The 57,065-nt window shown below is 71.1% G+C and carries 50 protein-coding genes and 1 pseudogene (1 of these 51 running past the window's edge); 23 read left to right on the forward strand and 28 right to left on the reverse strand.

Features of this window, described 5'->3' with window-relative positions; genetic code table 11:
- Positions 1-156 precede the first annotated feature (156 nt).
- Positions 157-441, reverse strand: a complete 285-nt coding sequence (locus tag M9914_05640; protein ID MCO5173659.1) for a YciI family protein — start codon at positions 439-441, stop codon at positions 157-159.
- Positions 442-751: 310 nt separating this feature from the next.
- On the opposite strand from M9914_05640, the gene M9914_05645 reads away from it, so the two are divergent.
- The 9 genes from M9914_05645 to M9914_05685 all read left to right on the forward strand — a co-directional run bounded on the left by M9914_05645 (position 752) and on the right by M9914_05685 (position 13,065).
- Positions 752-2,317 (forward strand): ABC transporter substrate-binding protein, encoded by a 1,566-nt coding sequence (locus tag M9914_05645; protein MCO5173660.1) that lies wholly within the window; start codon positions 752-754, stop codon positions 2,315-2,317.
- A 157-nt stretch (positions 2,318-2,474) separates the two neighbouring features.
- A complete protein-coding gene (locus M9914_05650; GenBank protein ID MCO5173661.1) occupies positions 2,475-3,419 on the forward strand; it encodes an ABC transporter permease in 945 nt (314 codons plus the stop codon).
- Positions 3,416-4,294, forward strand: coding sequence for an ABC transporter permease (locus tag M9914_05655; GenBank protein ID MCO5173662.1), 879 nt, complete (start codon positions 3,416-3,418; stop codon positions 4,292-4,294). Before M9914_05650 ends, M9914_05655 begins: the two co-directional genes overlap by 4 nt.
- A gap of 1 nt (position 4,295) precedes the next feature.
- Positions 4,296-5,723: a beta-lactamase family protein gene (locus M9914_05660; GenBank protein ID MCO5173663.1), complete on the forward strand. Its 1,428-nt coding sequence runs from the start codon at positions 4,296-4,298 to the stop codon at positions 5,721-5,723.
- A 202-nt stretch (positions 5,724-5,925) separates the two neighbouring features.
- The gene (gene dnaK / locus M9914_05665) at positions 5,926-7,815 is read left to right on the forward strand and encodes a molecular chaperone DnaK (protein MCO5173664.1); all 1,890 of its coding nucleotides are present in this window, start codon (positions 5,926-5,928) and stop codon (positions 7,813-7,815) included.
- Positions 7,816-7,965: 150 nt separating this feature from the next.
- A complete protein-coding gene (locus M9914_05670; GenBank protein MCO5173665.1) occupies positions 7,966-8,571 on the forward strand; it encodes a nucleotide exchange factor GrpE in 606 nt (201 codons plus the stop codon).
- 82 nt (positions 8,572-8,653) lie between these two features.
- Complete coding sequence (locus tag M9914_05675; protein MCO5173666.1) at positions 8,654-9,574, forward strand: DnaJ domain-containing protein; 921 nt, start codon at positions 8,654-8,656, stop codon at positions 9,572-9,574.
- Between the two features lie 123 nt (positions 9,575-9,697).
- On the forward strand, positions 9,698-10,687 hold the full coding sequence (locus tag M9914_05680) for a peptidylprolyl isomerase (GenBank protein MCO5173667.1): 990 nt from the start codon (positions 9,698-9,700) through the stop codon (positions 10,685-10,687).
- A 284-nt stretch (positions 10,688-10,971) separates the two neighbouring features.
- A complete protein-coding gene (locus M9914_05685; GenBank protein MCO5173668.1) occupies positions 10,972-13,065 on the forward strand; it encodes a thioredoxin domain-containing protein in 2,094 nt (697 codons plus the stop codon).
- A gap of 46 nt (positions 13,066-13,111) precedes the next feature.
- Here M9914_05685 and M9914_05690 read toward each other — a convergent pair whose 3' ends face one another.
- Positions 13,112-13,876 (reverse strand): class I SAM-dependent methyltransferase, encoded by a 765-nt coding sequence (locus M9914_05690; protein MCO5173669.1) that lies wholly within the window; start codon positions 13,874-13,876, stop codon positions 13,112-13,114.
- Between the two features lie 238 nt (positions 13,877-14,114).
- Here M9914_05690 and M9914_05695 point away from each other — a divergent pair, with 238 nt between their 5' ends.
- The 3 genes from M9914_05695 (at position 14,115) to M9914_05705 (ending at position 19,915) form a co-directional block, all read left to right on the forward strand.
- On the forward strand, positions 14,115-14,543 hold the full coding sequence (locus tag M9914_05695) for a hypothetical protein (GenBank protein MCO5173670.1): 429 nt from the start codon (positions 14,115-14,117) through the stop codon (positions 14,541-14,543).
- A gap of 105 nt (positions 14,544-14,648) precedes the next feature.
- Complete coding sequence (locus tag M9914_05700; GenBank protein ID MCO5173671.1) at positions 14,649-16,982, forward strand: hypothetical protein; 2,334 nt, start codon at positions 14,649-14,651, stop codon at positions 16,980-16,982.
- Entirely contained in the window at positions 16,979-19,915 is a 2,937-nt protein-coding gene (locus M9914_05705) for a UvrD-helicase domain-containing protein (protein ID MCO5173672.1), read from the forward strand. Before M9914_05700 ends, M9914_05705 begins: the two co-directional genes overlap by 4 nt.
- Before the next feature lie 19 nt (positions 19,916-19,934).
- Here M9914_05705 and M9914_05710 read toward each other — a convergent pair whose 3' ends face one another.
- On the reverse strand, positions 19,935-20,606 hold the full coding sequence (locus tag M9914_05710) for a hypothetical protein (GenBank protein MCO5173673.1): 672 nt from the start codon (positions 20,604-20,606) through the stop codon (positions 19,935-19,937).
- A gap of 98 nt (positions 20,607-20,704) precedes the next feature.
- Here M9914_05710 and M9914_05715 point away from each other — a divergent pair, with 98 nt between their 5' ends.
- The gene (locus tag M9914_05715; protein MCO5173674.1) at positions 20,705-20,965 is read left to right on the forward strand and encodes a hypothetical protein; all 261 of its coding nucleotides are present in this window, start codon (positions 20,705-20,707) and stop codon (positions 20,963-20,965) included.
- 58 nt (positions 20,966-21,023) lie between these two features.
- Here M9914_05715 and M9914_05720 read toward each other — a convergent pair whose 3' ends face one another.
- Positions 21,024-21,995: a class A beta-lactamase-related serine hydrolase gene (locus M9914_05720; protein ID MCO5173675.1), complete on the reverse strand. Its 972-nt coding sequence runs from the start codon at positions 21,993-21,995 to the stop codon at positions 21,024-21,026.
- Between the two features lie 212 nt (positions 21,996-22,207).
- Between M9914_05720 and M9914_05725 the strand changes: the two are divergent.
- Positions 22,208-22,402 (forward strand): annotated as a pseudogene (locus M9914_05725) (cold-shock protein).
- Between the two features lie 380 nt (positions 22,403-22,782).
- Here the strand turns inward: M9914_05725 and M9914_05730 are convergent.
- Positions 22,783-23,364, reverse strand: a complete 582-nt coding sequence (locus M9914_05730) for a DoxX family protein (GenBank protein MCO5173676.1) — start codon at positions 23,362-23,364, stop codon at positions 22,783-22,785.
- A 156-nt stretch (positions 23,365-23,520) separates the two neighbouring features.
- Between M9914_05730 and nagA the strand changes: the two genes are divergently transcribed.
- A complete protein-coding gene (nagA, locus tag M9914_05735; GenBank protein ID MCO5173677.1) occupies positions 23,521-24,663 on the forward strand; it encodes an N-acetylglucosamine-6-phosphate deacetylase in 1,143 nt (380 codons plus the stop codon).
- A 5-nt stretch (positions 24,664-24,668) separates the two neighbouring features.
- Here nagA and M9914_05740 read toward each other — a convergent pair whose 3' ends face one another.
- The 7 genes from M9914_05740 to M9914_05770 form a co-directional block, all read right to left on the reverse strand.
- Complete coding sequence (locus M9914_05740) at positions 24,669-27,116, reverse strand: glutamine--tRNA ligase/YqeY domain fusion protein (protein MCO5173678.1); 2,448 nt, start codon at positions 27,114-27,116, stop codon at positions 24,669-24,671.
- A 146-nt stretch (positions 27,117-27,262) separates the two neighbouring features.
- Positions 27,263-28,153 carry a phosphatidate cytidylyltransferase gene (locus M9914_05745; protein ID MCO5173679.1) on the reverse strand — a complete coding sequence of 297 codons (891 nt, stop codon included), beginning with the start codon at positions 28,151-28,153 and terminating at the stop codon, positions 27,263-27,265.
- On the reverse strand, positions 28,150-28,704 hold the full coding sequence (frr, locus tag M9914_05750) for a ribosome recycling factor (GenBank protein MCO5173680.1): 555 nt from the start codon (positions 28,702-28,704) through the stop codon (positions 28,150-28,152). Before frr ends, M9914_05745 begins: the two co-directional genes overlap by 4 nt.
- Before the next feature lie 81 nt (positions 28,705-28,785).
- On the reverse strand, positions 28,786-29,520 hold the full coding sequence (pyrH, locus tag M9914_05755) for a UMP kinase (protein ID MCO5173681.1): 735 nt from the start codon (positions 29,518-29,520) through the stop codon (positions 28,786-28,788).
- Between the two features lie 7 nt (positions 29,521-29,527).
- Positions 29,528-30,103 (reverse strand): translation elongation factor Ts, encoded by a 576-nt coding sequence (gene tsf / locus M9914_05760; GenBank protein MCO5173682.1) that lies wholly within the window; start codon positions 30,101-30,103, stop codon positions 29,528-29,530.
- Between the two features lie 203 nt (positions 30,104-30,306).
- Positions 30,307-31,137 (reverse strand): 30S ribosomal protein S2, encoded by an 831-nt coding sequence (gene rpsB / locus M9914_05765; protein ID MCO5173683.1) that lies wholly within the window; start codon positions 31,135-31,137, stop codon positions 30,307-30,309.
- 202 nt (positions 31,138-31,339) lie between these two features.
- Entirely contained in the window at positions 31,340-32,476 is a 1,137-nt protein-coding gene (locus M9914_05770) for a tetratricopeptide repeat protein (GenBank protein MCO5173684.1), read from the reverse strand.
- A gap of 362 nt (positions 32,477-32,838) precedes the next feature.
- On the opposite strand from M9914_05770, the gene M9914_05775 reads away from it, so the two are divergent.
- Genes M9914_05775 through M9914_05785 form a run of 3 tightly spaced genes read left to right on the forward strand, consistent with a single transcriptional unit; the run spans position 32,839 to position 35,544 of the window.
- Positions 32,839-33,807, forward strand: a complete 969-nt coding sequence (locus M9914_05775) for a COX15/CtaA family protein (GenBank protein ID MCO5173685.1) — start codon at positions 32,839-32,841, stop codon at positions 33,805-33,807.
- Positions 33,808-33,827: 20 nt separating this feature from the next.
- Positions 33,828-34,730 carry a heme o synthase gene (locus tag M9914_05780; GenBank protein MCO5173686.1) on the forward strand — a complete coding sequence of 301 codons (903 nt, stop codon included), beginning with the start codon at positions 33,828-33,830 and terminating at the stop codon, positions 34,728-34,730.
- A gap of 37 nt (positions 34,731-34,767) precedes the next feature.
- Positions 34,768-35,544: an SURF1 family protein gene (locus M9914_05785; GenBank protein MCO5173687.1), complete on the forward strand. Its 777-nt coding sequence runs from the start codon at positions 34,768-34,770 to the stop codon at positions 35,542-35,544.
- A gap of 89 nt (positions 35,545-35,633) precedes the next feature.
- On the opposite strand, the gene tal is transcribed toward M9914_05785, so the two are convergent.
- From tal to M9914_05840, 11 genes are all read right to left on the reverse strand, one after another.
- Positions 35,634-36,752, reverse strand: a complete 1,119-nt coding sequence (gene tal, locus M9914_05790; protein MCO5173688.1) for a transaldolase — start codon at positions 36,750-36,752, stop codon at positions 35,634-35,636.
- A gap of 74 nt (positions 36,753-36,826) precedes the next feature.
- The gene (locus M9914_05795) at positions 36,827-37,411 is read right to left on the reverse strand and encodes a Rieske 2Fe-2S domain-containing protein (GenBank protein MCO5173689.1); all 585 of its coding nucleotides are present in this window, start codon (positions 37,409-37,411) and stop codon (positions 36,827-36,829) included.
- A gap of 5 nt (positions 37,412-37,416) precedes the next feature.
- On the reverse strand, positions 37,417-38,937 hold the full coding sequence (locus M9914_05800; GenBank protein MCO5173690.1) for a tetratricopeptide repeat protein: 1,521 nt from the start codon (positions 38,935-38,937) through the stop codon (positions 37,417-37,419).
- 3 nt (positions 38,938-38,940) lie between these two features.
- The gene (locus M9914_05805; GenBank protein MCO5173691.1) at positions 38,941-39,453 is read right to left on the reverse strand and encodes a cytochrome c-type biogenesis protein CcmH; all 513 of its coding nucleotides are present in this window, start codon (positions 39,451-39,453) and stop codon (positions 38,941-38,943) included.
- A gap of 5 nt (positions 39,454-39,458) precedes the next feature.
- Positions 39,459-40,010 carry a TlpA family protein disulfide reductase gene (locus M9914_05810; GenBank protein ID MCO5173692.1) on the reverse strand — a complete coding sequence of 184 codons (552 nt, stop codon included), beginning with the start codon at positions 40,008-40,010 and terminating at the stop codon, positions 39,459-39,461.
- Positions 40,007-42,010 (reverse strand): heme lyase CcmF/NrfE family subunit, encoded by a 2,004-nt coding sequence (locus M9914_05815; GenBank protein ID MCO5173693.1) that lies wholly within the window; start codon positions 42,008-42,010, stop codon positions 40,007-40,009. Before M9914_05815 ends, M9914_05810 begins: the two co-directional genes overlap by 4 nt.
- A gap of 13 nt (positions 42,011-42,023) precedes the next feature.
- The gene (gene ccmE, locus M9914_05820) at positions 42,024-42,452 is read right to left on the reverse strand and encodes a cytochrome c maturation protein CcmE (protein MCO5173694.1); all 429 of its coding nucleotides are present in this window, start codon (positions 42,450-42,452) and stop codon (positions 42,024-42,026) included.
- A 117-nt stretch (positions 42,453-42,569) separates the two neighbouring features.
- A complete protein-coding gene (locus M9914_05825) occupies positions 42,570-43,304 on the reverse strand; it encodes a cytochrome c biogenesis protein (protein MCO5173695.1) in 735 nt (244 codons plus the stop codon).
- 128 nt (positions 43,305-43,432) lie between these two features.
- On the reverse strand, positions 43,433-44,116 hold the full coding sequence (locus tag M9914_05830) for a heme exporter protein CcmB (protein ID MCO5173696.1): 684 nt from the start codon (positions 44,114-44,116) through the stop codon (positions 43,433-43,435).
- Positions 44,113-44,898, reverse strand: a complete 786-nt coding sequence (locus M9914_05835) for an ATP-binding cassette domain-containing protein (GenBank protein ID MCO5173697.1) — start codon at positions 44,896-44,898, stop codon at positions 44,113-44,115. The genes M9914_05830 and M9914_05835 overlap by 4 nt, the downstream gene beginning before the upstream one ends.
- Positions 44,895-45,599: a cytochrome c biogenesis protein CcdA gene (locus M9914_05840; protein MCO5173698.1), complete on the reverse strand. Its 705-nt coding sequence runs from the start codon at positions 45,597-45,599 to the stop codon at positions 44,895-44,897. Before M9914_05840 ends, M9914_05835 begins: the two co-directional genes overlap by 4 nt.
- Before the next feature lie 292 nt (positions 45,600-45,891).
- Here M9914_05840 and M9914_05845 point away from each other — a divergent pair, with 292 nt between their 5' ends.
- Genes M9914_05845 through M9914_05855 form a run of 3 tightly spaced genes read left to right on the forward strand, consistent with a single transcriptional unit; the run spans position 45,892 to position 48,803 of the window.
- Entirely contained in the window at positions 45,892-46,932 is a 1,041-nt protein-coding gene (locus tag M9914_05845; protein MCO5173699.1) for an NrtA/SsuA/CpmA family ABC transporter substrate-binding protein, read from the forward strand.
- Between the two features lie 39 nt (positions 46,933-46,971).
- On the forward strand, positions 46,972-47,754 hold the full coding sequence (locus M9914_05850; GenBank protein MCO5173700.1) for an ABC transporter ATP-binding protein: 783 nt from the start codon (positions 46,972-46,974) through the stop codon (positions 47,752-47,754).
- Positions 47,751-48,803, forward strand: coding sequence for an ABC transporter permease (locus M9914_05855; GenBank protein MCO5173701.1), 1,053 nt, complete (start codon positions 47,751-47,753; stop codon positions 48,801-48,803). The genes M9914_05850 and M9914_05855 overlap by 4 nt, the downstream gene beginning before the upstream one ends.
- A gap of 98 nt (positions 48,804-48,901) precedes the next feature.
- On the opposite strand, the gene M9914_05860 is transcribed toward M9914_05855, so the two are convergent.
- The 3 genes from M9914_05860 to M9914_05870 are packed head-to-tail and all read right to left on the reverse strand — an operon-like array spanning position 48,902 to position 52,756.
- Positions 48,902-50,014, reverse strand: a complete 1,113-nt coding sequence (locus M9914_05860; GenBank protein ID MCO5173702.1) for a flippase-like domain-containing protein — start codon at positions 50,012-50,014, stop codon at positions 48,902-48,904.
- Between the two features lie 13 nt (positions 50,015-50,027).
- Positions 50,028-51,722, reverse strand: coding sequence for a diguanylate cyclase (locus M9914_05865; GenBank protein ID MCO5173703.1), 1,695 nt, complete (start codon positions 51,720-51,722; stop codon positions 50,028-50,030).
- A 44-nt stretch (positions 51,723-51,766) separates the two neighbouring features.
- Positions 51,767-52,756 carry a VOC family protein gene (locus tag M9914_05870; protein ID MCO5173704.1) on the reverse strand — a complete coding sequence of 330 codons (990 nt, stop codon included), beginning with the start codon at positions 52,754-52,756 and terminating at the stop codon, positions 51,767-51,769.
- A gap of 220 nt (positions 52,757-52,976) precedes the next feature.
- On the opposite strand from M9914_05870, the gene rplS reads away from it, so the two are divergent.
- A complete protein-coding gene (gene rplS, locus M9914_05875) occupies positions 52,977-53,390 on the forward strand; it encodes a 50S ribosomal protein L19 (GenBank protein ID MCO5173705.1) in 414 nt (137 codons plus the stop codon).
- 133 nt (positions 53,391-53,523) lie between these two features.
- On the opposite strand, the gene M9914_05880 is transcribed toward rplS, so the two are convergent.
- Together M9914_05880 and M9914_05885 are read right to left on the reverse strand one after the other, a co-directional pair.
- Positions 53,524-55,047: a hypothetical protein gene (locus tag M9914_05880; GenBank protein MCO5173706.1), complete on the reverse strand. Its 1,524-nt coding sequence runs from the start codon at positions 55,045-55,047 to the stop codon at positions 53,524-53,526.
- Between the two features lie 181 nt (positions 55,048-55,228).
- Complete coding sequence (locus tag M9914_05885; protein MCO5173707.1) at positions 55,229-56,692, reverse strand: aldehyde dehydrogenase family protein; 1,464 nt, start codon at positions 56,690-56,692, stop codon at positions 55,229-55,231.
- 168 nt (positions 56,693-56,860) lie between these two features.
- Here M9914_05885 and M9914_05890 point away from each other — a divergent pair, with 168 nt between their 5' ends.
- A protein-coding gene (locus tag M9914_05890; GenBank protein ID MCO5173708.1) for a hypothetical protein crosses the window boundary here: on the forward strand, positions 56,861-57,065 show its beginning. 2,009 nt of this gene lie beyond the right edge of the window; the window shows 205 of its 2,214 coding nt (coding positions 1-205); it begins with the start codon at positions 56,861-56,863; its stop codon lies off the right edge, out of view.

Genomic DNA, 57,065 nt, shown 5'->3' on the forward strand with positions numbered 1-57,065 from the left:
CGGGGGGGGGGGGGCGGGGGGGGGGGGGGGGGGGGGCCGGGGGGGGGGGCGGCGCCGGGCGGGGGGGGGGGGGGGGGGGGCGGGGGGGGCCCCCCCCCCCCTCTTCCGCGTTACCGGGGGTGCCGACAGGCGGCCCCGGAAGGTCCGCGCCGGCCCTCAGAAGGCGCGCTTGAAGGGCCAGACGTCGTACCTGACCCAGACGCCCTGCTTCGTGTACGGGTCGTTCTCGACGATGGCGCGCGCCTCGGCTTCGTCGGCCGCCTCTACGACAAGCGCGGAGCCGATCATCGCGCCGGCGGCGTCCAGGATGGCGCCGCCGATGGGCATGCCGCCGGCGTCGAAGCGCTCCTTGGCGCTCACTAGGTGAGATGGGCGTGCGGCCGCGCGGCGCTCCTTGGCGCCGGCGTCTGTGCCGTCGTGAGCCACGATCAGGAAGAGCATGCGACCTCCGCTGCCCCGAGCTGCGTGCGCCGCCGCTCGAGCGCGGCGCCGGGTCCTCGAGGCTGGTTCGCGAGGAGGATACCGCGAGCGCGAAGCTCGCGTCCTGGTGAAGGTTCCCCGAAGAGTGTGACCTTTACCGCGCCTGTGCACTTTGATACACTTCGCCCACTTCGTCCGTCTCTCGCCGGCGTCCCGCCGGCTGCAGGGATTGCAGTGCCGTTGCCCCCGTAAGCGGTGCCCGGTAGCCGGATCGGCCGTGACGGAACGAAGCGGTGCCCGTGCCAAAACGGGCGCCTGGGAGGAGAAGCCTGTGCTACATCGCCGCCTTCTGCTTATCGCCGCCGCCGTGCTCACCCTCATCGGGAGCGCATCGGCCGCCGGTACGCTGAACTATCCGATCAAGGCCGACCCGGAGCACCTCGATGCCTGGCGTTCGACCACGACCGCCACGCGCCAGATCCTGGTCAACGTGCTCGAAGGCCTCACGACGTTCGACGGCAACAGCGGCGACATCATCCCGGCGCTCGCCGAGTCGTGGGACATCTCCGACGACGGTCTGACCTACACGTTCCACCTCCGTCACGGAGTCCTCTTCCACGCCGCCCCCGGCGTGACCTACGCCGACCGCGAGATGAAGGCCGACGACGTCCTGTGGTCGCTCCAGCGCTTCCTCACGGAAGACACGTCGATCTCGGAGCACCCCGAGTACGTGTCGGCCGTGAGCGGCTCCGACGCGGTCCTGGCCGGCGAGACCGACGAGTGGGCCGGCTTCGAGATCGTGGACGACTACACGGTCGCCCTCACGCTCAGCACCCCCAACCACCGCTTCCTCGCCGACCTCGTCAACGCTTACGTGGTCCCCAAGGAAGCGCTCGACGCGCTCGGCTCCGACCTCTCCAACAAGCCCGTCGGCACGGGCGCCTTCATGTTCGACCGCTGGACGCGCGACGACCAGCTCGTCCTCAAGGCCAACCCCGACTACTGGGACGGCCGCCCCAGCCTCGACGGCGTGACGTTCTGGAACGTGCCGGACGACACGACCGGCCTGCTCATGTACCGCCAGGGCGACCTCGACGTCCTCGTGAGCTTCCCCGACGGCCAGCTCCAGTCGATCAAGAACGAGTTCGCCGCCGACTACCATGAGGGCGCCGGCCTGAACGTGGCCTACTGGGGCTTCAAGATGACGGAGCCGCCGTTCGGCGACAACGTCAAGCTGCGGCAAGCCTTCAACTACGCCATCGACCGCGACCTCCTCTGGAACGTCCTGATGGAAGGCGCCCGCGTGCCGGGCAACCTCGGCGTCCTCCCGCCCGACATGCCGGCCGCGAACGTCCAGGGCTACGCGTACGACCTCGAGAAGGCCAAGGAGCTCCTCGCCGAGGCCGGCTACCCGAACGGCGAAGGCCTCGAGCCGATCACCCTCTTCTACTACGGCTCGTCCTCCGACGCCCCCAACATCGCGGTCCAGGACATGCTCGCCCAGATCGGCGTGCAGATCAACCTGCAGAAGGAAGACAACAGCACGTACTGGTCGCACGTCGGCGAGCCCGACGTCAAGCTCTTCCTCTCCGGCTGGAGCTCCGACTTCCTCGATCCGAGCGAGGTCTTCGACTTCCTCTTCGCGCACGGTCGCGACGACACGAAGTACGACGTCCCCGAGGTGAACGCCCTCCTCGACGCCGCCAGGGCCGAGAGCGACCCCGTGGCGCGCGAGGCCATCTACCTGCAGGCGCACGAGCTGATCATGGCCGACGCCCCGTGGATCGTCTCCGGCTACTCCAAGGTCTCGTACCTGGTGAAGCCGAACATCGAGAACTTCCAGGTCTCCGCGGCCGGCACCTACCGTTCGCCGCTCTGGACCATCGAGAAGAAGTAAAGGAGCGCGGGTCGCCTCCACCCGTCGAGGTAGAGGCGACCCGGTTGCACCAGGCGGGGCGGCCGGCTAGCGGGAGTTGGGTCGGCCGCCCCGCCTCGGTCCAAGGACACGGGGCGCGCCGCGCGCCGGTCCGTGAGGCCCGAGAGGACGCGCTCGCATGTTCCAGTACGTTCTTCGCCGTGGCCTGTGGGCGATCCCCACGCTCCTCGGCGTCTTCACGATCATCTTCCTGCTGACGTACCTCATGCCCGGCGACCCTGTCAGGGCCGTGATGGGCGAGCAGTACAAGCGTGCCGACCCGGCGACCATCGAGCGGGTGCGCGACTCGCTCGGGCTCAACGACCCCTGGATCGTTCAGTACGGCCGCTTCCTCGTCAAGACGGCGAGCGGCGACCTCGGCAAGAGCTTCGTGCTCGACGAGCAGGTGACGGGCATCATCGGTTACCGCTTCCCCCGAACCCTGCAGCTCATGTCGGCCGCCCTCGTCGTCGCGATCCTCATCGGCATCCCTTCCGGTATCCTGGCCGCGCGCTACCAGTACACGTGGATCGATCACACCCTCATGCTGATCGCGCTGCTCGGCGTGGCCATGCCCGTGTTCTGGCAGGCGGTCCTCGCCAAGATCTTCCTGACGCAGGACACCTACGGCATCGCGCTCTTCCCGGTCGCCGGCTACGGCGGCGGGAGCCCGCTCTACCTCGTCCTGCCCGCCCTCGTGCTCGGCACGCAGCTCTCCGCGACGATCGCGCGCGTCATGCGCTCCTCGCTCCTCGAGGAGCGGCGCAAGGACTACTCGCGCACGGCCCGCTCGAAGGGCTTGGGTGAGCCGGGCGTCATCTTCAGGCACGAGTTGCGCAACGCCATGATCCCCGTCGTGACCATCATCGGTCTCGACGTCGGCTATCTTCTCGGCGGTTCCGTCGTGACGGAGACCGTCTTCAACTGGCCGGGCCTCGGCCGCGCCGTCGTCACGGCGATCTCGCGCCGCGACGCCCCCGTCATCATCGGCACCCTCGTGTTCGGGGCGCTGCTCTTCGTGGCGGTCAACATCGTCGTCGATATCTTCTACGCGGTCATCAACCCGCAGATCCGGTACGCATGAGCGCCTCCAACACCGCCGCGACGAGCGCCGGGCGCGCCTCGCGCTTCCGCCGCCTGCGCGCCTTCTCCAGGCACCGTCTGGGCCTGATCGGGCTCGTGATCATCCTCGTGTTCACCCTCGTCGCCGTCTTCGCCCCGCAGATCGCCCCATACGACCCGACGACGCAGCGCATCGCCACCGCCAGGCTCGTGCCGCCGAGCGGCCAGTTCTGGTTCGGCACGGACGAGCTCGGCCGCGACCTCTTCTCCCGCATCGTCTACGGCGCCCGCATCAGCATGAGCATCGGGATAATCGCCGAGGGGATCGCGCTCCTCGTCGGCATCACGTTGGGCGCGGCCGCCGGCTTCTTCGGCGGGTGGGTCGACAACCTCATCATGCGGATAACCGACGTGTTCTTCGCGATACCCGGCCTGCTCTTCCTCATCGTGGTCGTCGCGATCTTCGGCTCGAGCGCCACCACGATCTTCCTGGCGCTCGGGCTCATAAGTTGGCCGGGGGAGGCGCGCGTCATGCGCTCCGAGGTGCTGCGGGTGAGGGAGCGGGAGTACGTGGTGGCCGCCAAGGCGCTCGGCCTGCGCGACGTCGGCGTCATCTTGCGCCACGTCATGCCGAACGCCCTCGCCTCGATGATCGTCATCGGCTCGCTCGGCATCGCGGGCGCCATCCTCTCGGAGGCGACGCTCTCGTTCCTCGGCCTCGGTATCCAGGAGCCGCTCGCGAGCTGGGGAACGATGATCAACCGCGGCCAGCAGTACATCTTCAACGCCTGGTGGTACTCGGTGTTCCCGGGCGCCGTGATCATGCTCGTGGTGCTAGGTTTCAACTTCCTCGGCGACGCCGTCCGCGACGCCTTGGCCGTCGAGGAGGGACGCTGACATGGGACAGGTGACCGAACCGGCGGCCGGCTGGCTGGAACGCTTCCACGCCTTCGCCGAGGAGTTCATGGCCCGGCACAAGGTGCCCGGGGCGGCCGTCACCATCGTGCGCGGCGGCGAGACCGCCTACGGCCGGGCCTTCGGCCACCGCGACCGCGAAGCCGCCGCCGCGGCCGACATGGACACGCTCTTCGGCCTGGCGTCCGTCACGAAGGCGTTCACGGCGCTCACGCTCCTCGCCCTCGAGGCGCGGGGCGTGCTGAGCCTGGAGGACCCCGTCACGCGCTACCTGCCGGGGTTCGCCTACCCGGGGCTCACGCCGGAGGCGCCGGTGCGCATCTGGCACCTCGCGAGCCATACGAGCGGGCTCCCGCCCGTGCGCGGCCTCGACTACGCCATCTACCCGAGCCAGGTCGGCGACCCGTCCGAGGCCTTCAACGCGCGCGATTACACGGGTGCCCCGCGGGTTGACGACTACCCCGCCCTCGTCGCCTACCTGGCGTCCGAGACGCGGCCGGCCCTGGCCGCCCCGGGGAGCGTGGTGAGCTACTCGAACGACGGCTACGGGCTCCTCGGCGCCGTAATCGAGGCCGCCACCGGCGACGCGTACCCGGCGGTCGTGAGCCGGGAGGTGCTCGCCCCGCTGGGTCTGAGCGCGCGGTTCGACACCGCCGGCGCGCGGGCGACGGGCAGGCTCACGGAGCTGTACACGAGCACGCCAGGCGGGGAAGTCATCCACTCGCCCCAGTGGGAGGAGGCGCCCGCCTACCTCGCCACGGGCTTCCTGAAGGCGAGCGCCAGGGACTTGGGCACCTACTTGCGCTACCTGCTCAGGCCGGAGCCCGGCCGCCTCGCCGTCGCCCCGGAGGCGCTCGGCGAGCTGTGGCGCTCGCGCGCGTGGGCCGAGCACCTAACGGGCTACGGTCTCGGCTGGATGTTGCGCGAGCGCTTCAACGGCCTGACCCTGAGGCGCCACGGCGGGTCGCTCAAGGGCATCTCGTCGCACGTCGGCACGGTGCCGGAGCTGGACCTCGGCGTGGCGGTGCTGGCCAACCTCGACGAGGTGCCGGTGAAGCGCCTGTGGTACGCGGCCGTGAACGCCTACCTGGGCCTGCCGCTCGGCGCGCCCCCGTTCGCGCACGGCACCCCGCCGACCGACGACGAGGCGGCGCTCATGGCCGGCGTCTTCGAGTCGGGCGAGCCGTGGGGGCGGCTCGAGCTGGTGCGCGACGGCTCCGGCCTGCGCGCGCTCTCCGGCGAGAACGCCACGGACATCGGGGTCATCGAGCTGTTGCGGGACGGCGAGTTCGTCGTAGTGGACGAGACCGGGCCGTGGGACAGCGGCCGGTTCGTACGGGACGGGTCGGCCGGTCGGCCGGCGGCCGTGCAGTTCGGCATGCGCTGGTACGACCGCGCGCCGGGCGCCTGAACGCCGGTAGCGTGGCCGGGCGAGGCTCGCGGCGGGAAAGTTGATATAAGTACACTCACATCTCTTGACACGACATCGCCATGCTGGATATACTCCCCGTCAGTGACGGGTTCACGCCTGTCCGCGCACTCGAGCTTGCATGCTCGGGGCGAGGGCATGAGCCGGTCGAGACGATTCCCAGCCAAGTGAGGAGCTCTACAACATGGCAAAAGCCGTAGGCATAGACCTCGGAACGACCAACAGCGTCATCGCGGTCATGGAAGGCAGCGAGCCCGTGGTGCTCGTGAACGCGGAAGGCAGCCGCACCACGCCGTCCGTCGTGGCTTTCAAGGGCGAGCAGCGCCTCGTCGGCCAAGTGGCCAAGCGCCAGGCCGTGCTCAACCCCAAGGGCACGCTCTTCGAGATCAAGCGTTACATCGGTCGCACGTGGGACGAGGTCAAGAACGAGGCCGAACGCGCCCCGTACGAGGTCGTGCGTGGCGACGACGGCGGTGTGCGCTTCGTCGTCGAGGGCAAGCAGTACACGCCGGAGGAGATCTCGGCGATGATCCTGCGCAAGCTCGTCGCCGACGCGAGCGAACGCCTCGGGTCGCCCATCACCAAGGCCGTGATCACCGTGCCGGCGTACTTCAACAACTCCCAGCGCGAGGCCACCCAGAACGCCGGCCGGATCGCCGGGCTCGAGGTGCTGCGCATCGTCAACGAGCCCACGGCGGCGGCCCTCGCGTACGGCCTCGAGAAGAAGGGCAACGAGACGGTCCTCGTCTTCGACCTGGGCGGCGGCACGTTCGACGTCTCCGTCCTCGAGGTCGGCGACGGCGTGTTCGAGGTCCGCTCGACCAGCGGCGACACGCACCTGGGCGGCTCCGACATGGACTACGCCATCGTCCAGTGGCTGGCCGACGACTTCCAGAAGGAGTACAACGTCGACCTGCGCAAGGACAAGCAGGCCCTGCAGCGGCTCATCGAGGCGGCCGAGAAGGCCAAGATCGAGCTCTCCGGGCTGCCCGAGACGACCATCTCCCTACCCTTCATCGCCATGGACCCCGCCTCCAACGCGCCTCTCTACCTGGAGGCCAAGCTGACCCGCTCCCGCTTCGAGGAGCTCATCGCCCCGCTGCTCAAGCGCGTGCGCGGGCCGCTCGAGCAGGCGCTGGCCGACGCGAAGCTGAAGGCGTCAGACATCGACGAGGTCATCCTCGTGGGCGGTTCCACGCGCGTCCCGGCCGTCAAGAAGATCGTCAAGGACATCCTCGGCAAGGAGCCGAACCAGTCCGTCAACCCCGACGAGGTCGTGGCCCTCGGCGCCGCCGTGCAGGCGGGCGTGCTCACCGGCACCGTCGACGACATCGTGCTCCTCGACGTCACCCCCCTGAGCCTCGGCATCGAGACGAAGGGCGGCGTGTTCACCAAGCTGATCGACCGCAACACGACGGTCCCCGTGCGCAAGTCCGAGACCTTCTCGACCGCCGACCATAACCAGACGACCGCGCCCATCCACGTGCTGCAGGGTGAGCGGTCCATGGCGAGCGCCAACAAGTCGCTCGGCCGCTTCAACCTCGAGGGCATCCCGCCCATGCCGGCCGGCATGCCGCAGATCGAGGTAACTTACGACCTCGACGCCAACGGCATCCTGCACGTCACGGCCAAGGAGAAGTCCACCGGCAAGGAAGCCAGCATCACCATCCAGAACACCACGACCCTGAGCGAGGACGAGGTGGAGCGGATGGTCAAGGACGCCGCCGCCAACGCCGAGGCCGACCTCAAGGCGAAGGAGCTGGCCGAGGCCAAGAACCAACTCGACGGCCTCAGGCTGACGGCGAGCAAGACGCTCGAGGAGGCCACCAGCGCCACGCCGGAGCAGAAGAAGCCCGTCGAGGACCTCATCGCCGAGGCGCAGCAGGCGCTCGGCTCCGAGCTCACCACCAAGGAGCGCCTGGAGAGCATCGGCCGCGACCTCGGCGACAAGCTGCAAGCCTTCGCCCAGGCAGCCCAGGGCGGCGCGTCCCAGCCGGACGCGGGTCCGTCGGGAGACGACCAGGGGCCTGCCGGCGACGACGTCATCGACGCGGAGTTCAAGCCCGCCGGTTGAGGCGCGAGGCGCATGCCGCCGGTCGAGCGAGGCCTGGTCATCTGCACGCGGCCAGGCCTCGCCGTTAACGTCATGAGCGGCCGGCGACGCGTTCCCCCGAAGGACGAGGTTCGACGAGAGGAGCAGTGACATGAGGAACGGCGATCCAGCATGAGAACCGATCAGGACGAACGCACGAGCACGGCCGGTTGGGAGCAAGCGTCCTCGGACCGGGAAAGCCAAGAGACCACGCAGGCGGATGCCCAGGACACGGAGGCCGACATACTACGCACCGAGCTGAGACGCGTCCGCGAGAAGACCGCGGCACTGGAGCAGGAGCTCGTGGAGGCCAAGGACCGTGCGCTCAGGTACCGGGCCGAGATGGAGACGATGCGCCGTCGCCAGCAAGGCGAGCTCCAGCAGGCCCGCGATCAGGGCAAGGACGAGACCATCATGCCGGTGCTGGCGGTGTATGACGACCTGGAACGCGCCCTCGCCGCCGCGGCCTCGACCGAGGACGAGGGCGGCATCGTCGCGGGCGTGAAGCTCGTCAAGGAGAACCTCGAGCGGCAACTCGCCCACTTGGGCATCAGGCGCACGGGGACCGTCGGCGAGGAGTTCGACCCGCAGGTGCACGAGGCGTTGAGCACCGTTCCGTCCGGCCCGGGCCGGACGCCGGGTACCATCTTCCAGGTGTTCGAGCCGGGCTTCCTCCAGGGCGACCGGTTGATACGCGTTGCCCGCGTCGTCGTGGTGGCCGACAGCGACGCGAACTGAGAACTGAAGCGAGCGGCGGCGTGACGGGGGCTGGAAGAGCACCGCGGGCGACCGCTCGAGCCCCCGGCGCCTAGGAGACGACGTGGCAGCCTTCAAGGACTACTACAAGACGTTGGGTGTCGCCAAGGACGCCGGGCTGGAGGAGATCCGTCGCGCTTTCCGCAAGCTCGCGGCCAAGCATCACCCGGACCGCAACCCGGGCGACAAGGGCGCGGAGGAGCGCTTCAAGGAGATCAACGAGGCCTACACGGTCCTCTCCGACGAGGAGAAGCGCAAGTTCTACGACCAGTACGGCACTGGCTCCCCACCGCCCTTCGAGCAGGCCGGCCAGCAGTACGGCGGCGCGCGGTTCCGCGAAGCGTCCCCGGAGGAGTTCGCAGGCTTCTCCGACTTCTTCCAGTCGCTCTTCGGTGGCGCGGGCGGTTTCGGCGGCGCCGGCGGCCACGCCGTGTACTCGAGCGACTTCGGCGGCCGCTCCGTCAGGAGCGACCCGTTCGACTTCGGGTCGCCCCGGCCACAGAACGTCGAGGCGCGCCTCGACGTCGGCGTGTTGGACGCCTACCGCGGCGGTCCGACCTCCATCCGCGTCGGGGACAAGAGCCTCGAGGTCACCATCCCGAAGGGCACGCGTGACGGCGCCAAGTTGAGGCTCCGCGGGCAGGCCCCCGGCGGAGGCGATCTCATCTTGCACGTGCGTCACCTGCCCAGCCCGACCTTCACGGTCGAAGGCGACTCCGTGCGCGTCAAGCTCCGCGTCCCCGACTACCTGGCGGCCTTGGGCGGCACCGTCAGGGTGCCGACCCTCGACGGCGAGGTCGACATGACCTTGCCCGCCGGCTCATCCAGCGGGCGGGTCCTGCGGCTGCGCGGCCAGGGCTGGCCGACGGCCGACGGCCGCGGCGACGAGTTCGCCGAGGTGCGCGTCGGCGTGCCGGAGCAGTTGAGCGCGGAGCAGAGGCGCCTGTACGAGGAGCTCAAAGGCCTCGGTCAAGACACGGCCTAGGCCGACCGCGGCGCGGGTCGACACCCTGCCCTCGCCTAGGCGCAGGCGTGCCGCCGCCGGGGCCGGTCTGCGGGCCGGTCGGGCGAGCCATACGGGTGAGGCGCAGGTGTTAGCCTGCCTGCCATGACTCGACTCCCGGCCTCCCGCCGCGCACTCAAAACCCTTGCGCTCCTAGCGACGTCCCTCCTCCTCTCCGGAGCGTTCGCCCAGACCGGGACCGAAGCCGGCGCCGCCCCCACCGACCCGGTCGTCCTGCGCCTCGGCGCCTACGAAGAGCGCGCCAGCGACTTCGCCTGGCGCTTCGGCGTTACGCTTCGCGGCGTCGCCGCCCAGCAAGGCCAACCGTACAGCGAGGAGTTCGCGGCGAGCCTTTGGAGCCTGATCCCCTACTACCTCGACCAGCGGACGCAGGAAGTCGCGCTCGTGGCCGAGGCGCGGCGCCGCGGCCTCACGCCGGACGCCGACAAGCTCGAGTCGACCCTGGAGAGCGTCAAGGCCGGCCTCGCCGAGGGCGAGGAGTTCGACGCGGTCGTCCGCCAGGCCGGCTTCCCTGGTGAGGCGGCCCTCGTCTCGATGATCGAGGAGTCCGACCTCATCCAGCAGCTCCTCACCGCCGTCCACGACGAGGCCGCCGCCGGCGTGACCGACGACCAGGTGCGGGTGCGCTACCTGGCCGAGCGCACGCGCTTCACGCAGCCCGAGCAGTACTGCGCCAAGCACATCCTCGTACCGGAGGAGGCCACCGCTCGCGACCTGCTCACCAGGCTCGCGCTCGGCTCCGACTTCGGGGAGCTGGCCGCCGAGTTCGGCACGGACGGCACCAAGAGCCGTGGCGGCGACCTCGGCTGCTTCGGGCTCGGCGCCATGGTGCCGGAGTTCGAGGCCGCGGTGGTGGCCGCGCCGGTCGGCGAGAGCGTCGGGCCCGTACAGACCCAGTTCGGCTACCACCTCGTCCTCGTCTACGACCACACGCCCGCGCGCGTCAGGCCGCTCGGCGAGGTCGAGGGGTCGGCTCGCGAGCTCGTCGTGTCCACCGCCGCTGACGCCCTCCTGAACGGCATCATCGACGGCGCCGCCGTGCTCACCTACCCGGAGAACCTGCCCGCCTTCTGATTCCGCGCCCCGCCCACGTTCCAAGTTCGTGATGACGAGCGCGGGCAGGGCGGTGTAAGAGGCTCGTCAGCGGCCCGACGGTAGCTTGATCATGCGCGCTGGAGGCGAGGCGCATTGGCCTTCCCCTTCCCGTTGCGTCGCGGACCCCGGCGCGCGCCAAACGGCGGCGGCGTGTCCCCCAACATAAGGGGCGCGCCGCCGCCAAGCGTTTGGGACCCGCGACCGCGGCCGGAGCGCCGGCGTCCTGCTCGCTCGCTCGGGGTCGGCGGCGTTAGGCTCGCCCCATGAGCAGCCGCAACCGTCTGGCAGGCGAGCCGAGCCCGTACCTGCGCCAGCACGCGCACGACCCGGTCGACTGGTACCCGTGGGGCGCCGCCGCCTTCGAGGACGCGCGGGCGCTGGACAAGCCCATGCTCCTGTCCATCGGTTACTCCTCCTGCCACTGGTGTCATGTCATGGCGCGGGAGTCGTTCCGCGACCCAGCGGTGGCGGAGGTCATGAACCGCGAGTTCGTGAACGTCAAGGTGGACAGGGAGGAGCGACCGGACGTCGACGCCGTCTACATGGCGGCCGTCCAGGCCATGACGGGGAGCGGCGGCTGGCCCCTCACGGTGATCGTCACGCCGAGCGGCGAGCCCTTCTACGGCGGCACGTACTTCCCGCCGGAAGACCGCCCCGGCATGCCGTCCTTCCGGCGGGTGCTCGCCTCGCTCGCCGCTGCTTGGCGCGACAGGCGCGCGGACGTGCTCGCCGCCGCCGCCGACCTGGGGACCGCGCTGAGGCGCCTAGAGGCTCCCGGGTTCGCACCGGGGGAGGCTGATGGCGCCGAGGTGGCGCGGGCGGCCGTGGCTCGGCTCGTCGCCATGGAGGACGCCGAGAACGGCGGCTTCGGCGGCGCCCCGAAGTTTCCCCTTCACGAAGCGCTCCGCTTGCTCCTCGAGGCCGGTGACGACGCCGGCAGGGGCGTGGCGTTGCGCGCCCTCGACGCGATGGCGGCAGGCGGCATCTTCGACCAGTTGGGCGGGGGCTTCTTCCGCTACTCGGTCGACGCCGGCTGGCGCGTCCCGCACTTCGAGAAGATGCTCTACGACAACGCGGCGTTCGTTCGCGCCTACGCCGGCGCCTTCCGACTCACGGGCGAGGAGCGGTACCGGCGGGTCGCGCTCGCAACGGTCGCCTGGCTGGAGCGCGACCTGACGGCGGAGGACGGCGCCTTCTATAGCGCGCTCGACGCCGAGTCCGAAGGGGAGGAAGGGAAGTACTACGTCTGGACCCGCGCCGAGCTCGACGACGCCCTGGGGGGCGAGGTCGCGCGGCTCGCGGCGCAGCGCTACGGCATCGGTTGGGGCGGGACCGGTGGCCGGCACGTAGTCGGCGCCCCACTAGGCGACGTGCCGCGCTGCGCCGCGAGCGTGGCGGCGGTGGCCGCGGCGACCACGACAGACGCGGCGACCACCACGGACGCGGTGGGAGTCGAGCGTCTGCTGGAAGGCGCGCGCGAACGGCTGCTCGCCCGCCGCGCGCTCCGGCCCAAGCCGGCCACGGACGACAAGGTCCTCGCTTCCTGGAACGGCCTGGCCATCGGTGCCCTGGCCGACGCGTCGGTGGCGCTCGGGGAGCGGCGCCTCGCCTCGGTGGCGGCCAGGGCGGCGGACGCGATCAGGGAGCGCCTGTGGGTCGACGGGCGCCTCTGGCACTCGTCGTGCGCCGGCGAGCGCCGCGTCGAGGGGCTGCTCGAGGACTACGCCTACCTGGGCCTCGGCCTCGTCGCCCTGCACCGCGCCACGCTCGACGGGCGCCAGCTCGCCTGGGCGCTGGAGCTGGCTGACGCCGTCGCGGCACGTTTCGCGGACGGCTCCGGCGTCGGCTTCTTCAGCGTTGCCGAGGGCGACGCGCGGCTGATCGCGCGCCCCAAGGGGTTCCTGGACGGCGCCACCCCGAGCGAGAACGCGGCCGCCGCGGAGCTCACGTGGTGGGCGGCGCGCTACCGCGACGCTGCGGCGGCCTTGGCGCTCTCCGAGGCCGCCGTGGCCGGGACCGCCGCCGCGGCTGCGGAGGCGCCTCAAGCTTTGGCGTCGAGCGCGCGGCTCGCGCGCCTCCAGTCCGGCGAGCAGCGCGAGGTCGTGATCGTAGGCGGGTCGCGCGCGGAGTTGGCGGGCCTGCGCGACGCGCTGGAAGCCGTCGTCGACCCGGGGCTGCTGGTCCTGGCCGTAGAGCGGAGCTCGCCGGCGGAGCTCCTGCGCCTCCCGCTCCTGGAAGGGCGCCTCGGCGCCCTGGCCGGCGGCCCGCCGCGGGCCTACGTGTGCCGCGCGGGCGTCTGCCGGCTGCCTGTGGGCACCGCCGAGGAGCTGGGCGGCGAGCTCGCTAGCGGCCGTTAGCCGCGGTTCGGCCGTGGCGCCACCGCCGCCCCGCGCGAGACCCGTCTCACCGCCCCCGGCCGGGCTCGCGGCTGAGCATGAGCACCGTCGCCGCGTGGTCGTGAGTGGTGACACGCCACCCGGCAGGGACGAGCTCGGCGCGCAACCCCTCTGGGGTGATGGGCGTCCAGTGGCCGGGGAAGCGCTCCGCGCGCAGTAGCCGCCCGTCGGCGTCGCGCACCTCGTACTCGCTGCTCGGCCGCCCGTCCGCCCCGGCGGGCAGGTAGCGGGCGATGTAACGGTGCACGCCGATCCGGCGCTCCTCCACGACCGCCTCGGACCGTGGCTCCGCCGTCGCGTTCACGGTGACGACCCCGACCCCGCCGCCCGCGAGGCGCGCCGCCAGCGCGGAGAAGGTCAGCGCGCGGTCGGCGGGGCTCACATGGCCGAGCATGTGCGCGCACACGAACCCAGCCACCTCCTCCGGCAGCTCGTCGAACGCGTCGGGCACGGACCCGGCGACGACCGTGACCCTGCTCGTCAACTCGGGGTCGTCCGCTAGCCTGGCGGGGAGCACGGCCCGCATCGTCACCGACGGCTCCACCGCGACGACCCGCGCCCGCGTGGCCTGAGCGAGCTGGCGCACGCCGAGCCCCGTGCCGGCACCGAGGTCGAGCACGACGGCGTCCGGCCGAAGGCCACCGAACGCGGCCGCCAGCGCCGGACGAAGGCGCCGGCGGGCCGCGGCGACGAACAGGTCGTGGAACTCGCCCAGCCGGTCGTAGCCGGCCGTAGGCGCTTCGGCAACACGGTCGGAAGCGGTCTTGGTCATGGGGTCTCCTCGAACGCCCGGTCCTCCGGGAGCGTCGTGACGCCACCGTGATGAACGATCAGGCAGCGTAACCGATGGCCTCACCCGAGTTGACACCCGGCCAAGGGTGGCCGATGCTTGAGTCCGTCGCCGGCCGGCGCCCTTCTATCGCAGAAGCGCGAACGAGCGTGGCACACGTGTCGCAGACCGCGCCGGGCGCCGCTGCCAGGCCGTCCGACAGGACTTCTCGGAGGAACTCATGTACGACTTCGTACTGACACTACATAACTACCTGCGCTGGGCGTTGCTCCTGGTCGGCCTGGCCGCCCTGGTGCTCGCCTGGTCGGGCGCGGCCTCGCGCGGGCGCTGGACGCCGCCGCAGGTCAACCTCGGCCGGCTCTTCACGGGCCTCTTCGACCTGCAGGTCCTCGTCGGCATCCTCCTGTACGCGGTCCTGAGCCCCCTCACGACCGGCGCGTTCAAGAACATGGGCGCCGCCATGAAGAACCCCGACCTGCGCTTCTTCGTCGCGGAGCACCTGGTCGGCATGCTGATCGCAGCGGTGCTCGTGCATATCGGGGCGGCGCGCGCGAAGCGCAAGGACTCTCCGCTGCAGGCCGCCATCTTCTACACGCTTGCGTTCATCGTCGTCATCGCCTCCATCCCCTGGGAGCGCCCCCTCTTCTAGCCGCAAGTCGGACCCGGCGGCCCCGGCGGGCTCATCGCTCCCCACCACGCCTAGCGCGTCGGGGGCGCGTCAGGACGCGTCGCAGGCTGCTCGTATGATGCCCGGGTGAAGCTAGCCGTCACGGTCGGCCCACCCGGCTCGGGTCGCACGGAGCGCATGCTCGCGGCCGCCAGGGCGGCGTGCGACGCAGGCAAGCGGGTCTGGTGGGTGGGGCTGCCCGCGCAGCGCGCCCACGTCCTGCACCGGCTCACGGCCAACGGTTACGCGGCCCTCGGCTTCGAGTTCATGAGCGCCCAGCAGCTCTACTACCGGCTGCTGACGCAGGCGACCGCGATCCTGCCGCTCGTGGTGGGCAGCGCGCGGCTCGTGCGCGTCGTCGAGGCGCTTCACGCGGTCGGGCACGCCCTGCCAACGCCGGGCGAGGCGCGGCTCTTCGCCGCTGCCATAGCCGAGGCCAAGCGCTTCGCGGTCGATGCGGAGGCCTACGAGCGCCTCGCCGTCGACGGCGAGCAGCGGCGGTTCGCCGCCGTCTACCGCGCCTACCAGGCGGGCATGCGCGGCGTGTGGGACTACGACGACGCCCGCAGCGCCGCGGTCGACCTCGTTGGTCGTGAGCAGTGCGCGGTCGGGGCCGATCTAGTCATCGTGGACGGCCTGCGTGAGGTCGGCCCGCTCGAGCTGCGCTTCCTCCGCGGGCTCGCCAAGCATGTCGCAGTGCGCCTCACGTTGCCGGCCCTCCCGCCCGGCCTGGAAGCGGACGAGGAGCTGCCGGCGCGCTCCGGCGCGGTCGTGGAACGTTACGTCGCCCCGAACCCGGTCACAGAGGCGAGATGGGTCATGAGTTCGCTCAAGCGCGACCTCTTCGAGGGCGGCTTCCGGCCCCTCGACCTCGCGGTCATCGCACCGCCCGAGCGGGCGCGGGCGCTCACGGTCCTCGCCGAGGAGTACGGGGTGCCACTGATGGACGAGTCCCCGCTTGCGCTGGCCGACGCGGGGCCGGGCCGGGCGCTCGTAGACCTCCTGGAGCTCCCGGAGCTTCCGACCGCCTCGCGCCTGCTGGCCGTTCCCGAGCTCGTGCCGCTCGGGCGCCTGGTGCTCGAGGCGGGGGTCGCGGGCAACGACGCCGTCACCGAGCTCGCGCGTCTTCACGAGTTGGACGGGGTCTGGCGGAGGTGGCGGGGGCGGCTCGAGGTCGGCTCCGACCCGGTCGCGTGGGCGCGTGGCCTCATCGAGGAGGCGGTGCCGGGAGCGGCGCCCACCTTCGCCGCCAACGCGCTGGCCAAGGCGCAGGAGGCGGCGCGCCTCGGCTCAGGGCCCGGCTTCAGGGCCTGGTGGGCGGCGCTGCTGCGTGACGCGCGTGAAGCGCGGCGCGAGCCGGCGGGTGTGGCGTTGCTCGACGCCACGCTCGCCTCCGGCCGGCGCTACCGCAAGGCCTACCTGCTCGGCGCCGTCGAGGGGGCGTACGGCGCGGGCGAGCGGGAGGACTATTTCCTGCCCGAGGAGCGCCGCTCCGAGCTGAGCGACTCCTTCGAGCGCCTTGGCCTGCCGCGGCGCTTCCAGGGCCGAGGCCCGGAGGTGGCCGCCGAGCTCTTGCAGCGCGCCGACCGGCTCGTGATCACGGCGCCGCACGGCGACCAGGGCGGCCGGTTCGTGCCGGACGCCGCCCTGATGGGGGTGGGGGTGCCGGCTGGCCTCCCGGCCGTGCCGGTAGGCAGCCCGGTCGAGCTGGGCGCCGGCGCCCGCTTCACGGCGGACCTGAGCGCCGTTGCCCTCGGCGAGCCCTACGTCGAGAGCTTGAGGCGTTACCGGGAGTGCTCGTTCCGCTACTGGGGCGAGACCCTCGTGCGCGTCGAACAGCCGCCCGACGCGGCGCGCGCCTTGCGCGCCGCCCTCGTGCGCAGCGGGCCGGAGCCGTTGACGCCGGAGCGCATCGTCGACCTGGCCGTGGATCATCCGGCGTACGCGGGCTGGCTCGGGCGCCATGCCGAGCGCCTCGCCCGCCTCAAGTACGGCGTTACGCTCGGCGGGCGGCGGGGGTACGCGCTCGCCAGGCTCGACGCCACGGAGCGACAGGAGCTCCAGGACGGCGGTAGGAACGTGACGATCTACCGCTTCGTCGCCTGGGGCGACGCGTGGGATGCCGGGAGCGCCGAGCAGGCCATGCGCGACCGCTGGACGGAGTACTGGGCCGTTGGGGCGCTGTTCGCGCAGCCGTCCTTCCAGGTCTCGGAGGCCCACATCGTCTTGTGGCCGATCGGGGGGGAGCCCATCGACCTGGCGCCGCGCGGCGTGCGGCCGGAGTGGCGGCGCGTCGTCGACCGCCGCCGCCTGGTGGAGGAGACGCTCCCAGCCTTCGAGCGCGGCGAGGTCCGGCCCAGCCCCGGCTTCGTGTGCCGTACTTGCCCAGTCTTCGACCTCTGCCGGGAGGGCGTGCGGTGAGGGTACGGGTCGCTTCGGCCGGCACGGGCAAGACGACATCGCTCGTGCTCCGCTACCTCGAGCTGGTCGACGCCGCCGTCCCCTTGAACCGCATCGCCGGCGTGACCTTCACGCGCGCAGCCGCCGGCGAGCTGCGGCAACGCGTTGCGGCCGGCCTCGCCGAGGTCCTCGACGAGGGTGCGTACCTCGGCGGGCTCTTCACGCCCACCGCGGGCGCGGCGGTCTTCGAACGGGCCAGGGCCGAGCTGGGCGGCGCCGTCGTCAGCACCATCCACGGCTTCATGATCGAGGCCCTGCGCCTGAACGCTCCGAGCCTCGGCCTCGACCCGGGTTTCGGGCTCCTGGGCGAGTGGGAGGCGGCGGCCATCTTCGAGGAGGAGTGCGCCGGCATCCTCATGCTGGCGCAGGACGAGGCGCACCCTCTCCACGCAGCGGCCGCGGCGCTCGGCGCCGAGGCCATGGAGCTCCTGACGCGGCTCTTCGGGAAGCGCTCCCTCGCACCCGAGTTGACCTTCGGCGCCACGGAGAGGGAGGCCGCCCTCGCGCGGCTCTACCGAGCCGCCCTCGTCGCTTACGACGCGCGCCTCGGCGCCACCAGCCTCGCGCCTGGCGAGGTCGAGCGCCGCGCCATCACGCTGCTGGAGCGGGAGCCGGCGCGCCTGCGCCTCGTCGAGCGCTTCCCACGCGTCCTCGTCGACGAGTACCAGGACGTCAACCCGCTCCAAGGCGAGTTCTTCGAGCGCCTGGCTGCCGCCGGCGCCAAGCTCGAGTTGGTCGGCGACCCGAAGCAGTCCATCTACGGCTTCCGCAACGCCGACGTGGCGGTCTTCCGCCGGGCCCTGGCAGCCGCGGAGGCGCACGGTGAGGTGCAGCAGCCGCTGCGCGAGAGCAGGCGCCACGCCCAAGCGCCCGTGGCGTTCCTCAACCGCCTCACCACCGCCCTCGCGCGGCGTGAGCAGGGCTTCACGGAGCGCGAGGCCCCGGCCGTCGCGGCCGCGGGTGGCCAGGCACGGGTGCTCGGCAGCGTCGAGCTCATCGTCGTGGAAGGCGAGGCGCCTCTCGACCGACTGCGCGACCGGGAGGCCGAGCTCCTCGCCGAGCGGCTGCTCCGCCACCACGCCGCGGGGATCGCCTTCGAGGAGATGGCCGTCATCGCGCGCGGGCATACCGCGTTGGCGCGCGTGGCCGTGGCCTTGCGCGCCAAGGGCGTTCCGGGCGTGATCCTCCAAGGGCGCGGCTACTACGAGCGCAGCGAGATCCGCGACGTTTACCACGCCCTGTCCGTCGGCATCGACCCGGAGGGCTCCGGGCTGCTGCCGTTCCTCCGCGGACCCTTCGCCGGTCTCGAGCTCCACGAGCTGGCCGACGTCGCGCGCTCGGAGCCCCGAGAGCGCCTCCCCCGCATCGGCGAGCGCTGGCCCGCAGTGGCGCGGCGCATCGAGCGCATGACGGAGCTGGCGCGCGCCACCCCCCTGGTGGCGGTGACCGGCCTCCTGCGCGAGCCGATCCTGGATGGCAGACGGTTCCAGGAGTACCTGCCCAGGCGCGGCCGCGAGAACGTCGACGCGTTGCTCTTCGAGGTGGCCGGCCAGGCGCCGCGCGACGTGGCCCTGTTCCTCGACCGCCTCGACCTCCTCGCCAGGCTGGGCGACGCCGGCGACGTGCCGCAGAGCGGTGGCGGTGTGCGGCTGCTCACCATCCACGCTTCCAAGGGCCTCGAGTTCCGCCTGGCCGCCGTGTTCGACACGGGCGCATGGCGCGGCGATCGCGGTGAGCCGCTCCTGGTGGAGCCCGGCGCGGGCGCCGTGCGCCTGGCGGGGGAGCCGGGCTTCGAGGAGGCCCAGGCGGCCGCGGCGCGGCGAGCGGAGCAGGAAGGCTACCGCCTCCTCTACGTGGCGGCGAGCCGGTCCCGCGACGTCCTGGTCTTGACCGGCAGCCAGGCACGGCGCCCCGGCCCGTGGCTCGCCGCGCTCCTCGACCTCGGGTTGGAGGCCGCCGGCGCGGTGGAAGGGGTACGCGTCGAGCGGCATCCGTACTCCCCCGGCCCGGAGGCGGGCGGCGAGATCGCGGTGTCCACCGTGGCGGACGCGGTCGAGGGCGCCGCGGAGCCGGCGGCGTGGCTGTCCGAGCGCTACCCGCGCCCGTGGCTGCCGCCCGTGATGAGCCCGACCGCGCTCGCGCGCTTGCGCGGCGGACCGGACCAGGCGGGGGTGGGGGCCGCGGGACGCGTCCCTGGCGACGAGTCCGACGGGCTCGCCATGGAGGAGCCCCTCTCGGCGAACGAGATGGCCCTGGCGTTCGCCGAGAGGGACCTGTCGTTCACGGGGAGCGACCTACCGTTAGTCGGGAGCGGCCTCTCGTTCCCGGAGCGAGCGGCCGTGGCGGGCGAGCTCGAGGCCGGCCGGGTCGGGTGGGGCCGGGCGCTCGGGACCCTCGTGCATTACGCCATCGGCCAGGACTGGCGCCCCGATGACGCGGACACCGAGCGCACGCTGCTCGCCCAGGAAGTGCTCTTCCCGTTCACCGACGAGCAGCGCGCCCGGCTCGTGGGCGAGGTCATCGAGCTGCTCGGTGCCTACTGGCGGCTGGTGGGCGAGGCGCTCCCCGCGCTCGGCGCGAGGGGGGTCGACCGCGCGGAGCTCCCCTTGGCCGTGCGCTACGACGAGACCGTGTGGGAGGGCGTCCTCGACCGGCTCTACCGGGTCGGGGACGAGTGGTACCTGGACGATTACAAGACCGACCGGCAGGTCGTTCCTGAGCGGTACTACCTGCAGCTCGCCCACTACGCTAGGGCCGCGGAGCGCGCCCTGGGCGTGCGGCCGCGGCCGCGGCTCGTGTACCTGCGGAGCGGCCGGGTCGTCGCGCCGACCCCCGACGTCCTCGAGGAGGCGTTCGCCGCCGCGCCGCTGGGCGGCGGCCTCACCGGCCCCTAGCCAAGCTCCCGGGGAGGCGTCAGGTGAGCCGGTACAGGTGGGCGTTCCCGCGCTTGCCTACGCGCTCGACCAGCTCGAGCTCGTGCAGGCAGTACGCGGCCTGTTGGGCCAGGCGGAGGGGCAGCCCCGCCGCCGCCGCGTGGTCCGCAGTAGTGAAGGCCGACGGCAGGTCGGCGGGCAGCAGAGCGAGCAGGTCCTCCGGCCGGCTGAACGTCCGCCGCTCCAGGACCGCGACCAGCCGCCTGCCGCTCACCACCCACCCGTGCCTGCGCCAGGCCTTGCCGGCCACGAAGGTGCGCTCCTCCACGTCCTCGACGAGCGCGACCTCGAGCTCGAGGTTCGGATGCGCCAGGAACGTGGGCGCGTAGACGAGCTCGGCGAAGAGCTGCTCGACACGCCCGGCCTTCGGGGAGCGGCGGCGCTCGATGCGCCCGTCCGGATGCGCCTTCTCGAGCCACCGGGTGCGCGGGACGGGCAGCACGAGTCGCACCCGGTTCTCGGGTAGCAGGGCGGCCAGCTTCGTGCGCATGTTGCCGAGGTGGCGCGTCTGGACCTCGATGAGGAGGCCGTCTGCCACGGCGTCGACGACGTAGCCGCCAACCTCGACCTCGAAGGCGCTCCCCGGCGGCGCGACGCGGCGCTTCAGCTCCGCGTGCAGCGGCGTCTCGTTGAGGGAGCCGATGGCGCTCATGGGCGCACGATACCCAAGCCTAGGCTCCTGCCTAGGCAAGGTAGGCAGGAGCCCTGTAATGCGACGCGCGGACCTCTGTGCCGCCACATGCTGGTCGAATGGACGCCATACGCGGTGAGGCCACGGTTGCAGGTAGGCGCGGCGTGCTCGTCGCCGACGAGCGGGTGGGCTTGGTCTGGGAAGCCGCCGTCGCGGTCGGCGAGTTCAAGGAGCTCGTCGAGCATTGCGGGCTCGGCAACTTGCTCGAGGTGTCCGACTCCTCGGGCTCTTACAGGGCCATGGCCCGCCGGTGGTGGGTGTTGCCGCTGGGGGACGAGATGCTCGTGCGCATCGCGTTGGAGCGGGTCATGGCGGCGTGAACCGGCGTGCGAGGCGTTCGACCACCCGCATCGTCCCGGGGCGTGGTTGGCTCGGCTGTCATGCGAGGCGTCTAACGACTTCCGCCGCCGCCCACCCCACGACGCGCGCGCCGAGGTTGTCCGAGTGGAAGCGCTCGTCGACGCACCCCTTGGTCATGATGGCGATCACGAACGGTTTGGCGCCGTGCGCGGCCGCCGTCACGGGCTCGAACACGCCGGCGTCGTTGCGCGTGCCCCGGATGGAGCCGCTCTTGGAGGCGATGAGCCACGGCGCCTCGCCGATGGAGGCGTCGTACGAGTCGTAACCGATGCTCCGGCCCATCTCGCAGAACTGCTGCTTGCGGTAGATGGCCTTCGCCTCCTCCGTGAGGGGGGCGGGGAGGAGCTCGCCGCGCCAGAGCCGCGCGAAGTAGTCCGCTAGGTCGGCGGCCGTGGTGGTGGACGGCGAGCGCCGCGGGCCGCCGTCGACGGGCGCCAGCTGCAGCTTGCCCGCGCTGCGGGTGCCGTGCCAGCCGTGGGCCCGGATGGAGGCGTTGAGGTTCTCCAAGCCGACGTACTCGATGAGGACGTTGGTTGCCGTGTTGTCGCTGACCACGATCATCAGGGTCGCGATGTCCCTGAGCGTGTAGCGTCGCCCGGGCGTGAGAGCCTTCAGTATGCCCGAGCCGGACACCTGGTCGTTGGCGCTCACCGGCAACTCGTCGTCCAGGTCGGCGTCTCCGGCCGCCACACGTTCCAACAGGGCCTGCAGAACGTAGACCTTGATGGTGCTGGCCGATGGGAACGGTTCGTCGGCCCGGTAGCTGATGGCGTTCCCCGCGCCCGGCCCGCCGTCGAGCGGGAACGCCACGACGGAGAGCACCCCGGGCGCGCCCTCTCCCCCTGCGACCCTCGGCGCCGCGCCCTGCGCCTCGTCCTCGGCCGGCTCCAGGCCGCCGAGCACGCGCTCGAGCTGCTCGAAGCGCCGCCGCAGGTCCTGGGGGTCCTTGGTGGAAGGGTCGGTCATGCGGCTGGTCGGGTCGTCTGGCATGTTGCACCTCGTATCCGGGATATCGGCCCAAGTGTTACACGCTTTGGTCGCGGGCCATCTTGCGAGGCACGCCCGTAAGCCCTACACTTCACTCGTCCGACCATGGTGCCAGCAAGGACCACCGGCGGGTCCGGGTGTAGGGCTGGTGCACGCCTGCTCGTGCCCGGTAGTCACTGACGGCCCACTCTCTAGAGGGGCCAGTAGGGATGGAAATGGCTACAGGCAAGGTCAAGTGGTTCAGCGGCGAGAAAGGCTACGGCTTCATCGCACAAGACGACGGCGGCGCGGACGTGTTCGTCCACTTCTCGGCCATCCGGGGCGACGGGTTCCGGACGCTCAACGAGGGTGACGTCGTCTCTTTCGATGTCGAGCAGGGCCAGAAGGGTCCGCAGGCGCAGAACGTCGTGGTGACCAGCGCCGCGGCGCCCCGCCCTGGCAGCGAGGATCGCGGGGGCCGCGACAACCGCTCGTTCGGCGCGCGCCCGGCCGGCGGCTTCGGCGACCGTCCCAGCGGCGACCGCTCGTTCGGCGATCGGCCCAGCGGGGATCGCTCGTTCGGCGACCGTGGCGGCGACCGCAACGGCGGCCGTGGCCGTGGCGACCGCGACAGCCGCGGTGGTGGCCGTGACCGCGGCGGCCGGCGCGATCGTTACTGAGGAGTCGCGACCGTTCACTCAGGTACCTGCCGGTAGTGCAGGCTAGCTAGAAAGGCCGCGGGCCCCCGACATCGGGGGCCCGCCTTCGTTCATGGGCGGCGCTTCGCCGCGCCGGCGCCACCGCGCGAGCGTCAGGCCTTGACCGTTCGCGGTGAGGCGTTCTGCGGCTTGTTCTTGTCGAACTCGCCTCGCGGGGCACCGAGGTAGGGGAGGACCCAGTAGTCGAGCCCGTAGTAGCCCGCTATGCGCCAGGCGAGGACGAGCCAGGTCGCGAGCAGGAACATGATCGGGTTGGTCGAGAGCGTGCCGGCGAGGAGGAAGGCGGCGTTCATGAGGCCACCGAAGAAGGCGGCGGCGCCGGTGAGGAAGCCGACGATGAGGGCGATCCCGACGAGCACCTCGCCGAAGGAGACCGCGTAGGACATGAAGGTCGACATGGGCAGGAAGACCTTCTCGATCAGCCAGGCGTACCAACTGGACACGCTCGGGTTGTCGCCCTGCGAGAGGCTGACGGCGCGGTTCAGGAAGCCGCGGATGGACGTGCCGGCTTCGGCGCCGACCCACTTGGGGTCCGTGATCTTGTGCCAGCCGGCCTGCAGCCAGAGCCAGCCCAGGTAGACGCGGACGACCGTCCAGAAGGGCGCCATGTACTTGGATGCGAAGACGAACTTACTGATCTGCGGTTCAGGGTAGTAGGTGGTGCTACGTGCCATGCTCCTCAACCCCTTTCACGTGTCAGTATGCCGGTCTGGTAGGCTCCCCACCAGGGACAAGCGACCTAGGACGGATGTCCTGGACGGGCATGGCGCGTTTCGCCCGTGGTCGATCCGAGCCAAGCGGTCACCGCGGGCGATGGACGGAGGCACGGCGTGAGGACGATCAGAGGGACGGTGGTGCTGCCGGAGGGCGCCTTCGAGGCCTCCGTCACGTTCGGGGAGCGCATCACGGCGCTCGCGATCGACCGTGAGGCGTCCACTGCGGTCGGCTCCGCGACGGCCCCCCTGATCCTCCCGGGGTTCATCGACACGCACGTCCACGGCGGCGGCGGCGCCGACACGATGGACGGCGCGGCCGGAGTGGCGGCGCTCGCAGCTTTCCACGCCCGCCACGGGGTGACGACCCTGCTCCCCACGACCATCACGAACCCGTGGACCGACGTCGTCGCGGCCCTGCGTGGTGTCGCCGAGGTGATGGCCGAGCAGGCGGCCGCGGGCGGCGCGGGCGCCGCCTCGGTGGTCGGCGCCCACCTCGAGGGCCCCTTCATCAACCCACACCGGCTCGGCGCGCAGCCGCCGCACGCGGTCGAGCCGACGCCGGAGCTGGTCGAGGAGGCCGTCGGCACCGGGGTCGTCCGCGTCGTGACCATGGCGCCCGAGCTGGAGCACGCGCGCTCGGCAGCCAGGACCTTCGCAGCGCGCGGCGCGCGCGTGTCGTTCGGGCACACCAACGCCACGGCCGCGCAGGTGGGTGCCGTGGCCGAGGCCGTGCGCGCGGCGGGCGGCACCGTCGGCTTCACCCACCTCTTCAACGCCATGACCCAGCTCGGCAGCCGCGAGCCGGGCGCCGTCGGGGCCGCCCTGGCCGACCCGGAGGCGTTCGCCGAGCTCATCCTCGACCTCCACCACGTGCACGCCACGACCTTCATGGCCGCGCACGCCGCCAAACCGGACCGGCTGCACCTGATCACCGACGCTATCCGGGCCTGCGGCCTGCCGGAGGGCGTCAGCGAGCTGGGCGGGCAACGGGTCATCGTGCGTGCCGGCGCGGCGCGGCTGGAGGACGGCACCCTCGCCGGCAGCGTCCTGACGCTCGACCAGGCGCTACGCAACGCGGTAGGGAGCGGCATGAGCGTGGCGGTCGCCAGCCGCGCCCTCTCGGCCGTGCCGGCCGCCTACCTGGGACTGACCGACCGCGGAGCCATCGCGGTGGGCGCGCGCGCCGACCTGGTGATCATGGGCGCCGACCTGCGCCTGCTCGAGGTCATCGTCGCCGGCACCCCCGCGACCGGCTGACGGGCCTACTCCCTGTCGCCGGCCAACGCCTCGGCGACCAGGCGCTTCACGACCTCCGGATCGGCCTTCCCGGCCGTGGCGCGCATCACCTGACCGATGAAGAAGCCAGCCAGCCCCGCCTTGCCGCCGCGGTAGGCGGCCAGCTCGGCTGGATGCTCGGTCAGCACGCCCTCGATCACCGCGAGCACGGCCCCGTCGTCGGTGACTCGTTCCAGGCCACGCGCCGCGACGAGGGCGGCGGGCGAGGCGCCCGTCTCGACCAGCTCCGCGAAGAGCTCCTTGGCGACGCGCACGGTGACGGTGCCGGCGTCGACGAGCCCCGTGAGCTCGGCCAGGCCCTCGGGCGTGAGCCGCTGCGCCCCCTGCGCGGCCGCGCCGCCGTCCTTGAGGAGCCGCGCGACGTCCTGCACGACCCACGTGGCAGCGCTCCTCGGCGCCGCACCAGCGGCCGTAGCGCGCGCGAAGAAGTCGTACAGCGCATCGTTCTGGGCGAGCACGGCGGCGTCGTGCTCGCCCAGGCCGTGCTCGGCCGCGAGCGTCACGTAACGCTCGCGCTGGGCGGGGGAGAGGGCGGCCGGGTCGAAGGCCGTCTTGGCGGGGCGCGCACGGGTTGCCTCGGGGGCCGGCGTCGTCGCCTCCGCCCGCGTGGTGGGCCTACCGGCCTCACGCTCGGAGGCGCCGCCCGTGGCCCTGCCGGGCGCCTTGTGCGGGGCTCTACCTGCGACTCTGTCTGCAACGGCGTCCGCGGCCCTGTCCGCGGCCTGCTTCGAGCGCGCGTCCTTCAGCGGCACGATGCGGTTGAATACCAGGCCGTCCCGGCCCCGGTCGTCGACGGGGTCGCGCCAGAAGTAACCGACGCGTTCGAACTGATAGCGGGTGTCGGGCGCGTCGCAGAGCACGCTCGGCTCCACGTAACCGCGCACCTCGCGCAGGGCGTCGGGGTTCACGTGGTCGAGGAAGTCGCCTTCGGCGCCGTCCGGGTCGGGGACCGTGAAGAGCCGCTCGAACAGGCGCGCCGTCATCGGCACGCCATCGGAGGCGGACACCCAGTGGAGCGCCGCCCAGACCTTCACGTCCGGCGGGTTGGTCCCGAGGCTGTCCGTGAACGCGTGCGCGCGCAGCTCCACGACCTCCCCGGCGGCGTCCTTGACGACCTCGTCCAACCGCACGACGTAGCCGTGGCGCAGGCGCACGGCGCGCCCCGGAGCGAGTCGCTTGAAGCCCTTGGACGGCTCCTCGGCGAAGTCGGAGCGCTCGATGTACACCTCGCGCGTCAGCTGGAGCTTGCGGCTGCCGGTGCCGGGCACGTCGGGCGGCCAGTAGGGGGCGTCCAGCTCCGTCCGCGTGCCCTCGGGCAGGTTGGTCAGCACGAGCTTCAGCGGCTCGAGCACGGCCATGACGCGTGGCGCCACCGCGTTGAGGTCGTCGCGGACGCTCGAGTCGAGGAGGGCCAGGTCGGTGCGGCTGTTCGCCTTCGCGACGCCGATGCGGTTGGTGAACTCCCGGATGGCCTCCGGCCGGACGCCCTTGCGGCGCAGGGCAGAGATCGTGGGCATGCGCGGGTCGTCCCAGCCGTTCACGACCCCCTCGCGCACGAGCCTGATGAGCTTGCGCTTGCTCACCACCGTGTAGTCGAGGACCAGGCGCGCGAACTCGTACTGGTGTGGCTGCTGTCCGTCGACGAGGCGCTCGACCAGCCAGTCGTAGATGTCACGGTTGTTCTCGAACTCCAGCGTGCAGAGGCTATGGGTCACGCCCTCGATGGCGTCGGAGAGGGGGTGGGCGAAGTCGTACATGGGGTAGACGGCCCATTCGTTGCCCGTGCGGTAGTGGGTGGCGTCGACGATGCGGTAGAGGATGGGGTCGCGCATCTTCATGTTGGCGGCGGCCATGTCGATCTTGGCGCGCAGCACGTGCTCGCCGGGGCCGAACTCGCCGGCGCGCATGCGCGCGAAGAGCTCCACGTTCTCGGAGATGCTGCGGTCCCTGAACGGACTGGGTCGGCCCGGCTCGGTCACGCTGCCCCGGTACTCGCGGATCTGGTCCTCGGTCAAGCTGTCCACGTAGGCGTCGCCCGCCTCGATGAGCCTGAGCGCGTACTCGTGCAGCTGGGCGAAGTAGTCGCTCGCGTGGCGCACGTCGTGCCATTCGAAGCCGAGCCAGCGCACGTCGCGCTGGATGGCCTCGACGTACTCGGGGTCCTCGGTGACGGGGTTCGTGTCGTCGAAGCGCAGGTACGTGATGCCGCCGTAGTCGCTGGCCACCCCGAAGTCGAGGCAGATGGCCTTGGCGTGCCCGATGTGGAGGTAGCCGTTCGGCTCGGGCGGGAAACGGGTGACCACGCGTTGCACGGCGCCGCTCGCGATGTCGCGGTCGATGATGTCCGTCACGAAGTTCGGGGCCACGGAGCGCCCCGCCGCCACGGCGGGCGCGCTTGACTTGTTCGCTTCCACGTCTACTCGAGCTCCTCGTTCTGGGCCATGCGCCGCCGGCCACTCGTCGCGCCTTGCGGCCGCGAGCGGCGCGTGAGGCGCAAGGCGCTAACTTTACCGCGAGCCGGCCGTCGCCTCCCCGTCGCGGTCGGTCGGGGCGGTATCGGTCAGCGCAGTATCACGAAGGTGACGAAGAAGTAGGTCATGGGCAGCGCGACGATCATGCTGTCGATCCGGTCCAGCACGCCGCCGTGGCCGGGGAGGAAGACCCCGGCGTCCTTCACGCCCGCCCAGCGCTTGAGGAGCGACTCGAAGAGGTCGCCAAGCTGCGCCGAGCTGCTCACGAGCAGGCTGAAGAGCAGGCCGTCGTAGACGTTGACGTGCAGCCCCGTGTGGTCCTCGAGGAGGAAGAGCACGCCGCCGACCACCGCCACGGCGAGCACGAGGCCGCCGATCGAGCCCTCAACCGTCTTGTTGGGGGAGACCGACGGCGCGAGCTTGCGCCTGCCGAGGAGCGAGCCGAAGGTGAACGCCCCCACGTCGGTGGCGACGACGGCCAGAGCAGGCAGCATTATGTACCAGAGGCCGAGCACCGGGTCCGGCGTGTAGCGCAGGGTTATCACGAAGCCGAAGAACCAGGGGATGTAGAGGTAGCCGAACAGCGAGAAGACGACGGCCTGCAGGGAGTTCTCGTTGGGGTTGGCCAGCTCGAGCGCCACGAGGTAGAGGGCCACCAGTCCGATGAGGGCCTCGCGCCAGCTCACGCCCGCCACCAGCTGCTGCATGCCGGGGTACGTGATCGGCAGCGAGGCCGGGAGGGTGAGCACCGTGGCGACCCACAGGCTGCGCTTCCTGATGGGGATCCCGCGCAGGCCGACGAGGGCCGTGTACTCCTGGATGGCGACGAAGCACAAGAAGAGGTAGGCCGGCGCCAGCAGCGGCAGGCCTACCCACAAGACGACGAGCGTCACTCCGAACGCCAAGAGGGCCGAGAGGATGCGCGGCAGATGGCCGCGCCCCCGCGCTCGCCTCGTGGTGTCCGAAGCGGACGCGCTCACACCGCTAGGATGTCCGTCTCCTTGGACCTGGCACGAGCGTCGATCTTGGCGATGAACTCGTCGGTGAGCTTCTGCACCTCGCCCTCTTGGCGACGCAGGTCGTCCTCGCCGAGGTCGCCTTCCTTCTGCATGGCGCGCAGGTCGGACAGGCAGTCTCGGCGGATGTTGCGGACCCCGACCTTGGCCTCCTCGCCCAGGTGGTGGACGGTCTTCACGAGGTCGCGGCGGCGCTCGTCGTTGAGGGGCGGGACGGAGATGAAGATGCTGTCGCCCTGGTTGCTGGGGTTGAAGCCGAGGTCGGCCTCGAGGATGGCCTTCTCGATGCCCTTCACGACGCTCTTGTCGAACGGTGTGATCAGCAGCGTCCTGGCGTCGGGCGTGGAGACGTTCGCCACCTGGTTGAGCGGCACTGTGGTGCCGTAGTACTCCACCACCACCCGACCGAGCACGGCCGGGTTCGCGCGCCCGGTGCGCACCGTGGCTAGGTTGGTCTCGTACGCGTCGAGACTCTTCTGCATGCGCTCACGCGCGTCGTTGAGGCCGTCAAACATTTCCGCTACCTCCGGGGCCTGCAGGCGCCTTGGAAGAGTAGTTTACCCCGGTCTACCGAAAGGCCGGCCTTCGCGCGCTGCTCACTCCCCGTCGGCGGCGTACTCGGTGGCGATGTCGGGGGCGATGAGCGTACCGACACGCTCGCCCGCGAGGAGGCGACCGAGGTTGCCCTCGCTGAAGATGTCGAAGACGGTCACCGGCATGTCGCGCTGCATGCAGAGCGACACGGCCGTGGCGTCCATGACCGCCAGCCCGCCGTTCAGGACGTCGAGGTAGGAGAGCGAGCGGTAGCGCCTCGCCTGCGGGTCCTTGTTCGGGTCGGCGTCGTACACGCCGTCGACCTTGTTCTTGGCCATGAGGATCATGTCGGCGTCGATCTCGAGCGCGCGCAGGGCGGCCGTGGTGTCGGTGGTGAAGAACGGGTTGCCTGTGCCGCCCCCGAAGATGACGACGCGGCCCTTCTCGAGGTGCCGCAGCGCGCGGCGGCGGATGTACGGCTCCGCCACTTCCTGCATCGTGATCGCGGTCTGGACGCGGGTGTCGACGCCCGCGTGCTCCAGCGCGTCTTGCAGGGCGATGGCGTTCATCACCGTGCCGAGCATGCCGACGTAGTCGGCAGTGGCCGGGTCCATGTGCTTACCGTGTTGGGCGCCGCGCCAGAAGTTCCCGCCTCCGACGACGACGGCTAGTTGAACGCCGCGGCCAAGGGCCGCGGCGATCTCTCCTGCCAAAGCTGCTGTCGCCTCCGGCGACACCCCGAAGCCGCCCGGACCCGCGAGGAACTCGCCGGAGAGCTTCAGCAGTACTCGTCGCACGGCCTGATTACTCGCCGACCGCGATGCGAGCGAACCGACCGACCTGGATGTTCTCGCCCAGGGTGGCGGCGGCTTCCTTGACCACGGTGTCGATGGTCTTCTTGTCGTCCTTGATGTACGCCTGATCGAGGAGGACGATCTCGCTTAGGTACTTGTTCAGGCGCCCATCGACGATCTTCTCCGCCACGTTGGCCGGCTTGCCTTCCTCGGCCACCTGGCGCTGGAGGGCGTGCTTCTCGGCCGCGAGCACTTCTTCTGGGACGTCCTCACGGCGCGTGTAGGCGGGGCTCGCCATGGCGATGTGCATGGCGAGGTTACGCGCGAGCTCCTGGAAGCGCTCGTTGCGGGCCACGAAGTCCGTCTCGCAGTTGACCTCGACGATGACGGCGATCTTGCCGTTGTGGTGGAGGTAGTGGCCGACGAGGCCTTCCTTGGCGGCGCGGTCGGCCTTCTTGTCGGCCTTGGCGATGCCGCGCTCACGCAGGAGCTCGGCCGCCTTGTTCAGGTCGGAGCCGGCGTCCTCCAGAGCCTTCTTCACGTCCAGCATGCCGGCGCCGGTCATGGCCCTGAGCTGCTTGATCATTTCCGTCGATACTGCCATCTCGCATCTTCCCTTCGTTGCCGCCCGCTAGGGCGGCGCCCACGTCCGGGTGGGCTCACCGCCCGGACGGGCCTCGCTAGAGCGCCCGGCCTCTCGCGGCCGTCCGCCCACTCCATCACGCTTCGCCGTCTAGGCGGGTCGTCTCCGGCCCCTGCGACGCTCAGGGCCGGCGGCGGGTAACGCGCTTACTCGGCGTCCGAGTCGTCGTCCAGCGGCGCTTCTGGCGAATCGCCCTCCGCCGCGGCCGCGGCTTCCTGGATGGCGCGCTCGGAGGCCGACATCGGCATGCGGAGCGTCTCGTGGTCCGGGGAGGCTGTCGTCACCCCTGCATCCTCGCCGCCGCGCATCTCGATGATCACGTCCGCGAGGCGGGCCGTGACGAGCTGGATGGAGCGGATGGCGTCGTCGTTGCCGGGGATGATGAAGTCGAGGACGTCGGGGTCGGAGTCCGTGTCGGCCAGCGCCACGACCGGGATGCCGAGCTTGTTGGCCTCCTTGACCGCGATGGCCTCCTTGGCCGGGTCGATGATGAACAGCGCGTCCGGCAGGCGGTTCAGGTCGCGGATGCCGCCGAGGTAACGCTGCAGGCGGTGGAGCTCCTTGCCTAGGTCGATCTGTTCCTTCTTCGTGAAGCGCAGGACCGACTCGTCCTCGAACATGCCCTCGAGCTCGCGCAAACGCTCGACGCGGGTGCGGATCGTCTTGAAGTTGGTGAGGAGGCCGCCGAGCCAGCGCTCGTTGATGTACGGCATGCCACAGCGCCGGGCCTCGGCGGCCAGGATCTCCTGGGCCTGCTTCTTGGCGCCGACGAACAGGATGGTGCCGTTGCGCCCCGCGAGGTCGCGCAGGAAGTCGAACGACTTCTCGCTCTCGACGAGCGTCTTCTGGAGGTCGATGATGAAGATGCCGTTGCGTTCGGCGAAGATGTAACGCTTCATCTTCGGGTTGCAGCGCTTGGTCTCGTGGCCGAAGTGCACGCCGGCTTCAAGGAGTTGCTTCATTCCGAGGTACGACACGTTGTTCCTCCATGGCGGGATGTTGAGGTGGATGTCGGTGCGCCGGGCGGTGGTGCCTATGACGGCTGGTCCGGTCGCGCCCAAGACAGTTGGTCACGCGGACATCCCGCTGCCGCGGACCAAACCTATGGATTATATAGGAGGACGCCGGCGCAGTCCAGCGCCGGCGTTACCCGTCTCGTGCTGGTCTACCGGCCTCGCGTCAGCGCCCGAGGGCCTCGCGCGCGTCGGCGTAGTCGGGGTCGAGCTCGAGGGCGCGCTCGAAGGCCCGCTTGGCGCTCTCGGCGTCAGTGGCGTTGTTCCGCCGCTGATAAGTCTTGCCGAGCCAGAAGAAGGCGTCGGCGCTCGGGGGCGGGAGGACGGCGCCCTGCTGGGCGTACTTGACGGCCTCGTCGACGCGCCCGACCGTCAGGTAGGCGCGCGCCAGGTAGGTGTAGACCGGCGGCAGGAAGACGGCGCCGTCGAGCGTGACGGCCTTCTCGAGCCAGGGCACGCTGCCAGCCACGTCGTCGCACTCGAAGAGGGCGATGCCGAGCTGGGAGACGGCGGAAACGGAGTCGGGATTGAGGCTGGCGGCCTGCGACAGCTCGTACTCGGCGGTGCCGCAGTCGCCGAGCCGGTAGGCGATGTTGCCGAGGTTGTTGTGCGCCGTCCAGCTCGACGGGTCGAGGACGACCGCGCGGCGGAACGCCTGCAGAGCCAGTTCCAGTTCGTCGAGGTCGCGGTAGACGCGCCCGAGGTTCACCTGGACGGTGCTCTTCTCGTTGGCGGAGCGGGCCGTCGTGCTCGTGTCGGCGCTCACGAGGGTGGCGGCGCGCTCGAGGGTGGTGCGGGACCCGGCCAGGTCGCCGAGGAGGTACTGGATGACGCCCTTGGTGTTCTGGACGCGCCAGTCGTCCGGCTTGGTGCGCTCGGCGCGCTGGATGGTGTCGAGCGCGTCGGCCAGGCGGCCGGAGTACGTGTTCGGGTCGGCCTGGTACTGGTTCTGGTAGGTGATGGCCAGGTAGATGTTGGCGTCTACGAGGTTGGAGTCGGCGGCCTGGGCCGCCTGGAAGGTCTCGATGGCGGCAGGGTAGGCGCCCTGGCAGGCGAGGGAGCGCCCCTTGCCGACGAGGGCTACGGCGTTGTTCGGCTCGCCGCGCAGGGCTTCCTGGTAGAAGAACTGGGCCAGCGCGCAGTCGCCCCTATCCAGGTAGAAGGCGCCGTTCTCTATCAGGGTCGAGGCGTCGAGGGTCTCCTGATCGGTCCCCTGCGCCGACGCGAAGCCGACGACCGCGACGAGCAGCGCGGCCAACGCGTGTTTGAGCGAGATGGTGCTCGTGAACCAGGTCCTGATCAACGTGTCCTCCGAAAGACCTCAATTCGGTGCGGCGAGTCTAACATCGCCCCGAGAGACGGTAGAAACCGGCGGAGCAGCTCTTGGCCCCCGCCGTTCCTCATCTCGGACATCATCGCTAGACAGTGTGAGAGCGCCGTGTGCCGTGTAGCGCGGCAAGTCCGGCTTCGAGGGGCCGCGTGAGCGCATCCCGGTCGTCCGGCGTCCAGGTTGTGTTCGCGGTGGCAGGTACGCCGCTCGGCACCCTTTGGTAGCATGAGCAAGTTGCCGTCGCGGCCTGCTCTAGCAGCGTCCGGTCTCGAGTCGACGTCGACCTCGCCCCGCGCCCGTCCGGCGCGAGCGGGAAGGAAGCAGGTAAGCCCCACGTGAAGGGTCCATCCACAGCGCTGCTGGCCTGGTCGGCGCTCGTAGGCAACGCCATCGTCATCCTGCAGGGCGCCGTCGTCCGCGGCACCGGCTCGGGGGCCGGCTGTGGGAGCCACTGGCCCACGTGCAACGGCACCGTCGTGCCCGTCGACCCGTCGCTCTCCACCCTCATCGAGTTCAGCCACCGCCTGCTCTCGGCCGCCGTCCTCGTGCTCGGGGCGTGGCTGCTCGTGAAGGCGCTTCGCGCCCGCAAGGAGCGGCCAGGTCTGGCGGCCTACGCGTCGCTCGCCTTCGGCTTCCTCGTGCTCGAGGCCCTCATCGGCGCCGCTACCGTCCTCCTCGGGATGACGGGCGAGAACGCCAGCGTGGCGCGCGGCGTATGGGTGGCCTCCCACCTCGTCAACTCGCTGCTCCTCATCGGCGCGCTCGCCGGGACGGTCGTCTACGCGCGGCGCGACGCCCCCGCCTACCCCTTGCGCCTCGGCGCACAAGCGAACCTGACGGTCGCGTTGACCGTCGGGCTCGGCGTCATGCTCCTCGTCATGTTCACCGGGGGCATCGCCGCCATGGGCAACACCATCTTCCCCTCCGAGTCGTTGGCGGCCGGCCTGCGCGCCGACTTCGACCCCGGTTCCCACCTGCTCATCCGCCTACGGGTGCTGCACCCCCTCATCGCCATCGGTGCCGGCACGTACCTGTTCGTGTCGCTGGGGCTGGCCTGGTGGCTCAAGCCCGTGCCGGCGGCTCGGCGCACGGCGCAGGCGCTGCTGATCGTCTACCTGGTCCAACTCGTGATCGGCGTGGCCAACCTCGCCTTCCTCGCGCCGCTGGCGGTGCAACTGCTTCACCTGAGCGTGGCCGTGGCGGCCTATGCCCTCCTGGCCGCCACGAGCATCCAGATCCTCGGCGGGCGACCGGTGCCTACGGCAGTGCCGCGGGGCGCCGCGATGGGGAGCATCGAAGGATGACTACGGACGATGGTGATCACATGACGAACGCTCAGGAACACCCGAAGGCGACGATCCGCGACTACTGGATCCTCACCAAGCCGAAGGTCATCTCGCTCCTGCTGCTCACGGCCGTCGGCGCCATGTTCATCGCGGCGGGCGGCATGCCGAACTGGCTGGCGCTCCTCGGCATGCTCATCGGCGGCTTCATGTCCGCCGGCGCCGCCGGCGTCTACAACATGGTCTACGACGCCGACATCGACGTGAACATGAAGCGCACGGCCAAGCGACCGATGGTCAAGGGCTCCGTCACGCCCCGCAACGCGCTGATCTTCGCCGTCGCGCTGACCCTCCTGTCCTTCGCGGTCATCGCCCTGACGAGCAACGTGCTCGCCGCGCTGCTCTCCTGGGCGGGCATCGCCTTCTACGTCCTCATCTACACGATGTGGCTGAAGCGCAGCACATGGCAGAACATCGTCATCGGCGGCGCCGCCGGCGCCATCCCGCCGCTCGTCGGCTGGGCGGCCGTCACGAACGACTTGAGCCTCCTCGCCTGGATCCTCTTCGCGGTCGTGTTCGCCTGGACGCCCGTGCACTTCTGGGCGCTGGCGCTCATGGTCAAGAAGGACTACGCCAACGTCGGCGTGCCCATGGCGCCGGCCGTGATCGGCGACAGGGCCACGGTCATGCAGATGGTCTTCTACACTTTCCTGACCATCGTGCTGACCGTGCTGCCGTTCTTCTTGCACCAGTTCAGCCTCGCCTACTTCCTCGCCGCGCTCGTCCTCAACCTCGTCCTGGTCATGCGCATGGCGCGCGTCTTCATGGTCGTGCGGGCGGGCGGCACGGTCGACCGGGTCACGGCGCTGCCCCTCTACCTGTACTCCATGAGCTACCTGGCGCTGCTCTTCGTCGTGATGGCGCTCGACCGCGCCATCTTCTAGCCGTGGCCGCGACCGTGGTCGCCCGGAGGGGCGACGGATGAGCTCCAAGCCGGTACTCCTGCGCGGCCGCTGGCTGGCCGGCCATGTGCTCGCGCTCGTGATGATCGGCCTGTTCGTCAACTTCGGCTTCTGGCAGCTCCGGCGCCTCGACCAGCGCAAAGCCAGGAACGCCGTCATCGAGTCGCGCATCCACCTTCCACCCCGGCCCCTCGCCGACGTGCTGGTGCCCGGTGCCGAGGTGCCGGAGTACACGGCGGTCACGGCGGTCGGCACGTTCGATCCGGAGCACGAGGTGCTCCTGCGCGGGCGCTCGCTCGACGGGCGACCGGGTTTCAACCTGCTCACGCCGCTCGTGCTCGACGACTCCGACGGCGAGCGTAGCGGGAGCGCCGTGCTCGTCGAGCGTGGCTGGGTGCCTTACGACCGCGACTCGGTGCCCGTCACCGACGCCCTGCCGCCCGTAGGCAGCGTGAGCGTGACGGGTGAGCTCAGGGCGCCGCAGACGCCCCCGACGGGGCCGCTGGCCGCCATCGCCGCCCACGATCCGCCCGAGGGCGCCCTGGTGCAGAGCTTCTACGTGGACGTCGCGCGGCTGGCGCCGCAGATGCCCTACCCGCTCGTCGACGCCTACGTAGTGCTGCGGCAGCAGGCGCCCGCGAACCCGCAGCGGCTCCCCGAGCCGCTCCCGCCCATCGAGATGGGCGAGGGGCCGCACCTGGGCTACGCGCTGCAATGGTTCGGCATGGCGCTCGTCGGCGCCGTCGGCTACGTGTTCCTGCTCCGCTCCACGGCGCGCCAGAAGGCTCGAGCCTAGCGTAAGGGGCGCCACCAGGCGCCCCACAGGTGTCGTCGTGGCCGGCTCGCGGCGCGAGGTCTACTTACGCGCGCCCTGCGCCCCTTCGCTCAGCGCCCGGCGAGCGCCCCTGCCAGCGCCGTCATGATGTCGTCGAACGCCTTGACGAACTTGACGACGCCCTCCTCCTCGAGCTTGGCTGTCACGGCGTCCAGGTCGATGCCGACGCCCGAGAGGGCCTGCAACATGGCCCGGGCGTCCGCGCCGCCGTCCCCGATGCGCGAGGCCGGGTCGCCATGGTCGCGGTAGGCCTCGAGCGTGGCGAGCGGCAGCGTGTTGATGGTGTCCGGCCCCACGAGGGGCTCGACGTACTTGAGGTCCGGGTAGTTGGGGTCCTTCGTGCTGGTCGAGGCCCACAGCAGCCGCTGCGGCCGCGCGCCGGCCGCGCGCAGGCGGGCGAAGCGCTCGTTCGCCGCGCCGAAGAGCCCCTCGTAGATGACGTAGGCGCCCTTCGCGCTCGCCACCGCGGCCGTGCCGCGCAGCTGCCGCGCGGCGTGGGCCTGCGGCACGGGCTGCCTGGCGAGCTCGTCGAGCCGCGGATCGATCATCACGTCGATGCGGCTCAGGAAGAAGCTCGCGACCGACTCGACGTTAACGCCCAGGCCGGCAGCCAGGCGCTCCTCCAAGCCCGCGAGGTAGGCCTCCGCCACCTGGCGGTAGCGCTCGAGGGAGAAGAGGAGCGTGACGTTGACGTTGACGCCCTCCGCGATGAGGCGCCTGATCGCCGGCACCCCCGCGTCGGTGGCGGGCACCTTGATGAACACGTTGGGCCGGTCCAGCCGCCGCCACAAGTGCAGGGCCTCGGCGACGGTGCCTTCCTCGTCGTTGGCGAGGTGCGGAGAGACCTCGAGGGAGACGAAGCCGTCGACCCCGTTCGAGGCGTCGTACATGGGGCGGAAGAGGTCGGCGGCGGCGCGGATGTCCGCGACGGTCAGCTCCTCGTAGGTCGCGTACGGCGTCTTGCCTGCGCGCGCGAGCTCGGCGATGGCGTCGTCGTAGTCGTGGCTCTCGACGATGGCCTTCTGGAAGATGGCGGGGTTGGAGGTGACCCCCGCGAGCCCGTCAGCGTCGATCATCGCTTGGAGCGTGCCGTTCGTGAGCCACGAGCGGCGGAACTCGTCAAGGTAGACCGTCTGTCCGAACTGCCTCAAGCGCAGTAGTGGGTTCATGCTCGACCTCCAGTCGGGAAGGGGCGCGGGGCGGTGATCTGTCCCGGGCGCGTCCGCAACGAAGATGATAAGGCTCAAGCCCGCTCGATGCCCGTAGCCACCACGGCGGCGCCGTGCAGCTCGAGCCGTACCCGCGGCAGCGGCAGGACGGCGGGGCCGCTCACCGCGCGACCGCCGCGCATGGGATCGAACACGCTCAGGTGGCATGGGCAGGTGAGTTTCGGACCGTCCGTCGCGTAGTTGAAACCGAAGTCGATGGCGTCGACGTCGCGGTTGAGGACCACGATGCAGTGCTGGTGCGTGCAGATGCGACTGAAGGCCGCCAGGTGGGCGCTGGGCGCTCCCACGCCGCTGTCGACGGTCAGGCCGCCGGCGACCGGGCCGGGCAGGCGCACTGCCAACGCCGGCGCGGGCCCGCCGTTCGGCCCGCCGGAGGGCAGCTCGAAGGGGACCTCGTCCCACACGTTCGCGAACGCAGCCACGGTGCCGACCGCGACGTCGGGAAGCCGGTCGAACTCCGGCTCGGAGACCGGGTCGCGCTTCAGGAAGTGGACGTTGATGGCCTCGTAGACGCCGTAGCCGCCGCCGAGGAGCGCAGCGAGCACGGGCACGCGCCACAGCCACTTGATCAGCTCGCGCCTGGAGAGCGGCTGCGGCACGGTCGCTAGAGCTCGCTCTGGGAGAGGACCTGGGTCACGTACGCCACCACGGCGTCGACCTCCTCCGGCGTCAGCGCCGCCTGGAACGCGGGCATCATGCCGCGGCCGAAGCGCACGGCGTCTCGCACGTTGGCCTCGTTGGCGGCGCGCGGGTTGCCTGCCAGCCGGGCGCCCATGCCGCCCTCGCCCCCTTGGCCGTGGCACTCGACGCAGTTGGTGGAGAAGACCTGCCTGCCGACGACGGCGGCGCTCGTGGCGTCCGCTCCGCCAACCGCGGCGCCGCTCGCCTGCGTGCGGGCCGATTCGGCGAGGGCCTTGGCCGGCGCGCCCAGCTCGGGGCCGACCAGCTCGGCGTAGAGGTCGTACGTCCGGGCCGCCTCCTCCCAGGCGCCCGTCTGGGCGTAGGCGTCGGCGAGCGTCATGACGGCGTCGGGCTCGAGCGCGGCCACGCCGCCTGCCGCCACGGCCGCGCGCTCGATGGCGCCGACGGCGTCGCTCGGCCGGCCGGCGACGTAGAGGAGCTGGCCCGTGCGAGCGAGGGCCCGCGGCTGGGTCGGGTCGTGATCGGTGAGGACCTGGAAGTAGCTCTCGACGGCCTTCTGCGGCTCGCTCGCCTCCCAGTAGGCGTCGCCGAGGGCGAGGAGGTTCTCCTCGGAAGGGTCGGCGAGCACGGCCGCCTGGAGCGGGCGCACGCGCTCGATGAGCTCGATGCGCCGCTGGGCCGTCGGCTCGGCCGCGCCGTCCGGGGTGGCGGCGAACGCCGTGAAGGCGTCCTCCGCGCGCTCGAGGTCGCCGCGGGCGAACGCGACCTCGCCGAGCAGGTAGAGCGTCTCGGCGTCGTCCGGTTCGGCGCCGCGGGCGAGCTCGAGCCAGCCCTGGGCCTGCGTCAGGTCGCGCTGCAGGGCGAGGATGGCGAGGCGCTTGTAGGCGGCGCCCGGTACAGGGCTCAGCTCGTCGACGATGCGCCGGTAGGTCGTCTCGGCCTCGTCGAGGCGTTGCAGGCCCAGGTAGATGTCGCCGAGCGCCAGCAGGTTCTCGGCGGACGGGTCTGCCTGCGCGGCGCGCTGAGCCGCCTGCAGCTGCTGGGCCACGTCCACGTCGGTCGTCGTGATGGTGTCGGTGCTGCTCACGCGGGGGAGGACGTAGGTCGGGACGGCGGCGGCGAGCAGCAAGAAGGCGCCGAGCACTACGACGGCGCCGACGGGGACGCGCTTCGCCTCGGCCCGCTCGCGCTTCGGTGCCCTGCCCGCGAGCGCGGCCTCGCGCTCGTCGATGGCGGCGAGGACCTTGGCGGCCTTCGCCTCGTAACGCTCGTGCAGCTGCCTGCGGCGCTCCGCCGGCAGGTCGACGCGCGCGTCGAGCTCCTGGATGGCGCGCAGGAGAGCGGCCTTCTCCTCGTTCAGGTCGACGAGCTGCGGGTCGCGGTCGTCGGGGAGCCGGTCCACCTGGTCGGGAGCCAGGAGCGGGATGGCGACGTAGAAGAACGCGATCAGCACGAGGAGCCCTATGACGATGGTGGTAAGCATGCCTCAGCCGTCCTCGCCGCTCTCGTCGCCCGTGTCGGTCCGGGCGGGGCCGGCCGCGGCGCCGGCGAGGGCCGCCCTGACCCGTTCCAGGTCGGCCTCGCTCGCCGGCTCCGTCTTGGCCGAGGCCGCCAGCCACCGCCTGGTCATGCCTACGACGACGACGACGGCCGTCGCCCCGATCAGGACGGGTAGCAGCCAGACGAGGAGGTGGACGCCGCGCTTGGGCGGGTCGAGGAGGATCCAGTCGCCGTAGCGCTCCTGGAAGAACGCGTAGATCTGGGCGTCGCTCAACCCCTCGTCGATCTTCTCCTGGATGAGGCCGCGCATCTGCTGGGCGATCTCGGCGCTGGAGTCCGCGACGCTCTCGGAAGTGCAGACCGGGCAGCGCAGGTTGCGCGAGATGTCGAACGCGCGCGAGCCGATCTGGACGCTCGGCGCGGTCGCGGCGTCCTGGGCGCTCGCCAGGGCCGCGACGGCGAAAGCGGCGGCGAGCAGCACGCGGGCGAGGGTCGCCACGCGCCTCACCTGAGCAGCGCTCCGAGCTGCTGGTCGAGCACGGCGGCCGTCACGGGCCCGATGTGCTTGGCCACGACCTTGCCGCTCGCGTCGATGAAGAACGTCTCCGGTACGCCGTACAGCGCCCAATCGACACCCACGAGGCTGTCGTTGTCGAGCACGTTGGGGAAGCCGAGGTTGAAGCGGGCTATGAACGTGCGCCCCTCGTCGCGCTTGTCGCGGTCTTGCGTCTGGATGCCGACGAACTGCACGCCCTGCGGCCCGTAGGTCTGCCACGCCTGTTGCAGTACCGGCGCCTCGTCGTAACAGGGCAGGCACCACGACGCCCAGAAGTTGATGACGAGCGGGCGGCCGACGTGCTCCTGCAGCGAGAAGGTCTCGCCGTAGTCCGGCCAGTACCGCTCGTAGAGGGGCAGTGTGAAGCTTGGCGCCGGCTTGCCGATGAGGTTGGACGTGATGTTGCGGTCGTCAGGGTTGCCCCGCAGGAGCCCGAAGGCGAAGAGCGCGCCGATGGCCGCGACGACGAGGGCGATCAGGGCGATGCGGCGAAGCTTCATGCCGGCGCGCCCTCGCGCTTCTCGCCGGCGACGGCCCGGGCCGGCACCGTCCTGCGGCCGCCGCCGAGCGAGTAGGCGGTGCCGAGCAGGAGGATGGCGCCGCCCACCCAGATCCAGGTGACGAGCGGGCTCTTGACGACGCGCAGCACGACGAACGTCGTGTCGGGGCCGACGCTGCTGTTCAGGTTCAGGTAGAGGTCGTGCGTCGCGGTGTAGTAGACGGCGGGGGTGGGGACCGTGCGGCCCGCCTCCCCGAAGAGGTTGAGGCGCGGGCGCAGGGTGGTGACGGGCCTGCCGCCGCGCGTCACCTCGATGACGGCGCCGGCGCTGATACGAGCTGGCGTGCGCTCCATGAAGCGGTCGACGGCCGTCAGCGTGTAGCCGGAGAACTCGGCGCTGCTGCCGAAATCGAGCCGGATCTGCTCGTCGACCCGGTAGCCGGAGCTGAAGGCGACGCCGACCGCGACGATCACGACGGCGAAGTGCACGATCATGCTCCCGACACGCCGTCGGCTCTCGACCGCGTACGAGCGGAGCACCTGCAAGGCGCCGCGGTTGGCGAGGCGGAGGCGCGGCGCGAGGGCACCGGACAGGAGCAGGTAGAGGCTCATGAGGTTGTAGCCGGCCAGCGCGACGGTCAGCGCCGGGTAGACCTTGTGCACCCCGAGCAGCCACGCGAGCGCGCCGGAGACGACGAGGGCGGCCGTGAGCAGCGCGAGGTTGCGCGCGAGGCGCTGCTGTTCGGCGCGGCGCCACGGCAGGAGGGGGCCGATGCCCATGAGTAGGAGCACGAGCATCCAGAGGGGCAGGGTCGTCTGGTCGAAGAACGGGGCGCCCACCGTGACCTTGTCGCCCGTGAGGGCCTCGACGATCAGAGGGAAGAGGGTGCCGAGCAGCACGGCGGCCGTCAGGGTGACGAAGAGGATGTTGACGCCGAGGAAGCTGCCCTCGCGGCTCACGACGGAGTCCAGGTCGGCGCGGTCCCTGACGTCGTCCCAGCGCAGGGCGAGCAACCCGAACGCGGTCAGCGTCACGAGCAGGAAGAAGACGAGGAACGCCGGCCCGACGGGCCCGTTGCCGAACGCGTGGACGGAGGAGACCACGCCGGAGCGGGTCAGGAACGTGCCGAGGATCGAGAGCGAGAACGTGGCGACGATGAGCAGCACGTTCCACGGCTTGAGCATGCGCCGCCGCTCCTGCACCTGCACGCTATGGATGAACGCGGTCGCGGTCAGCCACGGCATGAAGCTCACGTTCTCGACGGGGTCCCACGCCCAGTAGCCGCCCCAGCCGAGCACCTCGTAGCTCCACCAGCCGCCGGCCACGATGGCGCCGGAGAGGAACCCCCAGCCCGTCAAGGTCCAGCGGCGCGTCTGGGCCATCCACTCGGTGCCGGGCCGGCGCGTGATGAGCGCGGCCATGGCGTAAGCGAACGGCACGGTGAGCCCGACGAAGCCCAGGTACATGAGCAGCGGGTGCACGGCCATCATCCAGTGGTTCTGGAGCAGCTCGTTGGGGCCGGGGCCGTCGAGCGGCGGGAACGCCACGACCTTGAACGGGTTGGCGATGAACGCGAGCACGCCGAGGAAGAAGACCTGGACGGCCTGCATGATCGAGATGGCGTACGGACGCAGCGGGCTCAACGGGGCCGTGACGGCGAGCAGCGCCGTGTAGCCCGTGAGGAGCCAGGCCCAGAGGAGGATCGAGCCCTCCAGGGCGGCCCACATAGTCACGACCTTCACCCACGTGGGAGAGGCGATGCGCGAGTGCCCGGCCACGTAGGCGACGCTGAAGTCGTTCGTGAGGAGCGCGGCTTGCATCACGACGACCGCGGCCGTGGCGAGGATGAAGCCCGCGACTGCGGCGAGCCGGGCGGACGTCTGGAGGCGGGCGTCGCGCCGCATGGCGCCGACGATGCCGGCCACCGCGCCGTAGACGGCCAAGCCGAACGCCAGGAAGACGCTGGCGCTGCCCAGGGGACCGAGCTGCAGGTCGAACATCAACGCGCCCCCGTCAGCGTAGGGACTCCTTGAGCGCCTCTACGTCTATCGGCTCGCCGTCGGCGGGCGGATGGTAGTCGCTGCTGTGCTTCACGAGCAGGTTGTCGCCCACGAAGACGCCGTCGTGGAAGCGCCCCTCGATGACCACCCCGCCGTTCTCCTGGAACAGGTCGGGGGGCGCGCCGTCGTACTGGACCGTGTAGTCCTTGAGGTGATCCGTGATCTGGAACGTGAGATGGAGGTTCGCATCGTCGAACCGGACGCTGCCGGCCTGCACCAGCCCGCCGAGGCGGACGCGCTTGCCCTCGAAGGCGGCGGTGTCGCGGGCGTACTCGCTCGGCAGGATGAAGTAGACGAGCGAGGACTGCAGGGCCTTCGAGATGAGGAAACCGGCCACCGCGAGGACCGCGACGCCCAGGAGGGCATAGACGATCTTCTTCATCCGCTCTTGCTCTTGGCCCTGGCCTGGCGCTCACGCCAGCCCAGGTACACGAGGTAGCCGCCGTAGGCGACGAGGACTTCCAACCAGGCGATGGCGACCCACGTCCAGTGGCTGAGGTTACCGGACACTGACTACCTCCCGCGCTACGCCCTTGACCGAGTCGAAGGTCTTGTCGTCGGCCAGCGCGAGCCGGCCGATGCGTATGCGTTCAGAGATGAAGTAGACGAAGACCATGGCGCCGCCGAGGACGTTGATGAGGAGCACCCTGACCATCGCCGGGTCCATGGTCACGCCGCTGCCGTCCAGGTTGATGCTCTTGGCGGGATGCAGCGTCCTGAACCACTCCGCCGCGAGGTAGTTGAAGGGCAGGCTGACGAGCACGACGAGCATGATGACCGCGCTCACGCGGGCGCGCCGCTGCGGGTCCTCGATGAGGGCGCGGACGATGAAGTAGCCGACCACGAGGGCGACCATCAGGGCGGTGAGCGTCAGCTTGGCGTCCCACGTCCAGTACGTGTTGAGGGTCGGCTTACTGTACGTCATGCCGCCTACGACCGTGAGGACGGAGTACAGGAGGGCGGCCTCGGCCGTGCCTTGCGCGCGCACGTCGTCGACGGCGCGGCCGCGCCACAGGTAGAGCATGCCCCAGAACGCCGAGACGGCGACGGCGGCGAAGCCGATCCAGGCGACGGGGACATGCGCGTACATCACCCTGATGAGGTCGCCCTGGTTGACGTCGGGGGGGCTCACGATGAGGGCGGCGTAGAGGCCGACGCCGACCACCGCGAGCGTGACCAGGCCGAAGACGGTCAACCAGCGCGGTCTTCTCGTTCTGCCGGAGGTGTCAGTCATTCGCTGTGCTCCTTCGAGGCATCACCTTCGCCTCAATCCTCGAGTAGTTTACGACCGGCGGGTCGGGCGGCGCGTTTCACGGTGCGCCGACGCCGGGTCGTTCGGCGCGACGGGAGGCGCATGCGACCTCAATCATCCACGACGAAGTGGAAGATGCTGGCGCATACGACCAGGTAGACGAGGTCGAAGCCGCCGAGCAGCTGCACCCAGGAGAGGGCGAGGGGCACGTCGGCGCTGCCCATGAGCGCGGCCTCGGTCGCCCTGACCGCACCGAGCATGATGGGCACGATCACCGGGAACATGAGCACGGGGAGGAGCGCCTCGCGCGCCTGCAGGTTCGCCGTGAGCCCGGCGTAGAACGTGGCGATGATGGCCAGCCCGAGCGTGCCGAGGAGCAGCACGAGTCCGAGCAGCCACCAGGCGCTCGCCGGCGCGACGGCCCCGTAGAGGCCAAGGGCGATGGGCAGCATGAGCACGCCGAGCACGAAGAGGTAGAGCCAGCTCGCGGCGAGCTTGCCGAGGTAGACGGCCGCCCGGGACGCCGGCAGGAGGAGGAGCTGCTCGAAGGCCCCCTCCTCGAGGTCCGCCTGGAAGCTCTGGGCGGCGGCGATGACGCCGGCGAACGCCAGGGCCACCCACAGGACGCCGGGCGCCGCGCTACGCATGAGCTCCGGATCGCGCCCGAGCCCGAAGGCCATCATCACGAGGGTTATCGCCGAGAAGAACAGGGTGGCCACCGTGGTGGCGCGCGAGCGGAGCTCCTGGCGGAAGTCCTTGCGCGCGACGGTCAGGGCCGCGATCAGGTCGTTCATGCCCCGAACATCCGCAACGTCCCGCCCTTGAGCTCGATGACGGCGTCGGGGCCGAGGTGGTCGCGGTCGGACTCGTGCGAGGCCATGAACACGGTGCGGCCCCTGGCCTTCGCGGCAGCGACGCACTCGTCCATGAGGCGCTTGCCGAGGTCGTCGAGCGCGGCGTACGGCTCGTCGAGGAGCCACAGGTCGGGGTCGAGGAGGAGCAGGCGCGCGAGGCCGAGGCGCTTCTTCATGCCGCTCGAGTAGGTCCTCACGAGCTTGTCGGCCGCCTGCTCGAGGCCGACCCGCCCGAGCGCCGCGAGGTGCGTCGCCTCGGCGCGCGCCTTCCCGACCTCGGTTGGTTCCGCCTGCCCGGCCTCTGCGCGCGCGGAGCGACCGCGGCTGCCGCTCAGCTCGCGCAGGTCGTGACGCCCGGCCTCTGCGCGCGCGGAGCGCCCTGGCCGCCGCGGGGTGAGGGCGATGGCCAGCTCGAGGTTCTCGCGCCCGGTGAGCAGCGGGAAGCTGCCACCCATGACGGTCAGGAGCCCAAGCCGCGCCCTGGCCGCTGCGGCTTCGCGGGTCAGGTCGTGGCCGAAGACGAGCGCCTGGCCGCCGGCCGGTCTCAGGCGCGTGGCCAGCAGCCGGAGGAGTGTGGTCTTGCCCGTGCCGTTCGAGCCCCGCAGCACGACGAGCTTGCCGGGAGCGACCTCGAGGTCGATGCCCCGCAGGACGTACTCGCCGCCCATGCGCCGCGTGACTCCCTTGAGCTCGATAGCGAGTCCGTCCGCGCCGCCGCTCATAGCTTGTCGAGGAGCCAGGCGGGCGTGATGTTGATGAGATAGCCGTTCAGGACCGTGTACAGGCCCGTCACCATCAGGATGCCGGCCACGAGGAGGAGCGCGCCCGCCACCCGCTCGACCCACGGCAGGAAGCGGCGGAAGCGCCGCGAGAAGCGCATGAACGGGTCGAGGAGGAGCGCGGCGGCCAGGAAGGGCACGGCGAGGCCGAGCGCGTATACGGCGAGCAGCCCGACGCCGGCGGTCAACGTGCCCGCGGCGCCCGCCATCGTGAGGATGGCGCCGAGGATCGGACCGATGCAAGGCGTCCAGCCCGCCGCGAACGCCATGCCGAGGAGCACGGCGCCCAACGGCGTGCGCGTCTCGCCCGAGTACTGCATGCGCGTGTCGCGGTAGAGCCAGGGCAGCTTGATGACCCCGAGCATCACGAGCCCGAAGAGGATCACGAGGACGCCGCCCCCGAGGGTGAGGGCCCGCTGGTTGGTGCGCAGGAGCGAGCCGAGCGCGCTGGCGCCGGCGCCTAACGCGATGAACACGAGCGAGAAGCCCAGCACGAAGGCCAGGGCGTTGCGGATGAGGACCGCCCGCTTGGCCTCGGCGCTGCCGCCCACGTACGCCAGGTAGGACGGCACGAGGGGCAGCACGCAAGGCGAGAGGAACGAGAGCACGCCCGCCGCGAACGCGACGCCGATGCCCGGCGTCATGGCGCTCCGGCGGCCGCGCGGCGCAGGGCGCGCCGGCGGGCGCCTACCGGCCCCCGGGCGCGCCGCGGCTCGTGCGCCGGTCCGCGCCGGGGGTGGGCGGGTCTCGTGGAAAAGGTGGGGTCCATGGCGGCCCAAGCATGATACGAGACCCTCCGTCATCGGGGCGAGGACATTACTACCTCGCGGGGCTTCCCCAGCGGGTTCCCTCGCCGCCGGCGCGCGAGGGGTAACATGACGCCCTGACATTCTCACGGACCCGTCGCGCTGCGGCCGTCCGACCCGTGGAGGCTTCATGTTCGCTCGCACGAGAAAGTTGTTCGCCGCGCTGCTGGTAGGCGCCCTGCTCCTCGGCGCCGCCGGCGCCCAAGACACGCACGGCATCGCGCCGCTCGACCCGGTCCAGAAGGTCCGCGTGGCGTACGTGCCGATCCTCAAGTTCGCCACGCTCTACGTCGCCGCCGACCGCGGGCTGTTCGCCCAGTACGGCCTCGACGTGGACCTCGAGTCCGTGGCTTCCGGCACCGAGGCCATCGCATTCCTCGAGCAGGGGCAGATCGACGTCGGCGGCATCGCCATCGTCACGTCGCTCTGGAACGGCTGGAACCAGGGGATCGACATCCGCGTCTTCGCCCCCGGCGGCCTCGAGCCGTTCGTCGACAGCCCGACCAAGGTGCTGGTGCGCAAGGACCTCTACGACTCCGGCGCCGTCACGGACGCCGGCGCCCTCAAGGGGCGCACGGTCGCGTTCGCCGGCGGCCCCGGCAGCGGCGGCGAGTACCTGACGGCCAAGGCGCTCGAGGCCCACGGCCTCACCATCCGCGACGTCGAGATCGTGTCGCTCGGCAACGCCGACATCCCGGCCGCGTTCGAGAACGGCTCCATCGACGCCGCCCTCCTCGGCTCCCCGTACGCCGATCAGGTGGAGGAGGCCCAGACGGCCGTCGCCATCGCGACCGACCTCGTCCCAGGGCTCATGACGGTCGCCTTCGTCGGCTCGGGCAAGTTCCTCAACGAGCGCCCCGACGCCGCCGAGCGCTTCGCGCTCGCGCTCCTCGACGCCGCGCGCCTGATGCAAGGAGACGACTACTACTCGCCCGAGAACATCGCCGCCTACCTCCACTACGTGAACTCGACGGAGGACGCGATCGTCAACGGCACCCCCGTGCTCTACGACCCGAACCTGACCATCCCGGTCGAGGGCCTCGCCGACGTCGAGCGCGTGCACCGCGAGAACGGTCGTACCGACTACGAGACGCCCATCGACCTGAACGTCGTCATCTCGACGGTGTTCGCCGAGCGCGCCCTGGCCGCCGCCGGCACCTACCAGCCCTAGGTCCGGCCCGCTCCTGAACGCACGCCGAGGCCGGCAGGCATGACGCAGAAGATCGTCGCGCTCCAAGCGACGAAGAGGTACCCCTCGAAGGCGGGCATGGTCACCGCCCTCGAGGGGTTCGACCTCACGGTCGGCGAGGGCGAGTTCGTCTGCCTCGTCGGACCGTCGGGCTGCGGGAAGTCGACGTTCCTGCGCATCCTCGCCGGCCTGGACGACCTCACGGGCGGCGAGGCGCGCATCGTGCCGGGCGACGACCCGCGCCGGCCCCTAAACAACGTCGTCTTCCAGGAGTACGCGGTCTTCCCATGGAAGACGGTCCGCGACAACGTGGCGTTCGGCCTCCAGATGCGCGGGATCGGCAAGGCCGAGCGGTACGCCGTGGCGGAACGGTGGCTCACGAAGGTGGGCCTGAAGCGCTTCGCCGACTACTACCCGTCGCAGATCTCCGGCGGCATGAAGCAGCGCGTCTCGATAGCGCGCGCGCTGGCCAACGACCCGGAAGTCCTCCTGATGGACGAGCCGCTCGGCGCGCTCGACGCGCAGACGCGCGCCGTGCTGCAAGAGGAGCTCCTGCGCATCTGGGAGGAGACGCACAAGACGGTGCTGTACGTCACGCACTCCATCGAGGAGGCCGTGCTGCTCGGCGACAGGGTCGTGCTCATGACGGCCCACCCTGGCACGAAGAAGTCCGAGTTCGTCGTCGACCTCCCGCGGCCACGCGACCTCGCCACCACTTCGACGCCCGAGTTCGCTGCGCTCACGGGCGCCATCTGGGAGGACCTCAGGGACGAGGTCAGGCGCGCCATGGAGGCCCAGGCGTGAGCGCCGGGTCGCCGGTCGCCGGTAGAACAGGCGCGCGCGGCGCGGGTGCCTGGCTCACGCCCCTCGTGGTCCTCGCGGTCCTACTGGCCGCCGCCGGGCTCCTGGGCCTGTGGCGGTCGTGGTGGTGGGCGATCCTCGGGGCCGGCTTCGTGCTGGTCGTACTGGCCGCGGAAGGGGCCTCGCGCCGCCTGCCGTTCCGCTTGCAGACGCCCTTCGAGCGGGCGCTGGCCTGGCTCTTCCCCCTCCTCGTCCTGGCCGCCTGGGAGTGGCTGAGCACGAGCGGGGTGCTGAACCCGCGCTGGTTCCCACCACCGAGCCGCATCGTCGGGGCCCTCTGGGACCTGACGGTCAACTACGACCGCTTCTCGGGCACCTCGCTCATCGGTCGCCCGTGGGTCATCCCCTCGCGCCTCGCCGAGCAGGGCTGGCCGGGCGTCGCGGCCCTCTTCGACGAGAGCCACGTGTGGGCCACGCTCTCGCGCGTCATCATCGGTTTCGTGCTTGGGGCCGTCCCCGCGCTCCTCGTCGGGATGGTCATGGGCCTCAACCGCACCGTGCGCACCATGCTCGACTCGACGATGTCAGCCATCTACGTCCTGCCGAAGATCGCGATCTTCCCGATCCTCATGCTCGTGTTCCCAGACCCGTTCGGCGAGGGGCCGAAGGTGACGGTCGTCGCCATCTCGGCGTTCTTCCTCGTCGCCCTCTCGACCATGGCCGGGGTGCAGGGCATCGACAAGGTCCTGCTGCAGGCCGGCAGCAACTTCGGCGCCAACCGCTGGCAGATGCTCAGGCACGTCATCCTGCCAGGCGCCCTACCCATCGTCTTCAACGGCCTCAGGCTCGCGCTCGGCACGGCGCTCATCGTCATCGTGGCCGTGGAGTTCGTGCGCGCCAAGACGGGGGTCGGCTACCTCGTCTACTACCACTGGCAGGTTCTCGGCACGCCCAAGATGTACGCGGCGCTGGTGGTCGTCATGGTGCTCGGGGTGGGCCTCACGGCGCTCCTGCAGCTCGTCGAGCGCCTGGTCATGCCGTGGCGCCGGTGAGGCCAGCGGCATGACCGCCGTGCCTCGGCGCCGCTAAGCGCAGCTGCCGTGCCGCGGCCCGGCAGGCCGACGGTATGCCCGCCGGCCCCGCTCAGGCGCTAGCCGGTCGGCGCGTCCGCGCCCGCGCCCGACCTCGCGCCTCGGCGCCAAGCCGCTCCGCTCAACACCGGACCTACGAGCATGCGCAAGTAGAACGTGAAGATGCGCCACGCGAGGATGGCGGCCGCCACGGGCGCGCGCGCCTTCGAGGCGTCGTCGACGGCGGCCACGATCACGGCCCCACCGGCCGGACCGCCAAGGTCCTCCGCGCGCTCCGGCTCCTGCTCCGCCACCGGCGCGGCGGTGGCGGTCGTGCTCCGGGTGCTCAGCCGCATGAGGCTGGCCGTGCCGAACTCGAGGAGCCCGACTCCGCCCGGGGTGGGGAAGAACGAGGACGCGACGGACGGCACCTGGGCGCTCGCCATGGTCGGGAGCAGCGGTGCCGCCGGCCGCATGGAGGCGACCATCACGTAGAACGTGAAGTAGGTGGTGAAGTACACGAGGAACGTCGCGGAGTGAAGCGCGCCCTGGAGCCGCAGCGGCGCGCGCTGCAGGCCGGTGCTCGCGCTCTCGACCCGCTCGAGGAAATCGGTCGCCTTGTCGCGCCACCGCCGCAGGCCGGGTAGCTGCATGGCGCTGGCGGCGAGGCCCGTCACCCAGCGCAGTCGGAAGATCAGCACCGCCACGACGAGCAGCGCGCAGACGAACGTGCCGATGGCCACCAGCTCGGGCCGGGCGTTGCCGAGTAGGCGCGTCGAGCGCCCGAGGACGAGGACGCTCACGGGGAAGGACCAGCCGAGGAACACGAGGTCGAGCGCCCAGACGCGGACGTTGATCGTCCACGCCGTCGCGGCCGGTATACCGCCCGCGACGAGGGAGAACGCCACGGCCGGCGCCTGGCCGGCCGAGCTTGGCGTGATGGCCGCGCTCGTCAGGCCGAGGGCGTACGCTCGCAGCGCCGGCACGAAGCCGAGGTCGGCGCCGGCGTGGCGCGCCAGCCACCGTAACCGCAGTGCCCCGGACAGGTAGTTGAGGCACGCAAGCCCAAGGCCGCAGAGGTATGCCCAGTAGGGCACGCTCAGGGCCGTGCGGATGTTCTCCCCCAATGCCCAGAAGGTGATGCCGACGCTGCCGAGGCCTATGACGACGGCGATGACGACGGCTCTGAACACGCGACCTCGGTGCCTAGGCGCCGACGCGGTTCTTGCCGAGACGCTTGGCTTCGTAGAGGTTCGTGTCTGCTCGCATCAGCACGGTCGACTGGTCGTCGAGCTCCTCGGAGGTCGCCACGCCCACGCTCACCGTCACGTAGAGGCGGTGGGCCTCCAGTGCCTTGCGCGGCACGACGTCGAGCACCTTGTTGGCTACCTCGACCGCCCCGTGCAAGTCCGTCTCCGGCAAGAGGATCACGAACTCCTCGCCCCCCAGCCGCGCGACGAGGTCGACCTCGCGCGTGCACTCGACGAGCGCTTGCGCGGCCGTGCGGAGGACGGCGTCGCCGACGACGTGGGTGTAGGTGTCGTTGAGGCGCTTGAAGTCGTCCAGGTCGACCATCAACAGGCTGAACGGGTGTCCGCCGCGGCGGAAGCGCAGGAGCTCGACCGACAGGGCGTCCTCGAACGCCCTGCGGTTGGGGACGCCGGTCAGGGAGTCGGTGCGCGAGAGGCGCTCGAGGTGGGCGGCCTGGGCCTCCAACTGCTCGTGCAGCTGGCGCAGGTCCGTGTAGGCGTGCGCCAACTCGACGTTGCGCAGCCGGTCGATCTCGCGGTCCTTGCGCATGCGCTCCACGTCGAACTGGACCTGCAGAAGTTGGGTCCTGCGGTCGGAGAGCCGCATGAGCGTCTGCTGGTTGAGCTCGAAGAAGCTCTCGAAGTGCGTCAGGGCCTCTTGCCACCGCCCGAGGCGCTTGAGGGCGTCGGCCATGGCCTTATGCGCGGCCGCCGCGTCCACCGGCGCGCCGCTCGCCGTGCTCCGCTCGAGGGCGTGCGCGAGTGGGACGAGCGCCAGCTCCGGCTGCCCGTGGGCGATGTACACGCGGCCGAGGCCGACGAGTGCCTGGCAGTCCGCCTGTTCCACCGACTCGCCCCTCAAGCTGATGCATTTCTCGAACGATCGGCGCGCCTCGTCCAGCTCCCCTTCCATGAGGCTCAGGTCGCCGAGGCCGAGCAGGGCGAAGCGCTTGCCGTAGTCGTCGGAACGCTCGAAGCACTCCTCGAGGGCGCGCCTGGCCGCCGCGCTGTCGTCGAGCTGCTGATGGGCGAGGCCGACGATACGCAGGGCGGTGGAGGTGTCGCGCACCGTGTGCCGCGAGACGGACGCCGCCTCGAGCCCGCGCTGCGCGTACTCGAGCGCCAGCTGCGGCTGGCCGAGGTCGAGGTAGACGCGCGCGATGCCGTTGAGCGGCCCCGCGACCGCGTGGGGCGCGGACCGTTCCAGGATGTCGAGAGCGGCGGAGTGGTGGGCGAGCGCGTGTTGATAGAGCCCCACGGCGTGGTGGCACCAGCCGAGGCCGACGGAGGCGAACGCCTCGCCGCTCTCGTCGCCGATGTGGCGCCTGAGGTGGGCCTCGAGCTGCGCCACCTGGAGGGACGCGAGGTAGTCGCTCCGCCGGAACAGGCTGATGGCCAGCGTCGTCGTCGCGTTCGCCAGGCTGGCCGCCGTCGCCGGATCCAGCTCCGCGACGCAGGCGTCCCACTCGCGCGGGTCCGCCGTCGGGTCGAGGCCGACGTGCGCCAAAGCCTCGCGGCCGTGGCGGATCGCCTCGTCGTAGTTGAACTCGTGGTTGGCCGCCGCCGCCGCTGCCGATAGTTCGCGCAAACGGGCTTCGGGTGGGAGCACGCTTTGCGTCATGACCGTGTGCCCGTCCTCCGCCTCTCCCATATTTCTTCCTATTATGCCCGACCGGGAAGGCGCCGCGTCGCTGCTCACCGCCGCCAGCGATCCGCGTACTCGGGGCTGGCGGTCACGGGCAGGCGCGCCCTGAGGAAGTCGCGTTCGCTCTCCAACCACGCGGGGAGCTTGAACGCGAGGCCGAGCTCGTCGGCCGGCTCGTCCACGAGGAAGCCGGGGCCGTCCGTGGCGACCTCGAGGATCGCGCCCCCGGGCTCCTTGAAGTACACGGACTTGAAGTACGTGCGGTCCTTGACGACCGTTGGCTTCAGCCCGGCGGCAAGGAGGGCAGCGCGCGCCTCGGCGATCTCCGCGTCCTTGACCCGCAGGGCGACGTGGTGCAAGCTGCCTGCGCCGAGCCTACCGGGCTGCTGGTCCTGCACCTCTACCAAGTCGATGAAGCCCCCCGCCGGGTACGCGAGGCCCTCCGGCGAAGGGCCGGGGGCGAGGCGCACGCGCCTGCCGGAGCCGCCGACGTCCTCGGCGGCGACCCGCATGCCCAGGGCCTCCTCGAGGACGCTCGCCGTCGCGTCGAGCCGGGGCGCGGCCACGGTGACGGCGTGCAGCCCCTGGAGGGTGAGGCCGTCCGGTAGAGGCGCGTCCGGCCACACCAGGCGCGGTCCGCCCCCAGCGGCCTCGGTCAGCTCCAGCGGCACGCCGTCCGGGTCCTGGAAGGCCACCACCTCCTCGCCGAAGCGCTCGAACGTCGCGTGAGCCAGGCCGTGATCGTCCAGGCGGCGCCGCCATGCCGTCAGGCCGCCGGGCGGCACGCGGTAGGCGACGGCTACGCTCTCGCCGGCCCCCCGAACGGCCGGGCCGGCACCCTGCCAGGGGAAGAAGGTCGCGACGGTGCCCGGCTGACCCGTGGGGCCGCCGAAGTAGAGGTGATAGGTCTGCGGGTCGTCGTAGTTCACGGTGCGCTTCACCAGTCGTTGGCCGAGCAGGCGCACCCAGAACTCGATGTTGGCTTGAGGCCTCGTGGCGATGCCGGTGACGTGGTGGAGGCCAAGCGTGGCGACAGGCATGCCCTAGAGCCTAGCAGTAGGCCGGTCACGCGCCCTTGGGCTATTGAACCTTGGCGCGCCGTTCGGCTAAGATGGCAAGGCTTGACGCATGGAGGCCGGCTCGCGTCGCGAGTTGGCGCCGACCCCTGGTCTGCCGCCCTCCGCGACGCGTCCGCTGCTACGCGCCTAGGCGCCGCGGCGAGAAGTCCGACCGCGTAAGGTCGACGACCTGGAGACGAAGATGAAGTACAACAAAGGTGCAATCCTGCGCTCTATCGAGCAGCCCTACCTGCGTAGCGACATCCCCGAGTTCGATTCGGGCGACACGGTCCGCGTCGACTACAAGGTCGTCGAAGGCAACCGCACCCGCATCCAGGCGTTCGAGGGTGTCGTCATCGCCCGCAAGAACGGCAAGGGCGCCCGCAGCACCGTCACCGTGCGCAAGGTGTCGTTCGGCGAGGGCGTCGAGCGCGTCTTCCCCCTGCACTCGCCCTTGATCGACAAGATCGAGGTCGTTCGCCGCGGCCGCACGCGTCGCGCCAAGCTCTACTACCTGCGCGAGCTGCGCGGCAAGGCCTCGCGCCTCAAGACGGACGTCGCTCGCCAGGAGCAGGACCGCGCCGCCGCCCGCGCCGCCAAGGGCGACAAGGAGTAGGACGCCGGACCGCGCTCGCCGCGGCCTCATCACGGGCAAGAAGCGCCCCCTCGCTTACGTAAGCGAGGGGGCGCTTGCTACATGGCTCGGTGCGTTCGCGACCCGCTTCGGTCGGCGAGGGCGGGGCCCCGGGTCAGTCGACGACGACGATCGCGCTCGGGTCGAACGTGCGGGGGGCGAGGACGGCGTGGGCCGCCGGGGTCGCGAGGAAGAGCTCGAGCCCCGCGAGGGCGGCCTTGGCCATCTCGCCCATGCCGGCGGTCTCGGAGCGCAGCACGGCGAGGGCTTCCTCGAGGCTCTTGCGCTCCCGATGGGGGCGGGGCGCCGTCAGGGCCTCGAACTTCTCCGCCTGGTCCAGGAGGGTGTGGATGAGCTCGCAGCACTCGAGGCGGCTGAGGGCGTTGGACCCCTCGGCGACGAGGCCGGGCGGCTCGGCGGTCACGTAGGTCTCGGTGACGGGCGCCTCGTCGGCGAGGTCGAGGACGCGGTCGAGCACTCCGGGCGCGATCGGCTGGTCGGCGCGCATGAGCTGAAGCTCGGTGTCGGAGAAGGTGCGGTCGCTGTCGATCATCTCGCTCGGCGTGGCGAGGCGCGCTACGTCGTGCAGGAGAGCTGCGCGCTTGAGGCGCCTCAAGCAGGCGCTGCCGGCCCAGTTGACGCCATCGAGTTGGAGGGCGGCGCCGACGGCCAGCTCCCTGACGCGCTCGGAGTGCCGGTACTTCCAGGGCGACTTGGCGTCTATGAAGCGGGCGAAGCCGCTGAACACGCGGTCGACTCGCGACGCGGAGACGTAACCGCGCGCGCTCGGCTCGGCGGCGATGACGAGCTGCTCGATGTCCTTGCTGCCCAGCTCGGCCTCGAAGGTCGGCTCGGCCAGCAGCTGCAAGGCCACTGACGAGACCTCGGGGTCGAGGCGTGTGCCGGCGTGTTCCTTGAGGTGGTCGATCGCCTCGGCCACGCCGCCGCGGAACCAGGCGCTGACCAGGTTCTGGGTCACGTTCAGGATCCTGCCGCCCAAGGCGATGGCGGGGCCGGAGCCGCCCTCGGTGCGCCCGCGGCCGTCCCACCGCTCGTTGCGGGCAAGGATGGCGTCTGCAGTGCCGCGGGAGAAGCCCATGTCTAGCGCGATCGAGGCGCCGGAGCGTCCGCGCAGGCGCTCGATCTCGGCGGGTCCGCGGGCGCCGCCGACCGTCATGTCCATGAAGTTGGCGAGCCTGCGCCCGAGCGGGGCGCGGGTGCGCAGGAGCGGGGCGGCCACCTTGAGGGCGCCGCGCAACGTGCTGAAGTCGGCCTGGTGGAGGGCGTGGTAGATGGCTCCCGTGCCGGGACCGAACATGTGGGCCGCTTTGGAGCGCGCGCTCGTGGCGCCGAGGTCCTTCAGGAGCGCGGCGTAGTAGAGGTCGGTGAGGGCCCGCGTGTCGAGGCCGAGCAGCTCGCCGACGCGCACGGCGGCGAGGGCGGTACGCATGGAGTGGCTGATGGGTGCACCCTCGGCCGCGTCGATGGCGGGCGTCAGGGGTACCACGATCTCGCAGAGGCGGGGGGCGGCCGTGGTCACGGGGTCGGACACCGCTACATCGGCGTCAGGCTCGCGCCGCCGCGCCCCGTCGTAGTGGTGAGGCAAGAGGCTACTGCGATCTCCGCGGCCCAGGGTCATGCCCCGATTCTGTCCCCACGTTTCTTACGGACCTCTTACTTAGCGCACATCATTCACGACTCATGAAGACCACGCGGTCCCGAGGCCGTGCAGGGAGGGGTGACGGCTTGCGGGTAAGGCCGTATGGGTGCGTGTGATCGAGGCCGCGGGGACCGGCTCTACCGGTCGGACCGACCGTCGCTCAGCCGGCGACGTGGACGGACTTGCTGAGGAGGAACTCCTCCAGGCCCGGCCGACCAAGCTCGCGCCCGAAGCCGCTCGCCTTCCACCCGCCCACCGGCACCTCGGGGTTGACGATCCCCCAGCCGTTGACCCAAACGGTGCCGGCCTTCAGGTCCCGCGCCACGCGCAGCGCCTTGCCGATGTCGCGGGTCCAGACGCCCGACGCGAGGCCGAAGACCGTGTCGTTGGCCAGCGCGACGGCCTCCTCGACGTCGCCGAAGCGCATGACCGCTAGGAGCGGTCCGAACACCTCCTCCCGGGCGATCGTCATGCTCGGCGCCACGTCGGTGAAGACCGTCGGGCCGATGTAGGCTCCCCTTCCGTACTCCCCTCCTGCGAGCCGTTCGCCGCCGTGGAGCAGCCGCGCGCCTTCGGCCAGGCCGGAGGCCACGTAACGCTCGACGCGCTCGAGGTGGGCGGGCGAGATGACCGGACCGAGGTCCACGTCGTCGCGCTCGGGTGAGCCGACGCGCATCGCCCTGGCGGTCGCTACCAGCCGCTCGACGACCTCGTCGTGCACGCTCTCCTGGACGAAGAGGCGCGAGCCGGCGGTGCAGACCTGGCCCGAACGCCAGAAGATGCCCCACGCTGCGGCGCTCGAGGCCGCGGCCAGGTCGGCGTCCGCGAAGACGATGTTCGGCGACTTGCCGCCCAGCTCGAGCGAGACGCGCTTGAGGGAACGTGACGCCAGCTCCATGACGCGCTTGCCGCTCGCCGTCGAGCCGGTGAAGGAGACCATGTCGACGCGCTCGTCTGTGACGAGCGGCTCGCCGATCTCGGCGACCTCGCCCATCACGACGTTCATGACGCCCGGCGGGAGGCCGGCGTCCGTCAGGAGCCGCGCCAGGCCGATCGTCGTGGCCGGAGTCTGGGAGTCGGGCTTGACCACGACGCTGCACCCCGCCGCGAGCGCGGGGCAGATCTTCCAGGCGGCCTGGTTCAGCGGGAAGTTCCACGGCGCGATCAGCGTGGCCACGCCGACCGGCTCCTTGACGGTGAAGGCGAGGAGGCCGGGCCCGAAGGTCGTCGTCTCGCCGTGGATATCGCGCGCCAGGCCGGCGTAGTAGCGCAGCAGGTCGACTACCCAGTCGATCATCTGCCGCGCCTGCCCGATGGGGGCTCCGCTCGTGACGCTCTCCCAGCGCGCGAAGCGCTCCTTGTCGTCTGCTAGCGCCGCGGCCGTCTTCAGAAGCACGTCGGCGCGCGCGGCGCCCGTGGCGTTGGCCCACGCCCCCGCGTCGAACGACCGCCGGGCGGCGGCGATGGCCGCCAGCGCGTCCTGGGCGCCGCCCAACGCGAAGCTGCCCACCGCGGCGCCCGTCGCCGGGTCGAGGCGCTCGTAACGCGCCCCGCTGGCTGCCGGACGCTCCGCCCCGTCGATGAAGAGGTCCATGGACACGAACCGGTCGTCGGCTGTTGGCATGTGCGCGCCCTTCCTGCCGGCGCCAGAGCGGCGCCGTGAAGTTGACAACTCGCTGGTGACTATATACGCTGTAGACGCTGTATACAACTCTAGAGTAAGCGCGTCGGGGACGCTAGAACAGCGGCGCTTGGAGCGAGAAGCCATGCTAACGACCACGGGTAGACGCCCATGACGGGGAATACCACCACCCACCCTGGTCCCGGCGCGCGCCGGTGGTCGGTGCTGAGCGTGGCTTGCCGCGACCACGACGGGCGGTGGCATGCGGTAGACGCCGGCGCGTTCGGCGCAGGTGGGCCGACCGTCGGGGTCGCGCTCCCGGCCGTGTGGCGCCTGGAGTTCGCGCCCGGCCTGTCCGGCACCCTCGAGCTGCGGG

The sequence above is a fragment of the Trueperaceae bacterium genome, from assembly GCA_023954415.1.
Lineage (GTDB): Bacteria > Deinococcota > Deinococci > Deinococcales > Trueperaceae > JAAYYF01.

Excerpts from the sequence above, each read along its gene's own strand:
- M9914_05640 (MCO5173659.1), bottom strand. The coding sequence starts at position 441 with ATGCTCTTCCTGATCGTGGCTCACGACGGCACAGACGCCGGCGCCAAG.
- M9914_05650 (MCO5173661.1), top strand. The coding sequence starts at position 2,475 with ATGTTCCAGTACGTTCTTCGCCGTGGCCTGTGGGCGATCCCCACGCTC.
- M9914_05655 (MCO5173662.1), top strand. The coding sequence starts at position 3,416 with ATGAGCGCCTCCAACACCGCCGCGACGAGCGCCGGGCGCGCCTCGCGC.
- M9914_05660 (MCO5173663.1), top strand. The coding sequence starts at position 4,296 with ATGGGACAGGTGACCGAACCGGCGGCCGGCTGGCTGGAACGCTTCCAC.
- dnaK (MCO5173664.1), top strand. The coding sequence starts at position 5,926 with ATGGCAAAAGCCGTAGGCATAGACCTCGGAACGACCAACAGCGTCATC.
- M9914_05670 (MCO5173665.1), top strand. The coding sequence starts at position 7,966 with ATGAGAACCGATCAGGACGAACGCACGAGCACGGCCGGTTGGGAGCAA.
- M9914_05680 (MCO5173667.1), top strand. The coding sequence starts at position 9,698 with ATGACTCGACTCCCGGCCTCCCGCCGCGCACTCAAAACCCTTGCGCTC.
- M9914_05685 (MCO5173668.1), top strand. The coding sequence starts at position 10,972 with ATGAGCAGCCGCAACCGTCTGGCAGGCGAGCCGAGCCCGTACCTGCGC.
- M9914_05690 (MCO5173669.1), bottom strand. The coding sequence starts at position 13,876 with ATGACCAAGACCGCTTCCGACCGTGTTGCCGAAGCGCCTACGGCCGGC.
- M9914_05695 (MCO5173670.1), top strand. The coding sequence starts at position 14,115 with ATGTACGACTTCGTACTGACACTACATAACTACCTGCGCTGGGCGTTG.
- M9914_05710 (MCO5173673.1), bottom strand. The coding sequence starts at position 20,606 with ATGAGCGCCATCGGCTCCCTCAACGAGACGCCGCTGCACGCGGAGCTG.
- M9914_05715 (MCO5173674.1), top strand. The coding sequence starts at position 20,705 with ATGGACGCCATACGCGGTGAGGCCACGGTTGCAGGTAGGCGCGGCGTG.
- M9914_05720 (MCO5173675.1), bottom strand. The coding sequence starts at position 21,995 with ATGCCAGACGACCCGACCAGCCGCATGACCGACCCTTCCACCAAGGAC.
- M9914_05730 (MCO5173676.1), bottom strand. The coding sequence starts at position 23,364 with ATGGCACGTAGCACCACCTACTACCCTGAACCGCAGATCAGTAAGTTC.
- frr (MCO5173680.1), bottom strand. The coding sequence starts at position 28,704 with ATGTTTGACGGCCTCAACGACGCGCGTGAGCGCATGCAGAAGAGTCTC.
- tsf (MCO5173682.1), bottom strand. The coding sequence starts at position 30,103 with ATGATCAAGCAGCTCAGGGCCATGACCGGCGCCGGCATGCTGGACGTG.
- M9914_05780 (MCO5173686.1), top strand. The coding sequence starts at position 33,828 with ATGACGAACGCTCAGGAACACCCGAAGGCGACGATCCGCGACTACTGG.
- M9914_05785 (MCO5173687.1), top strand. The coding sequence starts at position 34,768 with ATGAGCTCCAAGCCGGTACTCCTGCGCGGCCGCTGGCTGGCCGGCCAT.
- tal (MCO5173688.1), bottom strand. The coding sequence starts at position 36,752 with ATGAACCCACTACTGCGCTTGAGGCAGTTCGGACAGACGGTCTACCTT.
- M9914_05800 (MCO5173690.1), bottom strand. The coding sequence starts at position 38,937 with ATGCTTACCACCATCGTCATAGGGCTCCTCGTGCTGATCGCGTTCTTC.
- M9914_05810 (MCO5173692.1), bottom strand. The coding sequence starts at position 40,010 with ATGAAGCTTCGCCGCATCGCCCTGATCGCCCTCGTCGTCGCGGCCATC.
- M9914_05815 (MCO5173693.1), bottom strand. The coding sequence starts at position 42,010 with ATGTTCGACCTGCAGCTCGGTCCCCTGGGCAGCGCCAGCGTCTTCCTG.
- ccmE (MCO5173694.1), bottom strand. The coding sequence starts at position 42,452 with ATGAAGAAGATCGTCTATGCCCTCCTGGGCGTCGCGGTCCTCGCGGTG.
- M9914_05825 (MCO5173695.1), bottom strand. The coding sequence starts at position 43,304 with ATGACTGACACCTCCGGCAGAACGAGAAGACCGCGCTGGTTGACCGTC.
- M9914_05830 (MCO5173696.1), bottom strand. The coding sequence starts at position 44,116 with ATGAACGACCTGATCGCGGCCCTGACCGTCGCGCGCAAGGACTTCCGC.
- M9914_05835 (MCO5173697.1), bottom strand. The coding sequence starts at position 44,898 with ATGAGCGGCGGCGCGGACGGACTCGCTATCGAGCTCAAGGGAGTCACG.
- M9914_05840 (MCO5173698.1), bottom strand. The coding sequence starts at position 45,599 with ATGACGCCGGGCATCGGCGTCGCGTTCGCGGCGGGCGTGCTCTCGTTC.
- M9914_05845 (MCO5173699.1), top strand. The coding sequence starts at position 45,892 with ATGTTCGCTCGCACGAGAAAGTTGTTCGCCGCGCTGCTGGTAGGCGCC.
- M9914_05850 (MCO5173700.1), top strand. The coding sequence starts at position 46,972 with ATGACGCAGAAGATCGTCGCGCTCCAAGCGACGAAGAGGTACCCCTCG.
- M9914_05865 (MCO5173703.1), bottom strand. The coding sequence starts at position 51,722 with ATGGGAGAGGCGGAGGACGGGCACACGGTCATGACGCAAAGCGTGCTC.
- M9914_05870 (MCO5173704.1), bottom strand. The coding sequence starts at position 52,756 with ATGCCTGTCGCCACGCTTGGCCTCCACCACGTCACCGGCATCGCCACG.
- rplS (MCO5173705.1), top strand. The coding sequence starts at position 52,977 with ATGAAGTACAACAAAGGTGCAATCCTGCGCTCTATCGAGCAGCCCTAC.
- M9914_05880 (MCO5173706.1), bottom strand. The coding sequence starts at position 55,047 with ATGACCCTGGGCCGCGGAGATCGCAGTAGCCTCTTGCCTCACCACTAC.
- M9914_05885 (MCO5173707.1), bottom strand. The coding sequence starts at position 56,692 with ATGCCAACAGCCGACGACCGGTTCGTGTCCATGGACCTCTTCATCGAC.